Annotated in this window: 38 protein-coding genes and 1 pseudogene; 22 read left to right on the top strand and 17 right to left on the bottom strand. The window is 61.8% G+C overall.

What is annotated here, in order from left to right; all coding sequences use genetic code 11:
- Positions 1-270: 270 nt before the first annotated feature.
- Positions 271-1,233 carry a mitochondrial fission ELM1 family protein gene (locus QRO91_RS11385; RefSeq protein WP_197650596.1) on the bottom strand — a complete coding sequence of 321 codons (963 nt, stop codon included), beginning with the start codon at positions 1,231-1,233 and terminating at the stop codon, positions 271-273.
- A 126-nt stretch (positions 1,234-1,359) separates the two neighbouring features.
- Between QRO91_RS11385 and QRO91_RS11380 the strand changes: the two genes are divergently transcribed.
- Both QRO91_RS11380 and QRO91_RS11375 read left to right on the top strand, forming a co-directional pair.
- Positions 1,360-1,950: a malonic semialdehyde reductase gene (locus tag QRO91_RS11380; RefSeq protein ID WP_049432905.1), complete on the top strand. Its 591-nt coding sequence runs from the start codon at positions 1,360-1,362 to the stop codon at positions 1,948-1,950.
- An 86-nt stretch (positions 1,951-2,036) separates the two neighbouring features.
- Positions 2,037-2,744, top strand: a complete 708-nt coding sequence (locus tag QRO91_RS11375; protein WP_005407837.1) for a YceI family protein — start codon at positions 2,037-2,039, stop codon at positions 2,742-2,744.
- A 281-nt stretch (positions 2,745-3,025) separates the two neighbouring features.
- Here the strand turns inward: QRO91_RS11375 and QRO91_RS11370 are convergent, their stop codons facing one another.
- Positions 3,026-3,427 (bottom strand): hypothetical protein, encoded by a 402-nt coding sequence (locus tag QRO91_RS11370; protein ID WP_049397243.1) that lies wholly within the window; start codon positions 3,425-3,427, stop codon positions 3,026-3,028.
- A gap of 210 nt (positions 3,428-3,637) precedes the next feature.
- Between QRO91_RS11370 and QRO91_RS11365 the strand changes: the two genes are divergently transcribed.
- Positions 3,638-4,459: a hypothetical protein gene (locus tag QRO91_RS11365; RefSeq protein ID WP_197650597.1), complete on the top strand. Its 822-nt coding sequence runs from the start codon at positions 3,638-3,640 to the stop codon at positions 4,457-4,459.
- A gap of 390 nt (positions 4,460-4,849) precedes the next feature.
- On the opposite strand, the gene QRO91_RS11360 is transcribed toward QRO91_RS11365, so the two are convergent.
- Positions 4,850-5,647: a siderophore-interacting protein gene (locus QRO91_RS11360; RefSeq protein ID WP_049428600.1), complete on the bottom strand. Its 798-nt coding sequence runs from the start codon at positions 5,645-5,647 to the stop codon at positions 4,850-4,852.
- A gap of 60 nt (positions 5,648-5,707) precedes the next feature.
- On the bottom strand, positions 5,708-6,268 hold the full coding sequence (locus QRO91_RS11355; protein ID WP_049428602.1) for a PadR family transcriptional regulator: 561 nt from the start codon (positions 6,266-6,268) through the stop codon (positions 5,708-5,710).
- A gap of 545 nt (positions 6,269-6,813) precedes the next feature.
- Here QRO91_RS11355 and aceE point away from each other — a divergent pair.
- The 3 genes from aceE (at position 6,814) to QRO91_RS11340 (ending at position 11,283) form a co-directional block, all read left to right on the top strand.
- Positions 6,814-9,501, top strand: coding sequence for a pyruvate dehydrogenase (acetyl-transferring), homodimeric type (gene aceE / locus QRO91_RS11350; RefSeq protein WP_046984452.1), 2,688 nt, complete (start codon positions 6,814-6,816; stop codon positions 9,499-9,501).
- A gap of 135 nt (positions 9,502-9,636) precedes the next feature.
- Positions 9,637-10,416: a hypothetical protein gene (locus QRO91_RS11345; RefSeq protein ID WP_197650764.1), complete on the top strand. Its 780-nt coding sequence runs from the start codon at positions 9,637-9,639 to the stop codon at positions 10,414-10,416.
- A 405-nt stretch (positions 10,417-10,821) separates the two neighbouring features.
- Complete coding sequence (locus QRO91_RS11340) at positions 10,822-11,283, top strand: very short patch repair endonuclease (RefSeq protein WP_197650763.1); 462 nt, start codon at positions 10,822-10,824, stop codon at positions 11,281-11,283.
- Here QRO91_RS11340 and QRO91_RS11335 read toward each other — a convergent pair.
- The 9 genes from QRO91_RS11335 to QRO91_RS11295 all read right to left on the bottom strand — a co-directional run bounded on the left by QRO91_RS11335 (position 11,262) and on the right by QRO91_RS11295 (position 22,309).
- Positions 11,262-12,773, bottom strand: a complete 1,512-nt coding sequence (locus QRO91_RS11335; protein WP_197650762.1) for a DNA cytosine methyltransferase — start codon at positions 12,771-12,773, stop codon at positions 11,262-11,264. The genes QRO91_RS11340 and QRO91_RS11335 overlap by 22 nt on opposite strands.
- A 384-nt stretch (positions 12,774-13,157) precedes the next feature.
- Complete coding sequence (locus QRO91_RS11330; protein WP_197650761.1) at positions 13,158-16,070, bottom strand: Z1 domain-containing protein; 2,913 nt, start codon at positions 16,068-16,070, stop codon at positions 13,158-13,160.
- Positions 16,063-17,073, bottom strand: coding sequence for a PD-(D/E)XK motif protein (locus QRO91_RS11325; RefSeq protein WP_197650760.1), 1,011 nt, complete (start codon positions 17,071-17,073; stop codon positions 16,063-16,065). The genes QRO91_RS11330 and QRO91_RS11325 overlap by 8 nt, the downstream gene beginning before the upstream one ends.
- Entirely contained in the window at positions 17,061-18,554 is a 1,494-nt protein-coding gene (locus QRO91_RS11320; RefSeq protein ID WP_197650759.1) for an ATP-binding protein, read from the bottom strand. The genes QRO91_RS11325 and QRO91_RS11320 overlap by 13 nt, the downstream gene beginning before the upstream one ends.
- Positions 18,555-19,624: 1,070 nt before the next feature.
- A complete protein-coding gene (locus QRO91_RS11315; RefSeq protein ID WP_197650758.1) occupies positions 19,625-19,807 on the bottom strand; it encodes a hypothetical protein in 183 nt (60 codons plus the stop codon).
- A gap of 491 nt (positions 19,808-20,298) precedes the next feature.
- Positions 20,299-20,661, bottom strand: coding sequence for a hypothetical protein (locus QRO91_RS11310; protein ID WP_197650757.1), 363 nt, complete (start codon positions 20,659-20,661; stop codon positions 20,299-20,301).
- A gap of 100 nt (positions 20,662-20,761) precedes the next feature.
- A complete protein-coding gene (locus QRO91_RS11305; protein WP_197650756.1) occupies positions 20,762-21,130 on the bottom strand; it encodes a hypothetical protein in 369 nt (122 codons plus the stop codon).
- Positions 21,131-21,582: 452 nt separating this feature from the next.
- Positions 21,583-22,008: a TonB family protein gene (locus QRO91_RS11300; protein ID WP_197650755.1), complete on the bottom strand. Its 426-nt coding sequence runs from the start codon at positions 22,006-22,008 to the stop codon at positions 21,583-21,585.
- A gap of 91 nt (positions 22,009-22,099) precedes the next feature.
- The gene (locus QRO91_RS11295; RefSeq protein WP_197650754.1) at positions 22,100-22,309 is read right to left on the bottom strand and encodes a hypothetical protein; all 210 of its coding nucleotides are present in this window, start codon (positions 22,307-22,309) and stop codon (positions 22,100-22,102) included.
- A 231-nt stretch (positions 22,310-22,540) separates the two neighbouring features.
- Between QRO91_RS11295 and QRO91_RS11290 the strand changes: the two genes are divergently transcribed.
- From QRO91_RS11290 to QRO91_RS11235, 12 genes and pseudogenes are all read left to right on the top strand, one after another.
- Positions 22,541-23,179: a DUF1629 domain-containing protein gene (locus tag QRO91_RS11290; RefSeq protein ID WP_197650753.1), complete on the top strand. Its 639-nt coding sequence runs from the start codon at positions 22,541-22,543 to the stop codon at positions 23,177-23,179.
- A gap of 126 nt (positions 23,180-23,305) precedes the next feature.
- Entirely contained in the window at positions 23,306-23,950 is a 645-nt protein-coding gene (locus QRO91_RS11285) for a DUF1629 domain-containing protein (protein ID WP_197650752.1), read from the top strand.
- Positions 23,951-24,049: 99 nt separating this feature from the next.
- Entirely contained in the window at positions 24,050-24,691 is a 642-nt protein-coding gene (locus QRO91_RS11280) for a DUF1629 domain-containing protein (protein WP_197650751.1), read from the top strand.
- Between the two features lie 87 nt (positions 24,692-24,778).
- A pseudogene (locus tag QRO91_RS11275) lies at positions 24,779-25,422 on the top strand (DUF1629 domain-containing protein).
- Positions 25,423-25,796: 374 nt separating this feature from the next.
- Positions 25,797-26,429, top strand: a complete 633-nt coding sequence (locus QRO91_RS11270; protein ID WP_374082962.1) for a DUF1629 domain-containing protein — start codon at positions 25,797-25,799, stop codon at positions 26,427-26,429.
- A gap of 31 nt (positions 26,430-26,460) precedes the next feature.
- Entirely contained in the window at positions 26,461-29,808 is a 3,348-nt protein-coding gene (locus QRO91_RS11265; protein WP_285310397.1) for an XVIPCD domain-containing protein, read from the top strand.
- Positions 29,809-29,852: 44 nt separating this feature from the next.
- Positions 29,853-30,491, top strand: a complete 639-nt coding sequence (locus QRO91_RS11260; protein ID WP_197650749.1) for a hypothetical protein — start codon at positions 29,853-29,855, stop codon at positions 30,489-30,491.
- A 144-nt stretch (positions 30,492-30,635) separates the two neighbouring features.
- Positions 30,636-31,562: an XVIPCD domain-containing protein gene (locus QRO91_RS11255; RefSeq protein ID WP_197650748.1), complete on the top strand. Its 927-nt coding sequence runs from the start codon at positions 30,636-30,638 to the stop codon at positions 31,560-31,562.
- A 166-nt stretch (positions 31,563-31,728) separates the two neighbouring features.
- The gene (locus tag QRO91_RS11250; protein ID WP_197650747.1) at positions 31,729-32,874 is read left to right on the top strand and encodes a YncE family protein; all 1,146 of its coding nucleotides are present in this window, start codon (positions 31,729-31,731) and stop codon (positions 32,872-32,874) included.
- Positions 32,875-33,017: 143 nt separating this feature from the next.
- Positions 33,018-33,593: a hypothetical protein gene (locus tag QRO91_RS11245; protein ID WP_197650746.1), complete on the top strand. Its 576-nt coding sequence runs from the start codon at positions 33,018-33,020 to the stop codon at positions 33,591-33,593.
- A 76-nt stretch (positions 33,594-33,669) separates the two neighbouring features.
- The gene (locus tag QRO91_RS11240) at positions 33,670-34,245 is read left to right on the top strand and encodes a hypothetical protein (protein WP_197620043.1); all 576 of its coding nucleotides are present in this window, start codon (positions 33,670-33,672) and stop codon (positions 34,243-34,245) included.
- A gap of 45 nt (positions 34,246-34,290) precedes the next feature.
- On the top strand, positions 34,291-35,355 hold the full coding sequence (locus tag QRO91_RS11235; RefSeq protein ID WP_197650745.1) for an XVIPCD domain-containing protein: 1,065 nt from the start codon (positions 34,291-34,293) through the stop codon (positions 35,353-35,355).
- Between the two features lie 62 nt (positions 35,356-35,417).
- Here the strand turns inward: QRO91_RS11235 and QRO91_RS11230 are convergent, their stop codons facing one another.
- Both QRO91_RS11230 and QRO91_RS11225 read right to left on the bottom strand, forming a co-directional pair.
- Positions 35,418-35,834, bottom strand: coding sequence for an XVIPCD domain-containing protein (locus QRO91_RS11230; protein WP_049428654.1), 417 nt, complete (start codon positions 35,832-35,834; stop codon positions 35,418-35,420).
- A 76-nt stretch (positions 35,835-35,910) separates the two neighbouring features.
- Entirely contained in the window at positions 35,911-36,390 is a 480-nt protein-coding gene (locus tag QRO91_RS11225) for a DUF4440 domain-containing protein (RefSeq protein WP_197650744.1), read from the bottom strand.
- 221 nt (positions 36,391-36,611) lie between these two features.
- On the opposite strand from QRO91_RS11225, the gene QRO91_RS11220 reads away from it, so the two are divergent.
- On the top strand, positions 36,612-37,424 hold the full coding sequence (locus tag QRO91_RS11220) for an alpha/beta fold hydrolase (protein WP_197650743.1): 813 nt from the start codon (positions 36,612-36,614) through the stop codon (positions 37,422-37,424).
- Positions 37,425-37,434: 10 nt separating this feature from the next.
- Positions 37,435-37,608, top strand: coding sequence for a hypothetical protein (locus tag QRO91_RS11215; RefSeq protein WP_180848820.1), 174 nt, complete (start codon positions 37,435-37,437; stop codon positions 37,606-37,608).
- An 80-nt stretch (positions 37,609-37,688) separates the two neighbouring features.
- Here QRO91_RS11215 and QRO91_RS11210 read toward each other — a convergent pair whose 3' ends face one another.
- On the bottom strand, positions 37,689-38,369 hold the full coding sequence (locus QRO91_RS11210; protein WP_197650742.1) for a hypothetical protein: 681 nt from the start codon (positions 38,367-38,369) through the stop codon (positions 37,689-37,691).
- Positions 38,370-38,501: 132 nt separating this feature from the next.
- Between QRO91_RS11210 and QRO91_RS11205 the strand changes: the two genes are divergently transcribed.
- Complete coding sequence (locus QRO91_RS11205; protein ID WP_197650741.1) at positions 38,502-39,161, top strand: hypothetical protein; 660 nt, start codon at positions 38,502-38,504, stop codon at positions 39,159-39,161.
- Positions 39,162-39,231: 70 nt separating this feature from the next.
- Positions 39,232-40,200 carry a polysaccharide deacetylase family protein gene (locus QRO91_RS11200; protein ID WP_197633172.1) on the top strand — a complete coding sequence of 323 codons (969 nt, stop codon included), beginning with the start codon at positions 39,232-39,234 and terminating at the stop codon, positions 40,198-40,200.
- A 3-nt stretch (positions 40,201-40,203) separates the two neighbouring features.
- On the opposite strand, the gene QRO91_RS11195 is transcribed toward QRO91_RS11200, so the two are convergent.
- Positions 40,204-41,007: MnmC family methyltransferase (locus QRO91_RS11195; protein ID WP_285310396.1), on the bottom strand; the 804-nt coding region annotated here is incomplete at its 5' end.

The raw sequence follows: 41,007 nt of genomic DNA, 5'->3' as shown, positions 1-41,007 counted from the left end.
ATGGGCTTCGGAAGGGGGGCGCAGCGCCGGGCTTTTCCACGGAAGACGCCCCAAACAAAAACCCTGAAAGGCTAACCCCCGGTTCCGGCCGGGGTAATAGGGGCGATCAGCCCTCGGGGGGAAAAGCGGTTCGGGTGTCGGCGGTGACGGGGTTGCGCGGGGGTAGAGGCGACTGTTAGGCGAATGTCGCCCGCTGCGCGGGGTTTCCAGCGGTATCGCAAACAGCAGTCGACTAACAGTCGACTCTACCCAGTCGACTTCCTGCCCGGGTCATCGCGCAAGCCCCAGCCGCGCTTTCACTTCCGCCGCCACGCGCGCGGTCTCGCGCAGTGGCTCGATGCGGTCGTACTGCCAGTCCAGCCAGTGTTCCTGCAGCCGTCCACGTTCGCGCAACTGCTGCTGGAAGCGCGCCAGGCGGCCCTGCGCGGTATCGGCCAGCGCCACCATCACCGGCATGCGCGTGGCACAGGCTTCAGAGAGCAGGTTCACCGAATCGGGCGACACCACCACGCGGTTGGCCCAGCCGAGCAGGCCGCCATAAGGGTTCACCCCGTCGCCGCCGTCGCCCCAGATCACATGCGGCAGGTCTGCGAACGTCGCGCGCAGGATCTCGGCCAAGGCCGGCGGCGTGCGGCGCGAGGTGGTAGCCAGCAGGCTGCCACCCTCGCTGCGGATCTGGTCGGCCAGCGCACGGAAGACAGCGACCATCGCCGCCTCGTCCCACGGCGCCAGCGGGGTTGGCCCGCCCACCAGCAGCGCGGTGCGTGGGCCGGGCAGGGTGCTGAAGCCGGCGAACGCGGCGCGGCCCCACGCAAGCCAGTCATCGTCCACCGGGTTGAGGCTGCCGAGCAGCGTCAACACATTGCTGCCGCGCAGGGCGTCGTGTTCGGGCACCACCACCATATTCCAGTGGCGTGCGCCGATGCGCGGGTCGAGGATCTGCACCACCTGGCTGCCACGGGCGCGCAGCACGCGCAGGGCGCCGGCGGCCTGGCGGCCACAGCCGATCGCCAGCGCCGGGGCTTCGGCGGCCAGTGTCGCGAAGGCCTCGCCGTAGCCGTTCACATCGCCTGGCAGGCGCCGTGGTGAGACCCAGCGCCAGGGGGCGCGCGGCTGCAGCACCAGCGGCCGATGGGTGCCCTGGCGCAGCGCCGAGGCCAGCGCGACCGCCTGGCGGACATTGCCCGCGCGGCCGTCAGTGACCGTCCAGGGCGCACTCGATCGTTTCACCATTGGCATTAATTCGTTTCAGCCCTGCTGGGTGTTGCAACAGTCGCGACACTCTACACTGCGGCTCGTCGATTCGCCCCGCGCCGCCCGCGGGCACTGACTTCCCTTCGCCGCCCTGGAGATCCACCGATGTCCCACGCGCTCGACGCTGCTGCCCTCGATCAGCTGTTCCGTACTGCCCGCACCCAGAATGCTTTCCTGGACAAGCCGGTTCCTGAGAGCCTGTTGAAGGAACTGTACGACCTGGTGAAGTGGGGCCCGACCGCCGCCAACACCACGCCGGCCCGCTTCGTCTTCGTCACCTCGAAGGAAGCCAAGGAAAAGCTGGCCCCGGCCCTGTCCGAAGGCAACCTGGCCAAGACCATGGCCGCCCCGGTCACCGCCATCATCGGCTTCGACCTGGACTTCCACGAGAAGCTGCCCTACCTGTTCCCGCACACCGATGCCAAGGCCTGGTTCGACGGCCCGCAGGAAGGCCGCCACGAAGCCGCCATCCGCAACGGCAGCCTGCAGGGCGCCTACCTGATCCTGGCCGCACGCGCGCTGGGCCTGGATGCCGGCCCGATGTCGGGCTTCGATCCGGCCAAGGTGGACGAAGCGTTCTTCGCCGGTACCTCCATCAAGTCGAATTTCCTGGTCAACCTGGGTTACGGTGACCCGGCGGGCCTGTTCCCGCGTCTGCCGCGCCTGTCGTTCGACGAAGCGGCGCGCATCGCGTAAGTCGTTGTATCGGTTTCGGGCCCGCCGTCCCGCGGCGGGCTCTTGCTGCACCGTGTACCCACCCTACGATCCGGAGAGTTCCTGAGATGAGCGCCACCCGTAAACTGCTGCTGCCGCTGGCCCTGACCCTGGCCATCGCCGCCTGCTCCAAGCCGGCCGACACCGCTGCCCCGGCCGCCGATGCCGCCGCCCCGGCCACCACCGAGCAGGCCGCCACCCCGGCTGCCGATGCCGCTGCTGCCGCCCCGGCGGCCGAAGCGATCAAGATCGCCTCGGGCACCTACAAGCTGGACCCGACCCACACCGACGTGCTGGCCCAGTGGAGCCACTTCGGCTTCTCCAACCCCAGCGCGCACTTCGGCAATGTTGAAGGCACCCTGGTGTACAACGCCGAAGACGTGACCAAGTCCACTGTGGAAGTGAAGCTGCCGCTGAGCGGCTTGAACAGCTTCACCGCCAAGTTCGACGAGCACCTGAAGAGCGCCGACTTCTTCGACGCCGCCAAGTTCGCCGATGCCACCTTCAAGAGCACCAAGGTGGAAGCGGCCGGCACCAACAAGCTGACCGTCACCGGCGACCTGACCATCAAGGGCATCACCAAGCCGGTCACCCTGGACGTCACCGTCAACGGCGGCGGCGAGCACCCGATGGCCAAGGTTCCGGCCGCCGGCTTCGATGCCACCACCACCCTGAAGCGCAGCGATTTCGGCGTCGGCGCGTATGCCCCGAACGTCAGCGATGAAGTGAAGATCCGCATCACCACCGAAGCCACCGGCGAAAAGCCGGCCGCTTGATGCCCCCCGCTCACTCGTCGTGAGAAGGCAGAAGGCCCGCTGAAAAGCGGGCCTTCTTTTTGGGGGATGCGATCCGCGTCGATGACGCGTGGAAACTCCGCACTGCGTGGGAAACCTGCACTGCGCGGAAAACCTGCTTTGGTAGAGTCGACTGTTAGTCGACTGCTCTTCGCGGGATGCCAAAACCCCGCGCTGCGCGCGCGAGTCGACTAACAGTCGACTCTACCGCGGGTCGGTTGCATCACACGCTGGCCGGTTCCATCACATCGTGGGCGGCGCTGTCAGCGCAGCGCGCCCAACCATGCCACGCACGCTTCGCTCGGGCTCTGCTTGGCCTTCACCGCCAGCCCGCTCACGCGCACGAAGGTCTGCGCCGCCTGCGCCACCACCTGGCGGGCGATCAACGCGGCCTGCTTGGTCGCGGCCTGCTGCTTGCGCAGCTGCACGATGTGCACCGACGGGCGGCCCACCGGCGCGTATTTCTGGTCGCGGCGCAGCACATCGGCCACCTGCGCCACTTCGAACTCGGCCTGCAGGTAGCGGTGCTGCGCTTCCACCAGCTCGCGCAGCGGCGTACGCAGTGCGGCGGTGTCGGCGAAGGCGGCCAGTGCCGCATCGCAGGCGGCGTCATCGGCGAAGCGGGTACGCAGCGCGTCCACGCTGGCCAGGGTCAGTTTGGCCATGTGGGCCTCGTTGCTGCAGGAAAGGAGCGCGATTGTCGCATTGGTTGGCGTGCTCCGGGCCGTGAGGCTTCCGCTTTGGTAGAGTCGACTGTTAGTCGACTGCTCTTGGCGCGATGCCGGAAACCCCCGCGCTGCGCGCGTTAGTCGACTAACAGTCGACTCTACCTGGCTGGCATTTCAGGCGCAGCCGCACCCACGGAAGGAAGACCCATGCAGGACGCGCAGTACTGGTTGAACGAATTCTGGTCGGGCCTGAGCGTGCTCGATCTGCTGGGCGGCAGCCTGCTCGGCACGCTGCTCGGCCTGGTGCTGGGCATCCTCGGCTGGCGCTGGCTGCATCGTCGTGGTTGGTTGCAGCGGCGCAAGCGCTGGCATCACTGGCTGCTGGCCAGCTACGTGGTGCTGCTGCCGCTGGCCACCGCCTTCTTCGGCCTGCAGCTGGGGTTCACTGCCGGTGCGCATCGCGCGCTGTTCAAGCAGCTGGATCACTTCCAGCCGCACCTGCAGACGCTGGTGGAAGGCTGGAGCGAAGGCTTCACCGACTCACTGGACGACCCACGCATGCGCGATGCATTGCGCAGCCAGGGCACGGTGGGCGATGTGGCCGACTCGATCGCCTCGGCCTATCTGAGCGAGCACCCGCTGCCCGGCCTCGACCGTCTTGGCAACGGCCCGTTGGCACGCGGCACCGGCTGGGTGATCGGCAAGGTGCGCGAGGGGCTGCTGCGCGGCATGGTGGAAGACACACTGGTGGACCGGGCCGGTACCCTCGGCCTGGAACCCAAGGTGGTGCGCGAGGCGCTGACCATGCATGTGGATGAGCTATTGCATACCCGCGGCGTGCTGCGGCTGGTGAAGGCGCAGATCAACGGCATGATGCCCGGCGTGTATTTCGGGCTGTTGTTGCCGTTGTTGATCATCGCGCTGCTGGTGGCGCTGGAGATCTGGGCCGCGCAGCGGTTCGGGTGGACGCGGCAGGGGGCGCCCAGTGCTCCTGTAGAGCCGAGCCCATGCTCGGCTCATCGCGCGTAGCGCGAGGGTGGATCGAAAAGCAGCCGAGCGTGGGCTCGGCTCTACAAGGTCAAAGGCGTGCGGACCAACGGTCCGCACCCACCAGGGAAGATGCATGGCCGCCGATGACCCCTGTAGAGTCGAGCCATGCTCGACTCATCGCGCGTAGCGCGAGGGCGGATCGAAAAGCAGCCGAGCGTGGGCTCGGCTCTACATAGTCAAAGGCGTGCGGACCAACGGTCCGCACCCACCAGGGAAGATGCATGGCCGCCGATGACCCCTGTAGAGCCGAGCCCATGCTCGGCTCATCGCGCGTAGCGCGGGGGCGGATCGAACAGCAGCCGAGCGTGGGCTCGGCTCTACAAGGTCAAAGGCGTGCGGACCAACGGTCCGCACCCACCGGTTGCACGGTCAATCGCCGTCGGTTTCGTCGGGGTGGGCCTTCCAGTAGCCGGTGGAACGGATCCAGTCGCGCGGCACGCCCAGGTGGCCTTCGATGAACTTGCGCATCATCCGCGCACGGCGTGATTCGGTGGCGATCCAGTAGAAGACATCACCTTCCGGCGCCTCGAAGTCGGTCAGCATGTCTTCCAGCAGCGTACTGCTGGCCGCAGGGAAGCCGTTGCGCTCCAGCCAGTGGATGCGCACGTTCTCGTACTGCGGCAGGTCCTGGCGCTCGGCCTCGTCGCGCACTTCGATGAAGGCCTGCACCTCGGCACCGTCCGGCAGCACGTCCAGCCAGCGGGCGATCGCTGGCAACGCAGTCTCATCGCCGATCAGCACATAGGCGTCGTAGCTGTCGGCTACGACGAACGAACCGCGCGGGCCGCCGATCACCAGCGTGTCGCCCGGCTGGGCGCGTTCGGCCCACGGCCCGGCAATACCCTGGTCGTGCAGCACGAAGTCGATGGCCAGCTCGCCGGTTTCGTGGTCCCACCAGCGCGGGGTGTAGTCGCGGGCCGGCGAATGCTCCTTGCCTTCCGGGTAGCGCGGGCCCTCGGCGGTCATGGTCGGCAGCACCATCTCGCCCGCAGCGTTGGGGAAGAACAGCTTGATGTGGTCGTCGGCGCCGGGCGAATCGAAGCCGGCCAGTTCGTCGCCGCCCAGCACGATGCGGCGCATGTGCGGGGTGACTTCTTCGGTGCGCAGCACGGTCAGTTCACGGAAGCGCACATCCAGGCGCAGGCGCGTGTTGTTGTGTTCGGTCATGGGGATACCTGTAAAGGTGTCGCGCGGGAGCGCGCGGCGTAGGGGAGGACCTGGCGGGCGTCAGTCTGGCTGGGTCGTTGAAATCGGTGGTTGCTCGCTACCGGCCGTACCGTTGAGCAGGGCCGAGGCCCGCGTCAGCAGTGCCGCCACTTCGTCCGCCTCACCCTCGGCCCAGCGGCCGTGGTGATGCACCAGCGCCCGCTTGAACTCGTGCAGGGCGCCGGCCAGCGGCGCCGGCAGCGAGGCCTTGGTGATCTCGCGGGCACGGTCGAAGGCGCGTCGCTGCGCCAGCCGCACCTGGGTGCGCTGCACCTTCAGCTCGAACTCGCCGGCGGCGGTGATGCGGAAGATCCGCTTGCCGTCCACTTCCTCGGCCTCGATCCAGCCGGCCTGCTCGAAGCTGGCCAGCAGCGGGTACATGGTGCCGGCGCTGGGCGTGTAGGCCTGCATGAACTGGTTGCTGATCAGCTGCATCAGCTCGTAGCCATGGCGCGGCTGCTCGCCGATCAGGGCCAGCACCAGCAGGCGCAGGTCGCCGCGGCTGAGCACGCGCGGCTGGCCGTTGCGACGGGGTACCGCCGAATCGGTGGAACGGGCTCTGGGAGAGGGGCTTCGGCTCATTTCGATATATCGGTAAACGAGTGTTAAAACGATATATCGATACGTCGAAAGCGACAACACCCGATCCGGCCACAAGCAGGTGCAATTTGGGCCACGGCCAGCCCCACTCACAGCAAAAGGGGCGCCCCTTGCGAGGCGCCCCGGCGATGCTGTGGAAGGGAGCAGGGCCATCGGGCCCATCACTCGCGACCCACCCTGGGCCCGCGGCCGGCATCGATCCAGAGGCAGATGCGACACGTTGTCGCCGGTTCAGAACCGCCGCCCGGCGCCCACCTACGGCGGTGCCGGAGTTGCCCTACAACCGTCATCGGCAGCGGTAACACTGCGTCCTGCACATGGGCGCAGCAGCCCGCAAGCGACAGCCCGCGCAGCTGCCAAGGCCCGCCGCAGGGCCATCAGTGGGCCCGGCAAGCCCCTTGCGGACACTGGCCGGTTGCATCCATACGCCTGCGTAGCCAAGTGACGAAAGCCCTTGGTGCGCTACACTTTGCGGTCTAGAAATCTATACAACAGTCGCGCGCGTGCGTGCGGTTATGGGAGCGCTAATGAACTGGTTGAACGAGGTGCTGAACAACGACCCGAATCCTGTGGAAACCCAGGAGTGGATCGAGTCGTTGAAGGCCGTTATTGATGTCGAGGGCTCCGAGCGCGCGCATCAGCTGCTGGAAGGCATGGTGGAACTGACCCGTCGTTCGGGCGCCTACCTGCCGTTCTCTCCCACCACCGAGTACGTCAACACCATCGAGCCGCAGCTCGAGGCCAAGAGCCCGGGCAATGCCGAGCTGGAATGGCGCATCCGTTCGATCATCCGCTGGAACGCGATGGCCACCGTGGTGCGCGCCAACCGCAAGCCGGGTGACCTGGGCGGCCACATCGCCTCGTTCGCCTCCGGCGCCACACTGTACGACGTGGGCTTCAACCACTTCTGGCGCGCCCCGAGCGAAAACCACCCGGGCGACCTGCTGTTCATCCAGGGCCACAGCGCCCCGGGCATCTACGCGCGCTCCTTCCTGGAAGGCCGCATCAGCGAAGAGCAGCTGGACAAGTTCCGCATGGAAGTGGACGGCGGTGGCCTGTCCTCGTACCCGCACCCGTGGCTGATGCCGGAGTACTGGCAGACCCCGACCGTGTCGATGGGCCTGGGCCCGCTGGCCGCCATCTACCAGGCGCAGTTCATGCGCTACCTGGAAAACCGTGGCCTGATCGAGAAGTCCGACCGCAAGGTGTGGTGCTTCATCGGCGACGGCGAGAGCGACGAGCCGGAAACCCTGGGTGCCATCGCCCTGGCCGGCCGTGAAGGCCTGGACAACCTGATCTTCGTGGTGAACTGCAACCTGCAGCGCCTGGACGGCCCGGTGCGCGGCAACGGCAAGATCATCCAGGAACTGGAAGGCGTGTTCCGTGGCGGCGGCTGGAACGTGATCAAGCTGCTGTGGGGCGGTTACTGGGATGCCCTGCTGGCCAAGGACAGCGACGGCGTCCTGAAGAAGCTGATGATGGAAACCGTCGACGGCGAATACCAGAACTGCAAGGCCTTCGGCGGCGCGTATACCCGCGAGCATTTCTTCGGCAAGTACCCGGAAACCGCTGCGATGGTTGCCGGCCTGAGCGACGACGACATCTGGCGCCTGAACCGTGGTGGCCACGACCCGCACAAGGTGTACGCCGCCTACCACCAGGCCGTGAACACCAAGGGCATGCCGACCGTCATCCTGGCCAAGACCGTGAAGGGTTACGGCATGGGCAGCGCCGGTGAGGCACTGAACCCGACCCACCAGACCAAGAAGCTGGACGACGAAGCGGTGCGCCACTTCCGCGACCGCTTCAACATTCCGGTGACCGACGCGCAGCTGGCCGACGGCCAGGTGCCGTTCTACCACCCGGGCCCGGATTCGCCGGAAGTGCAGTACCTGCAGGAACGCCGTGCCGCGCTGGGCGGTTACCTGCCGCAGCGCCGCCGCAAGGCCGACAAGACCTTCGTGGCGCCGAAGCTGGAAGCCTACGACCGCCTGCTGAAGAGCAGCGGCGAGCGCAGCTACTCCACCACCATGGCCTTCGTGCAGAGCCTGAACATCACCCTGCGCGACAAGGAACTGGGCCCGCACATCGTGCCGATCGTGGCCGACGAAGCCCGTACCTTCGGTATGGAAGGCCTGTTCCGCCAGATCGGCATCTACGCGCCGTTCGGCCAGAAGTACAAGCCGGTCGACGCCGACCAGCTGATGTTCTACCGCGAAGACCAGAGCGGCCAGGTGCTGCAGCAGGGCATCAGCGAGCCGGGTGCGATCAGCTCGTGGATGGCCGCCGGTACCAGCTACTCGGTCAGCAACGTGCCGATGCTGCCGTTCTACATCTACTACTCGATGTTCGGCTTCCAGCGCGTGGGCGACATCGCCTGGCAGGCTGCCGATATGCGTACCCGCGGCTTCCTGCTGGGTGGCACCGCCGGCCGCACCACGCTGAACGGTGAAGGCCTGCAGCACGAGGATGGCTTCAGCCATCTGGTGGCCGGTGGCATCCCGAACGTGCGCAGCTACGACCCGACCTTCGGCTTCGAAGTGACCGTGGTGCTGCAGCACGGCACCAAGCGCATGATGGAAGACCAGGTGGACGAGTATTACTACGTCACCCTGATGAACGAGAACTACACCCACCCGGAAATGCCAGAAGGCGCGGCCGAAGGCATCGTCAAGGGCATGTACCTGCTGACCGACGCTGGCAAGCCGAAGAAGGGCGAGCTGCGCGTGCAGCTGCTGGGCTCGGGCACCATCCTGCGCGAAGCCATTGCCGCGGCCGAGCTGCTGGACAAGGACTTCGGCGTGACCGCCGATATCTGGAGCTGCCCGAGCTTCAACGAACTGCGTCGCGATGGTTTCGACGTGGAACGTGCCAACCGCCTGCATCCGGAAGGTGAGCAGCGCAAGGCCTACGTGACCGAACTGCTGGAAGGTCGCCAGGGCCCGGCGATTGCCGCCACCGACTATGTGCGTGCGTATGCGGACCAGATCCGTGCGTTCGTGCCGATGAGCTACACGGTGCTGGGTACGGATGGTTTCGGCCGTTCGGATACGCGTGCGAACCTGCGCCGGTTCTTTGAGGTTGACCGGTACTACATCGCGCATGCCGCGATTGCGGCCCTGGCGAAGGAAGGGAAGATGACCGCGAAGGACGTGGCTCGGGCGATCAAGCAGTACAAGATTGATCCGGAGAAGGCTAATCCTGTTGGGGTTTGATCCTTCTTTAGGGGTCGCAGGCGAATAAGCCTGCGCCCCCTAGGTTCAAAAGCGATCGGATCGCAGTGCGAGCTTCAAGGAATGATCCCGAGGGGGGGGGGCTTGGCTAAATTAACTTCTGCTGCGGTTCTAACCGTGGCCAATGTCTGGCTCGCTATCGCGACAAACAGTAGCATCCTGACGCTAGGATTCTTTAAGTCCGGGATTGGTGCCCATCTGATTGCGTACTGGGTCCAGTACTACTTTTCTGCGATCGCTCTCGCCCTTGTTCTGCTGCTTTACTGGCAGATAGATCGCCGTAAGCGACTGGATGCGTTTGTTAAACACGTCCTGGACTTGGCTGTTGAGTTCGACGTCAAGGATTCCTATGACGACGAGCTCTGTCGTGCAACGGTTTACAGGTTCCGCCGGATCAGCTTTCTTGCGTTTATTTCTTACAGGCAGGTCTGGGGAGAGTTTCGTATGCCTTGGGCGGGTTGGCTTGTGCCAGTTTCTCGCTCCGGTGCACATTCGATACCTGTGATCGGTCAAACAGTGTTCAGAGCATCACGCGTTCAATGCACCAAAGGTGATTACCATGGTGTCACAGGAGCGATCTGGAGTAAGGGCAAGCACGTATTCAGTGCAGAGCCTACACCGACCGACGGTCGCAAGCAGCGTGCCCACGCTCAAAGCACAGCGAAGAAGATGTTCCTTACCGACAGGGAGTACCAGCGACGCTTGGCAAGCAAGAAGACGCTGTCTCCATACATTTATGGGCGCCGAATCGATATTTCCGGCGATAGATGCTGGGGCGTGGTAGTGTTTGACCTGCCAGCTCCTCCTAAGGTGTTGGAGGCGGGGGCTGGGCATCAAACATCTGATCAACTGGTCGTTGGAGTGCTTGCTAGAGCTATTGAAGGGGGAATGTCATGAGATGGAAAATGATTGATGCAGGCCAAGATGGTCTACCCGAGACCAAGATACCTAGGAAGATTGGCTTCGAATTGAATAAGGATGAGTGCCCTGAGTATCTCTTTCGCTACTTGAGTCCGTCGACTGGAAGGGTACGGGTTCATGAAGATGCTGGGGCTATTGTTTCTGTCGAAAAAGGTTCTAATCGAGTCGTAAAACTAATTCTCAAAGAGGATGGACGCGCGGACGATTGCAGAGACGAGAAGATGAAAAATGCTCTCGAGAGCTTGTTTAAGAGAGACGGTAATTTCGATCAGTTAGAGAGGCGATTTATATCGCTTATTGAGACTCAAATTGTTCGCTCGCGAGTTTTCTATAGCAAGTAGTTTTTGCATGGAAAATGACTTGGTTCGTGCGGAGCCGTAGATGACGGACGTTGTAGGTAAGTTAAAACGTTCGCAGATGATGTCAGGTATTAAAGGGAAGAACACTAAGCCGGAAATGCAGGTTCGTCGCTTTCTGCATTCGTGTGGTTTTCGCTATCGACTGCATCGAAAGGATCTGCCCGGAGCACCGGACATTGTTTTAATTCGAGATCGGGTTGCTATATTTGTTCATGGATGCTTTTGGCATAGGCACCCGAGGTGCAAGTATGCGTCAACTCCCGCTGCGAGGAGGGAGTTTTGGTTGGCGAAGCTTGAAGGTAATCGTTTGCGTGATGATAGAAATCAAGCGTCTTTGCTAGCCATGGAATGGCGAGTCGCTGTCATATGGGAGTGCGCGCTGCGCCATTCTCCTCAGGTCGCGCTGGAAGGTTTGAAGAGCTTTATTCACTCGAACCGTAAGTTTCAAGAGTACTCTCTACCTCAGGGTGCGAGCACGGAATAAACTACATCCGCGATCTGCCGTGCCATCCATGGCGGCACTGCATTGCCAACTTGGCGGAACTGAGCTCCACGTGAGCCTTCGAAGAAATAGTTGTCCGGAAAGGTTTGTAGTCTTGCGGCTTCGCGGACTGAGAGACTCCTCAGCTGCGACGGGTCCGGGTGAATGAAATAATGGCCGTCCTTCTGAAGGTGGCTTGTTACCGTTGAGCTTGACTCGTCTCTGCGTTGGACCTTGAAGCGGTCAACAAACTTCCCGCTTGTCCAGTTCTCATGGTCTGGATGCATGCTTTCAGGGAATTCGCCAGCACCACGCGGCGATCTGCCATGAATCTTCGTGAAAGCCGATGCGTAACCATAGCGGACGAGATCCATCCACATATGAGGGCGAACCTCATGATTCAGAATGTAGCCGAGTCGCTCGTCCAGCAACCACGGCCTGAGATGTTCTGGAACCTCATCCACTGTTGCCGTCCACGGCCTAGCCCTGCCGCCAGCGCCAGCATCCAGAGCAGGTACCAGTTTCGCTTGGGTGCGCAGTTCAGCTGCAACCTGCGCATCGTCAGACAACTCTGCCGCACGGAGCAGAATCTCCCTGGCGGCATCGGGCCAATTCTCGAAATCGACATTGGTGATGCCGCTTCTGAGATGAGGCATTCCGCCGATCACTTCGCCCACGCTGTACTTGGCGGGCGCGCGATTGATCTGGCGTAGCGATGAAACGTCAACGTCATCCCGGACACCAAAAAGAACCACGCGGTGCCGAGCTTGGGGAACACCAAGTTCCTCGGCCCTTAGAATGTATCGGCGTCCATCGTCGTCATCGAACAGACCACTCTGGTCCTCTACCAAAGGGATAATTCGGTAGCGCGGGCCGTTCCGACCACCAGGTGCTCGAAGGTCCGCGAGAATGCGCGGGAACATAAGCTCACCGCCCACCTTCGAGGAGAGAATGCCCTTGACGTTCTCCATTACAAACGCAGCGGGTGAGTACTTCTTGATGATCTTTAGGTAGTGCTGGTAGAGGAAGTGACGCGGATCTTCCTCTGCCTTGTAGCCCACTACGCCACGGTTTCTGGCGCGTCCGACCAAGGAGTACGCCTGGCAGGGCGGTCCACCAATCAGAACCCACGGGTCTTCCTGCGACGCGACTTCGCGAATACGGGCATGAAGCACCTTGTCGTCTTCCGGATCGCCGAGCTTCAACTGCCTCGCCTCATGGCAGGCGTTGTCCCACTCAGTCTTGGTCACCTCCGTCCAAGGGCGGTCTACTCGTCCTGCCACGTAGTCGTAGTAGCTATCGGGCACCTTGTGGGGTGCGAACTGGCGATAGAACGCCCGAAGTCGCAGCGTCTTGGCTGCATTGACCTCCATTTCGGCCGAAATGGAGATCTTGAACGGGCGTGACTTCGAAGAGCGGGAAGAGGTGTAAGCGGAGAACCCTTCGCCCAGCCCACCCGGGCCTGCGAAGATGTCGACGACTGGGATGTGCATGCCTATTTTCACAATTATAAATAGAGGCGCAGATGCGCCCTTCTAGCGCCGCCAGGATGTCATGCCCTAGCGCAATTTTCAATAAGAATTGCGCCCAAACGACCTAGGAACGAACCGTGATCTCAGATACTCGGGCTACCAAAGTTCAAGCAGTTCAGCGTGTAAGCATCAAGGCCACAAGCCAATGGCTAGAAAAAAAAGAAATAGATAGCTAAACCGAGCTGGGAGCGACAGTACCTTCAGGGCACGAGCATCATAGAGACGGCGGAGGATACTTCCGCCGTCCCCATCTTTAGCCCATGGGCCTGAACGAGAAGCTCGTTGCTAGAGGATACGGGTATCACGCTTCCAGCTGCGTGAAGTCTACCCCTAGCGAACCGAAAGTCAGCTCACCACGTCAACTGTCACGTCGCCTGGGCGGTCTTTGGATTGAACGCCATACCTAATGCGACGTCTCATTCTGTTATTTGGAAATAATAGTGAGAAGCCCATGGTAGGAATCTGGCCTTGTTCAATCTCTGAGCTAGATAATACCGGATAGAAGAGCATTGCCGCGGTGCCCGGCAGAAGCAGTTTTTGAGTTGAAAGGTTGGATGGTTTCGCAGACTTCAAGATTCCAGTGAGCATCTTCGCAGCGACAACATGGCGTGACTCAGTGAAGACGTTGTACCGCTTCTGCCCGTCGCCGACTCTCTCGCGGCGCCGAATCGAGAAATCCCCCACTCCTGGAACGAGCCACGACCCATTGCTCTCCCCGACAGACTGCGGAGAGATGACAAGCCACCTTTGGATCTCCGGATCTCCATGAATGCCACTAATGTACTCCAAGACAAGTAAGAGGTCCTTTTGATCTTTGGCGGTTGGGCCAAACTTGTAGGAGAGCAAGAACTTGGCCATATCACTAGGGCCCGCAGCTCCAACAAATGCGTCGAATGAGAACGAGTCCCCGTCGCTATCAATGGCTATATTCGTTTCGGTCGGGTCCGCTCGCTGAAGAAGGACTTTCATGGCCTTCTCATTGGCCCGCCTGATGCCGGCATCCGTTGAAGCAATTGTACTTTGCTTCTGATCACCGCCAAAGTTCAAGAACAAAATTTTCGCGTTGTACATCTTGTTTCTTGATGTTGGCATGAGCATGTGACTGGGAACCAGTGGTGGTATCTGCTTTGGTGTCAGTCGCTCATCACCTTGGAGTCTAGAGTAAACCTTTAGTTGAGATCTAAACTCCTCTTCATCGTCGCATACGCCACGGAACGCCTCGTAGAGATCAATATTCTCCTTCTTTGTTTTCGGTTCGTGAGTTCCGATATAAAGGCGCACCAAGTCCCGATACCCATCGCGATAGCCAAACCAGCGCCCCATCTGCATCAGCGTGTCCGCTGCTCCAGCGACTCGCCGATAATAGCTAATGGTTAGTCCTTCAACTGTATATCCACGAGATAGCTTTGCGCCGCCAACAATAATTTTCCAGACGCTCGATTTGTCGAAGTCGGGAGCATTTTCGCGATCATCCCCATTTAGAACGAGTGTAGGCGGACCGTCTGAAATTATCTTGGAGACGCATGCTCCAATAAATGGTTTTAGGTCTTGAAAATCTGTAGGGATGGTTCCGTCTGCATGGCGCCCGCCATTGCAGATAATTTTATAGTCCGCCTCCCATAGTTCCTTGAGCCTTACAAACCCACTTCCGCCAGTCGCGTATGCGGCACTGGAGAACAGGGAATCTATTTGGTCCTTGAGAAGTGCATGATCCTTCACGCTTGTTGTGAGATGTACAAGCATCGTGTGATGCTTGTACTTTAATTTATTCCTATTCTCGCGGAACAATTTGATGGCGCCCGACAGCACGAAGGCGTCAATTGCGCGCGGAAGATTCTCTGAGAGATCGTTCTTTCCTTTGACCGGGCGGACGTAAGAGCCGTAATTGCTACTCGGGTCTGGTGCGCTCTTTGTAATCTCAGGTGGGTCGTAGAAGTCTTGGACTCCCATGTATCCATCGGGGCGTGGGAGCGATGTTATGAAGTTTGATGGGAACAGGTCTTCTGCATCATCAGGATTCACAAATACATTTGCAAATGGTGTGGCGGTATATCCGACATACTGTCCTCGCCTCAGGATTGATAGAATGTCGACAATGAGTCCGTTAATGGCTGTGCGCTCCTGCTGCTGAGAGCTCGCCGGCTTCTTTGAGTTAAGGGACGCCTGATCCGACTCATCGTCAATAATTAACGACGGGACTTCAGCCCAGGATGTGCCGGCCTTCTGTGATTTTTCGAGCGCACGCAAGAGGTTGGTTAACGGGGTTTTGTTTTTTTTGATGACAACAAGCTTGGCCGGGTGTCTTCCCAAGTTCGTTGGGTCATTAAAAGGCAGCGAAGGATTTGACTTGAGAAAGCGTAGTCTGGAAAGGTCTCCCACCGGATTACGGAAATCTTGTGAGCTCGTTGTCAAGCGGTCTATGTTGAAAGAACCAAGCTTGTCGGGCATCGAGCCGTGCATGTTGAAATCTGACCAATCGCCATCCGCAGTGTACTCATCCGTACTCGCCTCCAAGGTCTCTCTGCCTACAAGCTCCTTGTCGATTCGACGCTGAGTCTGGCTCCGTAGAGTATTCTGCAAACCTCCAAGAACGATCACCAAGCGATAGCCTGCATCCAGTGCTTTAGCGATGACGCCCGTAAAGTTGGCCGTCTTTCCTGACTGGACATATCCCACTACGAGCCCGCGTGTCGTGCGTGCTTCAGCGCTTAGCGGATCGCAAAGATCTGCAACAACGTCTGTACTTGTCGAATCGAGAACAGCAACGTTCTTTGGTGTCCAACCCTTTTCCTGCAACAGATACCGCTCGTAGCTCTTCCAGTAGAAAGAGCTTTGATCACGTCGCTGCTCGTTGTACCAAGACGCAGTGCCGGGCTCCTCTGCGGAGATTCTGATTGGCTGGTCGATCTTTGGATACACCGGGAAAATCTGCGAGACTAGCTCCTCCTCTTGCTCTGAAAGATGAAGGAGAGAGCAAATTAGGTGCCTCCTGGCCTCGGAGCTCGGCGCGGTGCCGTTGCTCCAGTCGAATTCTTGGCGATAGTCCCATTGTGAAATCATTCCGTGAAAATTCTGCCGCACATAAGGTTCATGCGCTGCCGGCTGAAGCCAGCCCAAAAATTCTTGAACAGATATTGGGTCGTCGAGGTCCTCCTTTTTCGACCAGCTTGCCAGCGCTTCCACCAAGCTAGCTGGTCGGCCAGTCAAGTCTTTGATCTCTCGAATAGCTTTGAGGGCAACGGTAGGGCGATCAGGCATAAAGATCCTTGTTATCCGGATGACGGAGTGCCTCGGGCGACCCTGGCTGGTCTAGGGGGAAGCCCATATCGTCGAGGTTGACGATGTAAGTAAGCTTGGTAATACGTCGTAGGGTCGAGCTTGGGAGACTTGAAGAGAGTGTCTCCACGGTGATGCATGGGAAGTTCTTGTCGACCCTCACAATAGTTGGCGAAGTTCGCAGGCAGTATCTTGCCAAGTATCGAGGATCGTCTTCATGGCGATATCCGATGGTTGCCAGCTTGTCGTTGAATTTCTTAAGAGACACTGGGTGATCAGCCAAGTCTAAGCGAATTTTCCTGACCGCCTCCCCTAGGCTCGTACCCGGTCCCTCACCCGCCGGCTTCAGTTGGATGGAGACCACGGAAAGCGAGCGCTGCTGATTAGTGGTCAACTGATCCAAGCTGCTAATTGTGTGGTCGCGCGAGTGTGACAAAGTCGTCTTTACCTCGATATCGTCGGTCGACAGTCGGAAGTCATGTTGTTCAAGGGCCGGGCCAGTCCAAGAGTCGATCGCCGTGGCGCCAAGGTTTCCCAAGACTCGCCATAGAACGAAGAGCTCGCCGAGAAGGCCGATTACCTGATTTCTGTCCAAGTGATCTGGTACACGAAGAAGCGCTTCCCAAGCGGCAAGTTCGCTCGCGACGACGTCTTGGAAAGAATCTTGGGAGACCTCGGCGCGATGAACAATTCCACAAAGGAAGTAATAGACCTCTCGGAAGAGTGGGGGGAACTGTGATCCAATTTGGTAGTAATGGACGTCTCCGATTTGTCGGGTCGACATCTCTATGACACTGGTCGCGGATACCGTGGAAAGTGCCTTTCCGTCTGCAGGGTAGAGTAGCCACAGTGCGCCATGTTCGGGCTCAGTGATCAGGCTAACCTCTCTCGATGTCTTTAGCCCAAACCTACGTGGAGCTTCCGTTGCCAAAGCCGCTTCAATTTCATCAAATGGAGGCAGTCGATAGTCATCTATGCCTGACATTTCAATGCCTCAAGAAGAATTCTATTAAGCATATCAACACGATCCTTCAGCCTCTTCGACATCCGACCGGCTGCAGGCAGATCCCTTAATGAGAAAAAGAGCATGATCTTGAATAAGGGAGCGTCGGCTGAGGAGTTCTTCCCGCCCGTGATTGCGCTTCGGAAGACTGAGTTTAGAATTAGTGTCTGTTCGGTGGGCTCGTATCGGAAGACGAGGTCGGGATCCATTCTTTCCCACCTAAAGTCGATAGGATGCGTTGAGGCGTTCTCCGAGCTGCCCGCAAGCAAGCGAGCGACTCTCTTTGCTAGCCCGCTGGGAATTCCCGATTTTGGATAGAAGACAATTTCCTCTTCTTCCGGTACGTTCCGATAGACGTCCTGGGCGGCTTTAAGGTACTCAGGAAATGTTGTGTTCCCCGCCTTGGATGCCCGGACAGCATCAATGAACTCCGCCGGCACATTAAAGTCGTTCTTTTGTACCGAAAGGCGAAAAGTCGAATCTAGTTCCGGGGGCATCTCAATTAGTACGCGTGCCAAAGATGAGTGCGGCTCAGAGTCCGACTGAAGGTTGTGCCAGCCTCCAGCCTTGATAAGCCGGTTATTCCTATAAAAATAGAATCCTTGGCGTTCAGCGACCTTGCCCGTACCTAGTTTGTAGTTGGGATCCTTTGACTTTGGCGGCCAAATATGCGCCACGGCTTTGACGTTCTTCGTTCCCACCTGCAACTCGAAAGTCGCCGGATAGCCTTTCCTGCCTGACTTTGGGTATCTGAACGGATCGAGGGGCTCCACATGAAGCTGGGTGTCTGGCAGGTTTCCCAAGCCGTTAGTTACGTCAATAACAATTCGCAGTTGCCCGGAGTCCAAGAAGCGGTGAAATCGTATGCCGAGGTCAATCTTCAGTTCTACGATCGTTTTCTGCAGATTCTTGCTAAAGTCGCTCATGGCAGACTGGAGTGAGTCAAGCTTATCGAGGACTACTGCGGTCCCAGAGGTCGCTAGCTCGGCGGGCTGCCAGTCGAGATCCAAGATCCTGCCGGCTTGATCCGGATCGAGTTCCTCGAGGCGCCAGTCGTCCTTTATCGATTCAATGGTCCAACGGCGCCCAGAGCTTTTCTGCGCCTTTCGGCTCAGTACCGAGAGTGACTTGCATTGACTGAAGGCAGCAGCTTTCAGTCCAATTCCGTACTTTCCGAGGTCCTTTTCTTTATGATGCTGTCTCACGCCATACTGCATCGCGGCATGCAGCTCATCGGGAAGCATCCCATGTCCATCGTCGATGATGATAATTTGATTAATTCTATCGCTGCCGCAGACGAATCTAATTACAACCGCCTTTGCTCTAGCGTCTAGCGAGTTGTCAATTATGTCTGAGAGGGCTTCTTCCAGTGAGTAGCCGATTCGACTCATGAAAGCTGCCGTTCCTTCCGGATCTGGCGCAAGCCTCTTGCTGGCAACTGAGTCAGGCAGAGTAAGGGACACATGGTTCTCCATAGGACAAGGGGCTCCTTGCAGTAAGGCGGTACTTAAATCAATTGCGGCGCAGAAACTCCCGTAGGATACCGCCTCGTAAGGCAGTACGCGATGGGCCCAAGTTTGGCCTATTTTTTGCATGGTCCTGCCGATCAATTTGCCATCGGATGCTTACAGGGCGCGAGCACTTCGACCCTATTGATTCATCACCTAAGTGGTGTCGGTCCGAATGCCTTCTGTTCGCATCATGTGCGCGGGGAGTGTTGTCCGAATTCATCGCGGCCCAGTAGTCGATCGTCAGGCTGGGCGTCTAGTCGCGCGTTGGACCGCTCTGCACGTTAACCCCGCAGAGCGCAGCGTGTTTGATTATGGGCGTTGTCCAAAATGCCGGTGCGAGCGGCAGAAAGCGAGTCTCCTCACCAGCGAGCTCGCTCATGTTCATCCTCTAGGCTCGCTTATTGATTGACGCTATAGCGGTGAATAAGTTCTCGTACCGTCGCCGCCAAACGTTGCCAGTCGCTTAGTAGCACGCGGGCGTGACTCGTCGGCCCTACGCGTGCATCTACTCCTTTCACTGCATATCCCACGCGAATCGCACTTCTTAGACGCAGGCGTCCACAGCCGCACCACCTGCACCGTAGGTCAGCAGATCGGCATAGAAGCCGTGCCACCGTCGGACGAGGTGCGGCGGTACTGTTGCAGGCGCCCTCTCTGGAAGTTGCGTTCGCCGCCGCGCGCTTGTCCGCTTTCTGCCAGCGCTTGTCCTGCTCTAGGCGTGGAAGATCAGAAGCAGGGCGCGTTCGGGTCATCCGTGAGCGGCTTGTCGCCCGGTCTAAAGAGGGAGATGCCGTGATTCAGTACCCCCATCCGGCATGTACTCCCAAGGGTCACAGCTGACGAACGTCCTCACCCGTCCGTCCCCACCGCGCACCACATGGCGTCACCTCCCGCACATCGCGCGCCACCGTCGACCGATCCGCCGCATAAGGCGTCAGCCGCCAGCGCGCCGTCAGCGCCACGCGCTCGCTCAAATCCTGCGCGAAGTAATCAGCCGCCCCCCGCCACCCACATACCGCAGCTCAATCGAGACCTGCCGGTGCCCATCCTCCACCGACCCCAGCGGCTGATCCCCCGACGGCGCGGCATCGAAGCTCCGGCCAGAACACCGCCAGCGTCACGCCGCCACCTGCAAACAGGCCGATCTGGTTGTAGTAGATATACGCCGGGAACATCAAACAGTGCGGGCCGAGGTTGGCCTCCATCGGCTGCGCCGTGTGGGTGGGGCAGCCCACGGTCCGGAGGCTGTTGGTGCGCCCGAGCCTAGCGGCGATATCGTCATCCAAACCCGTGGATGGTAGCGCAGGCCAGCCGGCGTGCCGGTGTGCTGGTCATGGCGAAACACCTTGCGCGTGTCGAGGGGATGCTGGGGCAGGTGTTTATCGCTGCCCCCGCACCCGCTCGCTGGCCATCACCGTCAGCGAAAGTACTGCCATCAGTTGCCCCCCATCTGCCGGTCGCCCAGACGCTGTTCGGGTGCGCCTTTCTGCCGCGTGAGCTCCTCAACCAAGGCCATTTTGACCGGGGGCGTAGGGCGCCTAGGGTGCAATTGGTGCCGGCCAACTGCATGCGGACGACGAGTGTGTGCAACACGAGATTTAGATGCGGGGCACAGTGATGGGAGATGGTCGTATCAGAATGTGGGTCTTACAGAGGTGGTCCCGCGTGGCCTCCCATCCCGCTGTACTCACATTCGCTATGCGCGCGCTCGCTCCGCCACAAGGCGCCCACTCCAATGCGACAGCAGCGGCACAACGCAGGGAACATCAATCTCCCTGCTCGCATACAGCACAATCACAAGCTGCTCCAACGAGTTGTCCACCAGCATCACGGGCTTGCCGTCGCAACTGACCTCGAAGTATCGGTCTCCCGCGTACCGCGCGTGCTGTACCAGGCCCTCGCGCACCAGTCGAACGGCTTCCTCGCGCATTACAGCAAATTCAGCGTCGGACACTTTCCGAAACGTCCGCAGCTCCAAGCTTGCCTTGGGTACATGCCGGCTGACGATCGTGGCAGACAGCGCCGCCAGCAGCACAGCGCCATAGATCACAGGCTTCATTGGACGCTCTGCAGATAGGGGATGGACCAGAAGGCGAACGGTCCGCCGATAGCGCGTGGAGAGTCAACAGCCACGTGACAGATGGCCAAGTCCAAATGGACTACTCCCGCACGTGCAACCGCTCAGCAACCTGCGCAGTCAACGCAACACAAGCCATCTTCAACCCTTCCATCACCCGATCCCCGAGGTACTCCTCGGGCGCGCCGTTCTGCCGAGTTCGCTCCGCAGCCAACATCAGCTCCGCCACCACACGCAGCCCCGCCAGCGCGCAATCCGCGTCCGCCAGCTGGAGACACCGCCCAGGCAATTGATGTCGCTCCGGCCAAGGCTGGCCATCCGCAGCCGCACCGGTTCCGATGCGGTGCAGCGTGGCCACGAAGGAGTTCGGATCGGAGGAGGCTTCGCGCTCGGGTTCGGCGTTGTCCGGATCGTACTGCGCGTGCAGGGAACGGAAGTCCGATGTGTTCATGGCAATGCTCCGTACAGGACAGATAGCAGCGCCACCGATAAAGGTGGCGGACGGTGCGGGCTCGAAAACCGGTATGTACCAGACCGGCGGATCCGAAGATCCCCACGCACCGTCCGCCATGGAACGCGAACGGATTGCCAGCCGACGCCACACAAAAGGTGACGTCGGCTGGCAAGCGTATGCAGCTGGTACAGAAACGGGTTTTCGAGTCCCGCGCCACCCTTTTCCGGTGGCACGCCAAGAGATACCCGCGCAGCTGCCAAATGCCAAGAAACTGCAGAACCGGCGATCGCCAGTCCTGACGCTTTCGGCATTGTCGCACACGGTGTTAAGCCGGCAAGCGATTGCGCTGCAACGGTCTTGAAGGGCTTGGCGCCATTGGCCCCAAGCGCAGGAATGCCCGCAGCCAGGGCCATGGCGTAGGACCAATTGCGACAGATTGAACTAGCGGTTCAGCCGGGCGGCGCCTCGGCCGTGGGCACGAAGGTCAGACGGACCCGCACCCGCGCATGCAGCGCGACGCCCTCAACCACGACCGGATCAAAGCGCCACTGGCGCACTGAGGAAAGGGCCGCACGATCCATCTCCCGCAGTCCGCTGGACCGCGCCACCATCACGTTGGAAACGTGGCCCAGCTCATCCAGCTGAGCAACCAACAGCACCGCCATGGGGACCTGCAGCACGGTATCGGGCGGCGTGGCGGGGGCCGTTGAATACTCAATGGCAGGTGCCTGCTGCAGCTCGAAGGTGGGGTTGTCACCGCGCTCTACGAACACTTCAGTGGAAACCTGCGGGTCTGCCGCCATGGCCATGGCAGGTGTAGCGCCCAGCAGCATCAGAACGAGGTTCAGTGCCAGGGCGGTGTTCAGGCGGGGCATACGTGGCTTCCATTCCGGTGCGCTGCCAGCATAGCGGCCATCCCCCGGCATCGCTTGCCTTGAATGCCGGCGTGCCGGACGGCTGCACGGTTCACACAGGCACACCCGGCCGTGGCCACAGCGCATCGTCGCGTTCCAGGTCGTAGTCGCTGCCGAACGCCAGTGCAGCCTCGCGTAAAGGGAGGTCTGCGTAGCAGCCCAGCAGGTACTCATCCATGCCGGCGTCGCGGTGGTCGATGGCGAACAGGTGGAGCAGCTCCTTGTCGAAGGCTTCCAGCCATGTGGGGTCGATCTTGGTCACAGTCGTCCTCCAGAGGGGGAGCTGAGTTTGGCCGCGGTAGATCTCACAGGATGGGAGAGGAGCTCGGCAATCATTTGATTTCGTTTTGGTCCGATTGCCGGCCCGTGCAAGTCAGGGTAGAAAAGGGCTGCGGCTTGTTCGGGTGAACATTCACCGATCGCCTTCACATGATCGGGAATGGGTGGAGACGTTCGCTCCGCCGTCGGAGCGACAATGAGATGGAGGCAGTGCATGGATTCGGTTTCAACCCGCCATCCTCGAAAAGGGGAGTTCTTTCTCCTTGAGCCAGGGGCGATAAGCGGCCCTGCCTGCGGGGTCGTCTTCGAGAATCTGGATCGCCTGCTGTCTCCCCCTCGCATGATCTTGCTGCCGGAGGAGGGCGGCGTCCCCTCGCTTCGCGAGGCGCCGCGCCTGGTACTTAAACTGAGCGAAGGACCGCCGCCTCGGGATCTGGAGTCGGGGTTCAGCGGCTACTGGCTGGTCTCTGAGCGGCTGCATGACGTGATGGCCTCCGTGGATCCTGACGCCTTCACCTTTGCGGAAGCCGACTATCGCCTGGAAGACGGCAGCCCAGGCGATCGCCACTTCCTGTGCACCGTGGTCCAGGTCATTGACGCGTTGGACGAAGGTGCGTCCAAGCTCTTCATCGACACCACCGAGGAATTCATAAACGGGAAGTTCTACGACTTGGGCGGCGGCGCGAGTGTGACGTTCGACCGGGAGAGGCTGGGGCAGGTCCACGTCTTCAGGACTCCATTCTCCGGCTCCGTGTTCTGTGACCGCGTGTTTAGGGATGCAATGGCTGCAGCCGGTATAGACACTGACAGCGATGCGGACGGCGTGTGGTTGACGGATGCCGCGGACATTTAGGGTGTGGCCCAAGCCGGCAGAGAATTCATGAGTGGCTGGTCTTCACATAACTGACAGCCGATGCCTTCCCGAAGCCCGGCTATGTCTCTACGTTGGAGTGCAAACATCTGGAAGATAGGAAAAAGCATGGAACCGTCAAAGCCGCCCCATGCTGTGCCTGGCGAATTCTTCCTCCTGATGCCTGATACCACGCGCGGGGGAAAGGGGCACGGCGTTGTGTTCGAGAACGCGAAGCGGCTGCGCATCCCGCCTCGCCTGATCCTGCGGCCAGAAGAAGGGGGATTTCCGCCCATGGCGGAGAAGCCGCTGCTGGTCTACTCAGCAAAGAAGGGGAGCCTCCCAGAGGATCTGGAGGGGGGGCTGAGCGGCTACTGGATGGTCACCGAGAGATTACGCGACGCTCTAGTCTCTGTGGACCCGGCTGGCTTTGAGTTTGTAGAGTGTGACTACCGCCTTGCCGATGGATCCAAGGGGCCGCGGTACTTCCTGTGCGATGTAACCCGTGAGCTCGATGCGGTGGACGAAGAAGCCTCGAAACTTCGGATCATCACTGACGCAGGCTATCGAGGTGGAAAGTTCTACGACCTAAGGGGCGGAGCCAGTCTGGCGTTCCGCAAGCAGGTCATCGGTCACGCCAGAATATTCCGGACACCTTACTCGGGAAGCCTCGTCTTCTGCGACAGAGAGCTCCGCGACGCTGTGTGGAACGCTGGAATCGGTGGGCCGCGCGTATCGCGGGGCCTCTCGTTCACCGACGCGGCCAGGATCTGAGTCAGAGCTCTGAGGATCGGACCCTTGGGCGCCTTCTGGATTCGCTTCAACTGCTTACGAGCGGCTTCGATTCACATTCACAGCGTGAGATGACAAAGCATGGGATCAACTTCCACCCATCAGCCGCGCAAGGGCGAGTTCTTCAAGCTGCGACCGGATGCTACCCGAGGAGGAAAGGGCCACGGGGTGGTCTTTGATAACGAGAATGCGTTGCTTGCGACTCCCAGGCTGATCCTGTTGCCCGAAGCCCGTGGCTTCCCTCCACTGCGTGAAACCCCGCGCTTGGTCTATCGGGAGCGGCAGGGTGTCCCTCCACAGGACCTGGAAGGCGGGTTTAGCGGCTATTGGCTGGTCTCCGAGCGATTGCGCCAGGTCATGGAAGAGATAGACCCTGACGCGTTTGTTTTCGCTGATACCGACTACCGCTTGGAAGACGGTTCAAAGGGGCCAACCTACTTCCTTTGCGACGTGGTCCGTACGCTGGACGCCTTGGATGAAGAAGCCTCCCAGCTCAACATTGTGATCAGCGATGAGTACGAGGCAGGGAAATATTACCGCCTGACTGGTGATGTTCGGTTGGCGTTCAATCGCGAGGTGCTGGGATCGGCCCACGTGTTCAGATTGCCCTTCCATGGTGGGGTGTTCTGCGACCGAGCGTTCAAGGATGCGGTGGAAGCTGCCGGCATCATCACGGCCAGGAGATCCAACGGGCTCTGGTTTGAAGATGTGGTGAACCGCTGAGTCGGTCCCACCGGCGCTAACCTCGCGACCGATGCTGCAAGTATGCAAAGCGCGGTACATGCCTCTAATCTGGAGAGGAGCAAGCACATGCCCACGTTGGAACGTAATCAGCCTGTGCCCGGCGAGTTCTATCTGCTCATGCCTGACACGACCCGAAGGGAAGAGGGCATGGCGTTGAGATCGAGAATGAGGACGCACTGCTGACGCCTCCCAGGCTGATCATCCGCCCCGAAGAAGGCGGTTTCCCTCATCTGGCGCAGAGACCGCGCCTGGTTCTCGATCCAAAGCTGGGGGATCCACCGCAGGACCTCGAAGGAGGAATGAGTGGCTACTGGTTGGTATCAGAGCGCCTCAAGAAGGCCTTCACCGAAATAGATCCCGTTGCCTTTGAGTTCGTGGAGTGTGACTACGTGCTTCCGGACGGCACAGAGGGCCCAACGTACTACCTGTGCGAGGTTGCTCGCGAACTGGATGCCGTCGACGAGGAAGCGTCGAAGTTCCGGGTCATCGTTGATGAGGGCTATCCGGGCGGAAGGTTCTACGACCTTCGTGGCGGATCAAGCTTGGCATTCAAGAGGGACGTAATCGGGGGCAGTCATGTCTTCAGGAGCCCGTACTCGGGCGATCTTGTCTACTGCGATCGCATGTTCCGGGATGCCATACGCGCTGCAGGAATTGGAAGCGAGTGTGAAACGCGTGGCCTGAGGTTCAAGGACGCAGCCAATGTCTGACATGGCGCGCGTCATTCTAAGCATAATCCGCATGTCAAAATTGAAGATGACTGCGGCGCGTCTCATGGAACGGGATCGCTAGTCGAACTTAAGACGGATTTCATTTTTGTCCGATTGCTTGCCGGTGCAGAACGGGTTAAAAAGCAGCCATGCCTATTCAGTGCTTGAGCTGAAGGCAGAGCGGTAAGAGGCAGGTCGAATTGGGACTTCAGAGCGGCCAGAGGATTTGGAGAGAAGCAGTAGTGCGCTATGTCGGTGGAGGGGACTTCAGGCTGAGAGCGCGCGGGGATGACTCGGAGAAGGCATGGAAGGTTGGCACCCTCTGATAAGCTCTTGGCACGCTTATTTAGATTGATTCTGAGGTGAGGCAAACAATGACTTCGAATCTGCCAAAGAAGGGCGAGTTCTTCGAGTTGCGCCCAGATGCCCGACGGCGCGGCAAAGGGCATGGCGTCGTTTTTGAGAACGAGTCTTCCCTGAAGACGCCTCCAAATTTCCTCTTGCGTCCCGATCAGGGGGGCTTCCCGCCTCTGCGCGAGACCCCGCGTCTAGTGTATTACCCCAGCGAAGGGTGGCCACCGGAGGATCTTGAAGCTGGGATGAGCGGCTATTGGCTCGTTTCCGGGCGTCTCCGCGAGGTGATGGCGGCCGTGGATCCAGGCGCTTTTGCGTTCAGGGAGACTGACTATCGACTCGCTGATGGAGCAACGGGTGGCCCCTATTTCCTTTGCGATGTCATTAGGACCATCGATGCCTTGGATGAGGCAGCATCCCAGCTGAAGATCATCGTTAGTGACGACTATGAAGAGGGGAAATACTACGATCTGACTGGCGACGTCCGCTTGGCGTTCAAGCGGGAGGTCATCGGCGATGCTCACGTATTCCGGCTCCCTTACTACGAAGGTGTCTTCTGCGACCGCACTTTCAAGGAGGCGGTCGAAGCCGCGGGACTGATCGCCAGCGGTACGTCCAACGGTCTGTGGTTCTATGACGCGGTGAACTGCTGAGACCAGGCGATGCTTGAGTCAAGGAGGATTTGTGGCTGGACATTCCACTCATTTGCAGGACCATCACGCGATTGAGCAGCAGACGCTGAGGCACAGCCCATTGCTCGCAAAGTTGCAGGAGGCCGGGCGATTCAATATTCACGCCCAAGAGAACCGGCTGTTCCTCCCCGCAAACCCTGCCTATGCAGATGCGATGGGCATTACGCCGCACAGTGGCGGACCGTTGGGTGAATACCAGAACGGAATGATTCGGCGCTTGAACGAGATTCAGAGAACGCGAGACGGTAAGGCCGCGCTGCTGAATGACTCTGACGCCCTCGATAGAGTGATGGCACGTGTAGAAGCATTGCGAGACACGGTCAAGGTCGGGTTGATCAACGGCGATCTCAACACGAATACTCCGCTGGGAAGCACGCCTGCGATCACGAACAAACGAATCCGGGATTTTTTTGACGGAGTTCCTGAGTACCACCAAACGCATATCGCTCAGATCCAAGCCTTGAAAGGTTTCACCGGGGTCGACCTTGGCTGGGTGGCTGTCACTCATTCCGAAAGTGGTATCGTGACTACGCTCAATAGAATCGAGTATGACGCCAAGCCACTGACTCGCGGTGGAAACATTGAGTTGCAGCGAAGCGGCCTGTCGCTTGCCATTTCCAATGCTCACCACGGTGGCCGAGTTGTTCTGACAGAGCCGGGTATCCAGACGGTCGAGCGCGTGCTCGGCGAGGAGGCCGGGCATCGCATTCGCAGCCCGCGCTCGCAGCAAGGTGGTGCGACATTGGACCTCCTCCTCGGCGAAGCCTCCACCAGCCAACTGATCCGCTCCGGCGGCCTGCTCGCATCCGGCGCCGACGCCGTCATCACCGCCCGTCGCACCTCGCAGCTGCTGGAAGAGGGCAACGGCACCGCCGCCCGGTCCGAGCTCACCCATGCCTTGGCGCGCAACGGCGGTGGCTGGGTCGGTGGCATGGCCATGGCATCGGTGATCGGCACCTCCAGTTTCGTCCCAGCCGCCATCGTCGCAGGCGATGCGCTGCTGATGAGCAAGGCGTTCGACAGGGGCGCCGATCTGCTCGACAACCGCGCCATCTACCGGCAGACCGACAAGGCCGATGTCACATGGCAGTTCGATGGCCGCAACTGGCAGCGTCAGGCGGTCATGGACAGCGCGGGCGACGGGTTGGGCAATCCGGCTGAGCGTAGTGTGGGCGCCAGTTACGAGAAGGCCCGCGAGCTGGGCGCATATGCCCATGTAAAAGCGGTAGAGCTGGCGCTGGGCAAGGCACCGCCGCCGCAGGATCCTTTCAGTATTCCGGCGAAGGACGGCGAGGGCCGTCTGGACAATCCCAACTGGCACCGCGATGCGCAGACCGAACAGTGGACGCGGCAGGTCAAGATCAGCGTGTCCGGTGCCAACGACCGGGGTGTGCATGAGACGCAGACCGCCAGCCCCGAACGCGCCAACGAGTTGAATCGTGAGGCGGTGCAACGCATCGAGAGCAACATCGCCAACGGCAAGGCCGCGATTGCCGCCAGCTACCTGGAGACTTACGTCGCTACCCGCGCCAGCGACTTCGTGCCGCTGGTGCCGGAGGCGGTGGAGCAGGCCCGTGCCAGGCCCGACGCCATCCAGGGCTCGGACAACCAGCTTTACCAGCGCGACGAAGCAGGACAATGGCACCACGCTGGCCAGATCGTGCAGGGCAACATGGCGCTGGAGTTGGAGCTGACCCGCACCATTCAGCAGCCATCGCTCGATCAGTTCGACCAGACCATTGCCGCGTTGGACGCGCGGCCGTTGCCGTCTGCGGCGGAAGTGAACCAGAACGAGCTGCGCCACAGCTACTACGCTGCGGGCATCGCGCTGTCACCGGCGTGGGAGCAGGCCATTGCCCTTGCCACGGCGCGCACGCGCGAGCAGCACGGCATTACGGGTCCCACGCTGCAGGAACTGGGGCCTGCAGCCGAGGGCAACACGGGCGCCTCTCGGCCCATCACCCATTACCAGGTAGGCCAGGATGGCGTGGCGCGCGCCGTCGCGACCACCAGCACGCAGGAGCTGCAGGCCGCATGGAATGAGGTCCGAGCGCGTGCCAATGAGCAGGCGCCGGTGCCGGCCTCGCCCGAGCTGCGCATTGCTGCGCTGTCGGCGGGTGAGCAGGAGGCGTACCGGCAGGCACTGCAGGAAGCCAATCGGCTGGGTGCTGCGCAGGTAGATGCAGGACAGGCTGCACGGGCAGCCGCTCAGGTGGCACATGGCGACAAGCCATCCGAGCAGGATGGGAACGTGGAAGTGCGGCCTGAAGAGCCGGCGACTGCGCAAACCATCGCGCCTGTGGCGGTTGTGGCAGCGCCGCCCGCGATAGGGGTCACGCCACCGCCTACGCCCGCCCCTCAGGACAAGCCCGACCTTCAGCGGCACGCCGAGCAGCATCGCGAGCCACAGCGACGTGAGGCGGACCCCCAACCTCAGCCCCATCCAAACAACGGGGCGCCCACCGAAAACCGTACGGCCTCACAGAAGCTGGAGCCGGCTGGGCCGATGCAGGTGCAGCCGGCACCTGAGCGCGCGACGCCACATGCCGCCGCGCCCCCGGATGAAACAACGCAGACGATGCCCACGCAGCGCATAGAGCAGGCATCGGAGCCGGAGCGGATGGCCCCGGTGCCTGCGGTTGCTCCCACTCCAAAGCAGGACATGGCAGTGCAGGAGGTGGAACCGGTGCCCTTCAAGGAGCCGGTGCCTGCTGAACCTGCGCGCGATCCGTGGCCTTTGGAGCAGGAAGCGGCACAAACCATGCCAGAGCCCAAACCGGCTCCATTGGATGACCCCCAGCCTGTCACTGCGGCTGTCACTGTTCCTGCCGCGCCCACGATTGCGCCAAGCCCTGAGCCAGCCGCGCCCGCACCGGATGAGGCATCGGCCCCGAACCTGGCGCTGCAGGACCCTACGCAGCCCGGCCATCCCGATCACGCGCTGTATCAGCAGATCCGCGAGGGCGTGGAAGCGCTGGACGCCAAGCACGGCCGCAGCTTCGATGAAGTCAGCGAACGCATGACCGCCAGCCTTCTGGTGCTGGCCAAGGACAACGACCTGGAACGGGTGGACCATGTGCTGGTGAGCAACGCCACGCACGAACACCCGGCCGGGCACACGCTGTTCGTGGTGCAGGGCGAGCCCAGCAACCCGGCGCATCAGCGTGCTGCGATGCCGACCGAGCTGGCGGCGCAGACATCGGTGGAAGAATCACTGCAGCAGTTCGACTCTGTCAGCCGTGAAGCGCATCAGCGTGCACTTACGAATCAGATGGATCAGCAGCTGGAAGATCAGCGGGTGCAACACGACATCCAGATTCGTGCGGCCAGCGGGGGATGATCAACGTGTGAGCTGCACTGGGCGACCTGCGAAAAGGACCGAAGATGAAGCCACAAGGAAAGCGCCGGATCTGCATGCTCGCTGGACTGCTCGTTCTTCTGGCTACGGGGTGCCGACCCGAGGCGGCTCGCGACGCAGGCTCGATAGCAGAGGCCCATCGTCCGGATCTGGTGCCGCTTGTGCGCGCCATGCCCACCTCGTCAATGGATGAACCATTGGCAGTGGAATTCGATGTGGATGTTCCCAGCAGGAATTCCTCTCCAACGCTCATGATCGGCATTCGGGTCAATCGTACGGACGACGTCCCGGCACTGGAGGCACTGGTCGATGTTCAGGCATCCGGGCTCCAGGCCAACGTCTCCATGGCGCGCCTGGAATCGGGTGGATGGAAGGACGTGCCGTTGCTCCGGCTGGAGTCGATCATCGGGGAACCTGCCCGGACGATTCCCATCCCCGCCGATGGTCGAGTAACCAGCGCGTGGCTGGACGATGCTGACGTACTGGCGCTGCAGAATGCTGGGCTGGAACGACCCGGTGATACCTACGCACAGCTGGCCTTCGCATGGGCACGCAATCCCTCGCCGGGCCGATACCGGGTTGAAGTGCAACTGCATTCGCCTCTGACGCAGCTTGATCCGTATCACCCCGAACTGCTGATTGCCTACCTGCGCAGGCCCAAGTAGCGAAGCAGTCAGCTTCTTGGATTGCTGGCTGGTTCACACATTCAGCATGCCAGTCGTGGCCCCAACTTTGTCCTCCACCTGCCCCCCATCCCACCTATGCCATCATCCGGCCAGGACCGCAGCACCCATCAAGGCTGAACAGGCATGGAGCAGGCAACACGCTACACCGCAACGCTGTACCTGGCCGCGCCCGGCACCCCGCTGAAAAGTGGTGGCATCTCGCCGCGCGGCCATATGTACCTGCAGGTGGCCGCGGGCGACGAGGCCCACAGCTACGGCTTCGCGCCACCGCGCCACGCGCCGGGCGAAGCCCGCACCGGCGTGCAGTACGCGCAGGTGCGCCACGATGATGCCGACGAACATCTGGACCCGTACTACAGCCGCACCCTGGAAATCTCCGAGGAGCACTACGGCTGCCTGCGTGATTTCGCCGAGGAACCGGCCGAGTTCGAATTCGACGTGGATCGCCCGGCCACCATCAACCGCTGCAGCGATTTCGTCTGGGCGGCGCTGCACTACGCCGGCCTGCATCCGCTGCCGGCGCCGCTGGATGGCGGCAGCAACCTGGGCGAGTTCGCGGTGCTGTTCAACCTGCCGGAAATCCAGTGCATTGCCGCGCCGTTCCCGGGCAGCGATCTGAATGCCGAAACCCACCACGCGATGCCCGAGCGCGAGGCCGAACATCATCGCCAGGGCGACCGCGCGATCGATGAACCGCCACCGACGCCGATTGAAGTGGCCGGCACGCTGCTGGACCCCTCACATCCGGACCATCGCCTGTTCTCGCAGCTGATCCAGAAAGTGGCCGAACTGGATGCCGCGCACGGCCGCCCGTTCGATGCGGCCAGCCAGCGCATCAGCGCCAGCCTGCTGGTGCTGGCCAAGCAGAACAATCTCTCGCGCGTGGACCACGTGCTGCTCAGCAGGCCGACCCAAAGCAGCCATGCGGCGGAGAGCATCTTCATCGTGCAGGGGGACCGCAACGACCCGGGGCACCGCCGCGCCAGCATCGCCACCGAGGTGGCGGCCAAGACCGATGTGGCCGATTCGCTGCGGTTGAAGGAGCAGTAACCCGCGCGCCTGCCATACGCGCGCCGGCGCACGCCACGCTTCCCACCTGCTACCATTCCCCCGCAACCCCAGCCAGCCCACCCCGCGCAGACAGATGCGGGGCGGGCCGTCGCAGTACGGCCCAGCGAGCCAGGACACCTTCCCGTGCCCATTCAAGGACGCTCGCATGTTCCGTAATCCTCTCTTCCGCTCGGCCGCGCTGGCCGTTGCCGTTTCGCTCAGCCTCGGCGTGCCCTCGGCGTTCGCCGACAACGCACCCGCTGCCAGTGCCACCGCCGCAGTACAGCGCCAGGCCGTGGCCAAGGGCCTGTACGAGCTGGCCTACAGCCCGAAGCAGAACGCCGTGTTCGTGGCCTCCTCCGGCGGTTTCGGCGATGACGCCGGCCCGGCCCAGGTGCTGCGCCTGAACCCGGCCACGCTGGCCGTGGAAACCCGCATCCCGCTGGAGCGCAAGGCCTTCGGCGTGGTGCTGGATGACGCCCACAACCGCCTGTACGTGGGCAACACCGTGGACCTGTCGGTGACCGTGGTCGACACCGCGCAGAACAAGGCCGTCGGCACCATCCAGCTGATGGAGAAGAAGACCGGCAAGGACGGCCAGGCCGCCTACACCCACGACCTGCGCGAACTGGTGGTCGACAGCGCGGGCAACCGCCTGTACGTGACCGGCCACAGCAGCCAGCCGGACGTGAGCAGCGTGCTGTTCGTGATCGATACGAACACGCTGAAGGTGATCAACACCATCGACGGCCTGGGCAATGCCAAGGCACCGGGCCTGGCGCTGGATGTGGCCAACAAGCGCGTCTATACCAGCAACCTGCTGGCCGAGCTGGTGGTGGTGGGCACCGATTCGAACAAGGTCGTGGCGCAGCACAAGATTGCCGCCGAGCAGCCGATGAACATCGCGCTGGACCCGTCCGGCAAGCGCCTGTTCGTCACCGACCAGGGCTCGGAGATGCTGCGTGGCTACCAGGCCAAGAGCAGTGGCCTGGTCAGCAAGCATCCGGGCCAGCGCGTGCTGGTGCTCGACCGCAGCACCGGTAAGGAACTGGCCAGCATCCCGACCGATGCCGGCCCGCTGGGCATCCTGCTGGATGCACCGCGCAAGCGCCTGTACGTGACCAACCGCGAAGCCGGTACGGTGACCGCGTACAACAGTGACAGCTACCAGAAGGTGGCGACCTACAAGGTGCCGACCCACCCGAACAGCTTGGCGCTGGATGCGAAGAACAACGTGTTGTTCGTGAGCATCAAGAACGGCGAGAAGGATGACAAGGGCGCTGACGAGAGCGTGGCGCGGATTCAGCTGTAATGGGGTGACGCCGGGGCACGCCCGGCGGCGAGCCGCGTGAAGAAGGCAGGGTGAAGACCCTGCCTTCTTCATTGGCCGGTTGCGGCGCCAGCAGCCGGAGGCTAGGGTTGAACCTCATGGCAGGGAGCCAAAGGATCTGAATCATGCTGGGTATCCACCGTTGGCTGCGCGCCGGCCTGATCTTCACGCTGGCGGGTGCACTCGGCGCCTGTAGCAGCCGCGTACCGGATGCGCCGGAGCCGTTGAATCTGATCAAGCCGATCAACGCGGCCGAGTCCGGCCAGGCGGTGCGGTTCGAGTTCGAGACGAATGCCCGCAACTTCCACCCGGGTCGCACCTATGCGCTGGAGCTTGAGTTGCAGCACCAAGGGACGCGAAAGCCCGACGAGCCTGACGTGGGCACAATGAGGATCCCGTTCGAGGTGACCCTGCAGCAATGGCGTGCTGATGCCTGGAAGGATGTTCCCACCTACGACAGCTATCAGGCCGGGGTGCTCAATGCAGGTGAACAGCTTCCGGAATGGCATGCATCCAGCGAATGGCGGTATACGTCGCCGCACATGGGCAGTGATGGCCAGTACACGCTGAGCCTGGTTGCTCTGCCAATGGAAATTGACTCCCGCTACCGTGTGGACGTGCGTACGGTGCAGAGGACAGAGGCACTGCAGGGCTACTCGGCCCGTTTTCGGATCCATGCCGCCCGACCCGCTGGAAAGTAATCAATCGCCTGGTTGCGACGCCGTTGGTCACCCGCTAGGGTTGAACCCCATGGCAGGGAGCCAAAGGATCTGAATCATGCTGGGTATCCACCGCTGGCTGCGTGCCGGCCTGATCTTCACGCTGGCGGGCGCACTCGGCGCCTGCAGCAGCCGTGTACCGGATGCGCTGGAGCCGCTGGATCTTGTCAAGCCGATCAACCTTGCCGAGTCCGGGCAAGCGGTGCGGTTCGAGTTCGAGACGAATGCCCGAAACTTCTATTCGAGTCGGCCCTATGTGCTGGATCTCGAGGTTCAGCGACATGGGCCCGGGCCTGGCAGTGAGCCTGACATGGACAATGTCCATGTTCCCTTCCAGCTGTCCCTGCAGCGCTGGGTCGCAGGTGCCTGGCAGGACGTTGCAACTTCTGATGTCTATCAGGCAAGGGCGCGCAATCTGGGTGAGCCGCTCCCCGATTGGCATGCGTCGGCGAATTGGCGCTACGCGCATGAGGTATCGATGGACACCAGCCGATACAGGTTGAGCATCGTCGCCCTGCCGATGGAAACCGATGCCCGCTACCGCCTGGATGTGCGCACGGTGAAGCCCACCGCTGCGCTCGAGCATTACCCGGCGCAACTGCGGGTTCATGCCGACCCGCTCTCTGGGAAATAGCCTCCATCCCACTGCTGGAAGGAACGGAACTGAAGGATTTTTCTTATGGATAAGCCGCGCTACACCGTAGAAATCGTCATTGCCGCACCTGGTACGCCGTTGGTGGACGAGAGAGGTGTACAGAAAGTTGTGGACGGGGTTCCGCAGACATCCGGGCCCGGGCACATGTTCTACGTGCTTCATGGGCCGGACAAGACGACGCGGAGTTTCGGCTTCGCTCCTTCCGAGCATGGAAGCATGAACGGGCCGGGCGAGGTAATGAAGACCGATGCGGGCGAGTACAAGAACCCCCATTACAGCCGCACCCTAGAGATCAGCGAGCAACAGTACAGAAAGCTCGAAGCCTTCGGCTCGCACCCGGACAAGTACGGTTTCGATCTTCAATACAAGGATGTGCGCCACAACTGCGTTGACTTCACTTGGGAAGCGCTGAACCACGCGGGCATCGAGCGGAAAAGAAGCATCGACGTGAACGCGCTGGGCGGCGGTATTGGCCAATTGCTTCCCGATGTCCGCATTCCCTTGGACAGCAAGGGCGCAGGCAAGGATGCATTCCGACCGCTGCGCAACATCCACGGTGTGGATAGCATTGATCCGCCGTTTCCGGACAGCGAGCTCAACCAGAGGAAAACCAATCCCCTGCCGGAGCGCAGTCTCAAGCAACACATGCTGAGTGATGCCGAGGGCATGGGCGAACGAAGCGGTGATCTTCTGGCCCGGCACAGCAACGACCCGCTGCTCTCGCAGATCCACCAGGGCGTGGCCCGGCTCGATGCCGAGCGGGGCCGTGCCTTCGATGCCACCAGCGAGAACATCAGTGCCAGCCTGTACGCGCTGGCCAAGGCCAATGGCCTGACCCAGGTCGACCATGTGCTGTTGAGCGATCGCACCGCGCAGGCCGATGTGGCGCAGAGCATCTTCATCGTCCAGGGGGAGCGCAACGACCCGGCACAGTTGCGGGCCAGCATGCCAACTGCGCTGGCCGCGCAGACACCGGCAGAAACCTCGTTCGAGCGCGCTGAGCAGCTGTCACAGTCGGGGCAGGCGCGCTCGCAGGATGAGCTGCAGCAGCGGCAGGTGCAGGAGCAGTCCGGGCCGCGCATGGCCTAGGGCGGCAAGCGCACGGCGAGTCGACCTTCCAGCGCTGGGTCGCCAGTAACGCTGGAGGCGGCTCAGCCCAGGCGGTGTGCCGGGTTCTGCTGTTGTTCCTGCTCACGGGCCTGCTGTTCGGGCAGCTGCCCCATGGCGGGCTGCTGCGGGGCAATGCCCAGCGTCTGCATCGATTGCTCGACCGGCGTCTGTGCGGCCACTGCGGTCGGCATCATCGCCCGCAGGTGCGCCGGATTGGCCGGGTCGCCCTGTACCACGAAGATGTTGTGTCCCGCCGGCTGGTTGGCCGTGGCATGGCTGACCAGCACGTGGTCGACCTGCTGCAGGCCCTGCTCGCGGGCCAGCACGGTCAGGCTGGCAGTCAGGCGTTCGCTGGTCTGGTCGAACGGACGGCCATGCTGGGCGTCCAGTGCGGCCACGCCCTGGCGGATCTGCTGGTTGAGGCCGTACTCGGGGTGGTTGGGGGTGATCTCTGCCATGGGGCGATCTGCAGCGGTAGGTCGTGATGGACCCTGGCAGTATAGAACCGGCCCGTGAACCACCGCTTCGCGGCGGTCAGTCCGCCGGCCGATGGTCGTAGCTGATCACCCGCTCGGCCAGCCAGCGCCCGTCCACGCGGCGCCAGACCTGGATGAAGCGCGCCTGGCCGGTCCAGTGCTCGACACCCTTTGCATCGCGCTCGTGGAAGCGGTGGTCGCCGATTTCCAGGGCGCGATCGTCGTGCAGCGGAAACACCTGCAGCGAGGTCTCCACCAGTTCGCGGCGCAGGTGGGTGTGGTTGGCGCGCGTGCTCTCGCACAGGGCGGCCACGCTGCGGCGGAAGTCGTCGCGCTTGCTGGCGGACTTGCCCGCCTTGTCATGGAAGAACTCCATGTCTTCAGTGGTCATGGCCGCCGCCTTGTCGGCGTCGCAGTCGTCGAACGCGGCGGCGAACAGCTGCGTGTCGGCCTGGCGGATCTGCTCGCGCAGCGTTTCGTTGGCGTTCGGCGTGGCGGCCAGGCCGGCGGCAAGCAGGGGCAGGGTGAGCAGCAGCATGGCGAAGCTCCAGGGCGGGATTCGCGCAGGCTCGCACGCCGCTCTGGGGGCCGCAGCCGCCCTGCGACGAAACGGGATTTCCAGGGAGTGAATGCCCGCATCGGTGGATCGGCCGGGTGGCGTGGGCTGTGCAGAGGGTGTCATGGCCGCCGGCGATTCCATCACGACCGCGATAGGGCCCGGTCTCTAGCCTGAGATCCTCCCCTTCCATAGGAGCTCCCATGCCTGCTTCCCGCATCCGTCTGCACGTTGAAGACACCGGTGGCGACGGCCGCCCCGTGATCCTGATCCATGGTTGGCCGTTGTCAGCCGATGCGTGGAAACAACAGGTGTCGATCCTGCGCGACGCCCAGCACCGGGTGATCAGCTACGACCGCCGCGGCTTCGGTCGTTCCGACAAGCCGGCCGAGGGCTATGACTACGACACGCTGGCGGCGGATCTGGCTGGGCTGATCGAGGAACGTGATCTGCGCGATGTCACTCTGGTCGGCTTCTCGATGGGCGGCGGCGAAGTGGCCCGCTACGTGGCCAACCATGGGCAGGAGCGCCTGCACAGCGTGGTGTTCGCTGCGGCGGTGCCGCCGTTCCTGCTACGCAGCGACGACAACCCGGACGGCCCGCTGACCCAGGACAAGGCTGACGAAATGCGCAGTGGATTGGAGAAGGATCGCGAGGCGTTCTTCGATGGCTTCACCCGCGATTTCTTCAGCGCCAATGGCCAGCTGATGGTGACCGAAGAGACGCGTCAGGCAGCCATCGCGCTGTGCCATCAATCCGACCAGACGGCGGCGCTCGGCTGCATGAAGGCGTTTGCCACCACGGACTTCCGCGATGACCTGAAGAAGATCACGGTGCCCACCTTGATTCTGCACGGCGACAGCGACGCCATCGTGCCGTTCGAAGGTTCCGGGCAGCGAACGCACCGGGCGATTGCGCGCAGCGAGGTGGTGATCCTTGAAGGCGCGCCTCATGGCTGCAACACCAGCCATGCCGACCACTTCAATCTGGCGCTGCTGAACTTCCTGAAGCGGTAAGCATGCGGCCATGCGCCAGACCAAGACACCCCCGTGGAAGAAGCCCAACCCGAAGGGCCAGACGTCGCAGCCGCTGTCAGCTGCGCAGAAAGAGGCGGCGCGGCAGCGTGCGGAAGAGAATGGGCGACGTTATCCGAATCTGGTGGACAACATGTGGGCCGCGAAGCTGCCGCGTGGATCCTGATCTGTAGAGCCGAGCCATGCTCGGCTAGCGCGCGTAGCGCGTGCTTTTTCACGGGACAGCAGCCGAGCATGGGCTCTGCTCTACAGGTTGGCCAGCGGCGTCCAACCGGGTTCCAGCCAGGGCGCGATCTTGTTCTGGCGGACGGTGATGGCCTCAACTGGCAACCCAGCCAGGCGCGCAAGCTCCGCACGCATCACTTCGCCGTCCACAGGCACGGGCGTAGCCACCTGCAGCCGATCACGCTGATGCCTTACCTGCACCGGCAGCGTTGCATGCGCCTGATGCTCGCCGCCGGTGCGCCCGATCGGGTAACCCAGGGTTACAGGCCGCGACAACTGCGCCAGTGTGGGCTGCCACGCCTGCAGTACAAGCGTCTGCCTTGCAGCGGGAACGTGCACTTCAGCAATGGTGGCCGGGTAGCCGGCAAGGCTCTCGACCATCACCTGGAAGCGCGCGCCATCCGGCATGACCAGTACGGCGGCGATCAGTGCGCAGAGCGAAACGAAAGCTGCCGCGAGGTTCCAGCATCGCGGCGCCGTAGCCGGGCGAGTCGCGTTGCGCAGCCCCGGTTTGCGCCGCAGCTTGCGCCTGTAGATGCGTCGATCCTTCCTGCGTGGGCTGCTGCTGTGTTCGGGCAGGTTCAATGGAACGCGGGGAAGGTGTGCCACGCGAGCCTTGATCAGGCGCGACAGCAGCATCCAGGCCAGCACGAACGCCAGCAACGGAAACAGCGTCCGCACCCACAGATACAGCGTGACCATCCACGATACCTCGACATACGACCATCCATGCTCATCTACATCCTACCGGGGCGGACGTGGGCTGTCGTATCCGCCCGCCGACAACCAGGGAACGCTTGGTTAGGATGGTTCTTTGTTGTCATGGATGAACCTATGGCCTCTGCTGCTACCCGCTTCTGCCGTATCTGTGGTCCTGGCCCGATCCTGCTGGTACTGCAGGTAGTGGCACTGCTGGCGGTTGCGCTGGCCGCAGGTTTCTTCCACTACCGCGTGGGACTGCTGCTGGAGCCGGTGGATGAAGCCTGTGGTGGCCCCGATCCTGCCGCGCGCATGCAGGTGGCCGAACAGCTGCTGGCGCGCTCCACGGCGTTGGCGCCGTGGCAGCCGCTGCAGTGGATCCCGATGGCCGGAGTGGTTCTGGCTCTGCTGGGTGCGATGTCGATCAGCGTCTACCGGCTGGGGCGCCTGTCGGGACGCCTGCGACGCGCCAACTGGGGGTTGATGGCGCTGCACGCCGCGATCCTGGCACTGGCCGTCAGGGCATTGCATCTGTACGACATGGCATGGACCAGCGTGGCCAAGCTGTCCCCAGCGGCGTGCCTGGTGGAACTGGGCGAACAGGGCCGGCTGCCGCTGGCACAGGCGCAGCAGGTGGTGTTCGAGATCCTCACCCATGAGCATGCGCCGCTGCTGCGCAATCCCGATGACCTTGCCTTGGTGCTGGTCGCGTTGATACTGGTGGCAATGGCTGCAGGATTCATGCTGTGGCGGGCGATCGTGCGCGAACGTCAGGTGCAGTCGCCCAGCCCCTGACGGATGTGTGACCAACCACGCGCCCGCAATCGCGCTACAGTCTGCGCTTCGCTCCTGCAAGGAAGTGCTGATGCGTTGGTTGCTGCGTGCTGTGCCGTTGCTGCTGTGTTCGTTGGCGGTACACGCCGCTGAAGTGGATCGCCGGATCGCGGTGACCATCGACGACCTGCCCTGGGCGCGGGTGGACCAGATCGTTCCGCCGGATCTTCAGGCGCGGCACGAAGCGCTGATGGCGCAGCTTCACCAGGCGGACGTGCCGGTGGTCGGCTTCGTCAACGAGAACAAGCTTGAGATCGACGGCCAGGTGCACCCGGCGCGGGTGCAGATGCTGCGCGACTGGCTGGACGCCGGTTATGCGCTGGGCAACCACACCTACTCGCACATGGACCTGAATGCCAAGGGCGTGCCTGCATTCCAGCAGGACTTCCTGCGTGGCGAGACGGTGCTGCGGCCGTTGCTGGCCGAGCGCGGACAGGCACCGCAGTGGATGCGCCATCCTTATCTTCGGGCTGGCCGCACACCGGAAGAGCGTGCGGAGATGGACGTGTTCTTCAAGAACCACGGCTATCGCGTAGCACCGGTCACCGTCGACAACGGCGAGTGGGTGTGGGCGTTCGCCTATGCCAACGTGATGAACGAGCAGCCCGATTCCCCGGCACGCGAGGCGACGTTGGCGCAGCTGCGCAAAGGCTATGTGCCCTACATGCTGAACAAGCTGGACTACTACGAGAAGCAGTCGCAGGCGCTGCTGGGCTATGCGCTGCCGCAGGTGTGGCTGATGCACGCCAACGAACTCAATGCGGCCACGTTCGCCGAACTGGTGGCGGCGACGAAGCGCCGCGGCTATCGCTTCATCTCACTGGATGAGGCGATGCGTGACCCGGCCTATACACGTGGTGCCGAAGGCTACAGCGGCCGTTACGGCCCGAGCTGGTTGCACCGCTGGGCGATGGCGGAGAAGAAACCGAAGGAGTTCTACGCCGGTGAACCCGAGGTGCCGGCGTGGGTGATGAAGCTGGCCAAGGTGGATTCTGAGTGACGCTCAGCGCTTGACGGCCAGCACGCCGTCAAGCGCCAGCTCGGCCTTGAAACCGGCCTTTTCCAGGCGCTTGGCCACTTCACGCGGCACATCGCGGCCGCTGGTCAGCTTGTTCGGCGCACCGGTGTAGTGGAACAGGCGGCCACCCTTGCGGATGACGCGGGCGAGGTGGTCGTAGAACACCTGCGAGTACAGCTCGCCAGCAATGCCGAAGCGCGGCGGGTCGTGCAGGATCGCGTCGACACTGTTGCTGGCCACCTGTTCGATCTGCTGCGAGACATCGCCGTGGCTGAACTGCAGGCGGCCCCCGGCGGCGGCCGAGTCCGGATCCGGCGACCATGGGTTGAGCGTGCGCAGCCACATCACGTCGGCGTTCTTCTCGAACGAACGGATCTGGCCGACACCGGCCTCCAGCGCACAGGCGGCGAAGTAGCCCAGGCCGCCGCAGGTATCGAGGATGACCTTGCCGGCCGGGGCGACCAGCTCGACCTTGCGGCGTGCATCCTCGAACGGTGACAGCTTGGAGGTCGGCAGCATCTTGATGCCGTCGATCTCGAAGGTCGGTGCGCCCCATTCGGTGGGCACCAGCTTGATCAGTGAACCGCTGTAGCGCGAGATCGGCGCGAACTCCTCGCCATCCCAGTAGTACAGCGTGCGGTCCTTCAGCTTGCCGGGCCACGGGTAGGCCTGGCCACGGAAGTGGAAACCGCCGCCATCCAGCGCCACGCTGTCCTCGCTGCGGCCGAGGTCGAGCGAGCCCTGCCAGTCGGCAGCGCCCTTGTCATGGGCACGGCGCAGGGTATCGGC

It is taken from the genome of Stenotrophomonas maltophilia group sp. Smal32, from assembly GCF_030237085.1.
Taxonomy (GTDB): Bacteria; Pseudomonadota; Gammaproteobacteria; order Xanthomonadales; family Xanthomonadaceae; genus Stenotrophomonas; species Stenotrophomonas maltophilia_Q.
This window is presented reverse-complemented; position numbering and strand designations above follow the sequence as displayed.

Bases quoted from the DNA above. Each gene is read 5' to 3' on its own strand.
- QRO91_RS11235 (WP_197650745.1), top strand. From the start codon at position 34,291: ATGGATAAGCCGCGCTACACCGTAGAAATCGTCATTGCCGCACCTGGT.
- QRO91_RS11305 (WP_197650756.1), bottom strand. From the start codon at position 21,130: ATGAACACATCGGACTTCCGTTCCCTGCACGCGCAGTACGATCCGGAC.
- QRO91_RS11325 (WP_197650760.1), bottom strand. From the start codon at position 17,073: ATGTCAGGCATAGATGACTATCGACTGCCTCCATTTGATGAAATTGAA.
- QRO91_RS11375 (WP_005407837.1), top strand. From the start codon at position 2,037: ATGAGCGCCACCCGTAAACTGCTGCTGCCGCTGGCCCTGACCCTGGCC.
- QRO91_RS11290 (WP_197650753.1), top strand. From the start codon at position 22,541: ATGGATTCGGTTTCAACCCGCCATCCTCGAAAAGGGGAGTTCTTTCTC.
- QRO91_RS11220 (WP_197650743.1), top strand. From the start codon at position 36,612: ATGCCTGCTTCCCGCATCCGTCTGCACGTTGAAGACACCGGTGGCGAC.
- QRO91_RS11205 (WP_197650741.1), top strand. From the start codon at position 38,502: ATGGCCTCTGCTGCTACCCGCTTCTGCCGTATCTGTGGTCCTGGCCCG.
- QRO91_RS11250 (WP_197650747.1), top strand. From the start codon at position 31,729: ATGTTCCGTAATCCTCTCTTCCGCTCGGCCGCGCTGGCCGTTGCCGTT.
- QRO91_RS11355 (WP_049428602.1), bottom strand. From the start codon at position 6,268: ATGAGCCGAAGCCCCTCTCCCAGAGCCCGTTCCACCGATTCGGCGGTA.
- QRO91_RS11340 (WP_197650763.1), top strand. From the start codon at position 10,822: ATGACGGACGTTGTAGGTAAGTTAAAACGTTCGCAGATGATGTCAGGT.
- QRO91_RS11230 (WP_049428654.1), bottom strand. From the start codon at position 35,834: ATGGCAGAGATCACCCCCAACCACCCCGAGTACGGCCTCAACCAGCAG.
- QRO91_RS11315 (WP_197650758.1), bottom strand. From the start codon at position 19,807: ATGGAGGCCAACCTCGGCCCGCACTGTTTGATGTTCCCGGCGTATATC.
- QRO91_RS11280 (WP_197650751.1), top strand. From the start codon at position 24,050: ATGGGATCAACTTCCACCCATCAGCCGCGCAAGGGCGAGTTCTTCAAG.
- QRO91_RS11270 (WP_374082962.1), top strand. From the start codon at position 25,797: ATGACTTCGAATCTGCCAAAGAAGGGCGAGTTCTTCGAGTTGCGCCCA.
- QRO91_RS11330 (WP_197650761.1), bottom strand. From the start codon at position 16,070: ATGCCTGATCGCCCTACCGTTGCCCTCAAAGCTATTCGAGAGATCAAA.
- QRO91_RS11215 (WP_180848820.1), top strand. From the start codon at position 37,435: ATGCGCCAGACCAAGACACCCCCGTGGAAGAAGCCCAACCCGAAGGGC.
- QRO91_RS11360 (WP_049428600.1), bottom strand. From the start codon at position 5,647: ATGACCGAACACAACAACACGCGCCTGCGCCTGGATGTGCGCTTCCGT.
- QRO91_RS11225 (WP_197650744.1), bottom strand. From the start codon at position 36,390: ATGCTGCTGCTCACCCTGCCCCTGCTTGCCGCCGGCCTGGCCGCCACG.
- QRO91_RS11285 (WP_197650752.1), top strand. From the start codon at position 23,306: ATGGAACCGTCAAAGCCGCCCCATGCTGTGCCTGGCGAATTCTTCCTC.
- QRO91_RS11245 (WP_197650746.1), top strand. From the start codon at position 33,018: ATGCTGGGTATCCACCGTTGGCTGCGCGCCGGCCTGATCTTCACGCTG.
- QRO91_RS11380 (WP_049432905.1), top strand. From the start codon at position 1,360: ATGTCCCACGCGCTCGACGCTGCTGCCCTCGATCAGCTGTTCCGTACT.
- QRO91_RS11370 (WP_049397243.1), bottom strand. From the start codon at position 3,427: ATGGCCAAACTGACCCTGGCCAGCGTGGACGCGCTGCGTACCCGCTTC.
- QRO91_RS11260 (WP_197650749.1), top strand. From the start codon at position 29,853: ATGAAGCCACAAGGAAAGCGCCGGATCTGCATGCTCGCTGGACTGCTC.
- QRO91_RS11200 (WP_197633172.1), top strand. From the start codon at position 39,232: ATGCGTTGGTTGCTGCGTGCTGTGCCGTTGCTGCTGTGTTCGTTGGCG.
- QRO91_RS11310 (WP_197650757.1), bottom strand. From the start codon at position 20,661: ATGAAGCCTGTGATCTATGGCGCTGTGCTGCTGGCGGCGCTGTCTGCC.
- QRO91_RS11365 (WP_197650597.1), top strand. From the start codon at position 3,638: ATGCAGGACGCGCAGTACTGGTTGAACGAATTCTGGTCGGGCCTGAGC.
- QRO91_RS11385 (WP_197650596.1), bottom strand. From the start codon at position 1,233: ATGGTGAAACGATCGAGTGCGCCCTGGACGGTCACTGACGGCCGCGCG.
- QRO91_RS11210 (WP_197650742.1), bottom strand. From the start codon at position 38,369: ATGGTCACGCTGTATCTGTGGGTGCGGACGCTGTTTCCGTTGCTGGCG.
- QRO91_RS11255 (WP_197650748.1), top strand. From the start codon at position 30,636: ATGGAGCAGGCAACACGCTACACCGCAACGCTGTACCTGGCCGCGCCC.
- QRO91_RS11240 (WP_197620043.1), top strand. From the start codon at position 33,670: ATGCTGGGTATCCACCGCTGGCTGCGTGCCGGCCTGATCTTCACGCTG.
- QRO91_RS11300 (WP_197650755.1), bottom strand. From the start codon at position 22,008: ATGCCCCGCCTGAACACCGCCCTGGCACTGAACCTCGTTCTGATGCTG.
- aceE (WP_046984452.1), top strand. From the start codon at position 6,814: ATGAACTGGTTGAACGAGGTGCTGAACAACGACCCGAATCCTGTGGAA.
- QRO91_RS11335 (WP_197650762.1), bottom strand. From the start codon at position 12,773: ATGCACATCCCAGTCGTCGACATCTTCGCAGGCCCGGGTGGGCTGGGC.